Below are 57,671 nucleotides of genomic sequence, written 5' to 3'. Positions count from 1 at the left end.
TTCAATCCAGCATCTTGTGCTGCTTTGAGTGTTGTAATGTTGGTTGGGTTATCGCCCAAGATCAGGAACCAGTTGGTGTAGTCCACTTCACCACCCAAGATCCATGAAATCACTGGCATCACAATATCTTTTACCAATGAGTCAATGATTTTACCGAAAGCACCACCAATAATGACACCAATCGCTAAATCCATCATATTGCCTTTGATGGCAAACTCTTTAAATTCTTTAATAATACTCATATCACTCTCCAGAGTTGAACTTGATCGCAGCCTGTTTTTGCATTGTTTATTACACAGACGCAGTTATTCATCATAATGAAGATAATTTAATATTTTTATGGAAAAAAGAAAGTCATTTCACACTTTAACAACATATTTTATCCCAATAAAAAGATGAACTTATAGGACACATCTCAATGAATTTAAAGGCATAAAAAAACCGCTAAATAAATTTAGCGGTTTCTGCATTTTTCACGAAGAAAAATTATTTATCACGATTACGTTTACGTTCGTTTTCAGTTAAGTAACGCTTACGGATACGAATCGATTTTGGTGTTACTTCAACTAACTCATCATCCTGAATGAATTCAAGCGCTTGTTCAAGCGTGTATTCCATTGCAGGCGTTAAAGTTAAAGCTTCATCAGTACCTGATGCACGAACGTTAGTTAACTGCTTCGCTTTGGTTGGGTTTACAACCATATCGTCAGAACGCGAGTTAATACCAATGATCATACCTTCATACACTTCTAACTGTGGCTTAGCGAATAAACGACCACGGTCTTGAAGTGTGAATAATGCATAGCCCAAGCAAGTACCTTGAACCATAGAAATCAACACACCATTTTGACGTTTCGCAACAGTACCTGCTTTTGCTGGACCGTAGTGCGAGAAGCTTGATGTCATGATCCCTGTACCTGAAGTCATCGTTAAGAATTCAGAACGGAAACCAATCAAACCACGTGAAGGTACAGTTGCTTCAATACGGATACGGCCTTTACCGTCAACTTCCATATTGGTCATTTCGCCTTTACGGAAGCCCATTTGTTCCATTACAGAACCTTGATGCTGTTCTTCAACGTCAAAAGTTACGTTTTCGTATGGCTCTTGTTTTTCGCCATCGATTTCTTTCATGATCACTTGTGGACGTGATACGCCCATTTCGAAGCCTTCACGACGCATGTTTTCAATTAAAACTGAAAGGTGAAGTTCACCACGGCCTGAAACCTTGAAACGGTCTGGGCTGTCAGTATCTTCAACACGAAGTGCTACGTTATGAATCAATTCACGGTCAAGACGTTCACGGATGTTACGTGAAGTAACGAATTTACCTTCTTTACCAGCAAACGGTGAGTTGTTTACTTGGAAAGTCATCGATACGGTCGGTTCATCTACAGACAATGCTGGTAATGCTTCAACATTTTTAGGATCACAAATCGTGTCAGAAATGTTTAATGCATCAATACCCGTAATACAGATAATGTCGCCAGCTGAAGCTGATTCAACATCAACACGCTCTAAACCATGGTAACCCATGATTTTTAAGATACGGCCGTTACGTGTATTACCATCTTTATCGATAACAGTAACAGGTGTATTTAATTTTACAGAACCACGTTGAATACGACCAACACCGATAACACCTACGAAACTGTTATAGTCAAGTGATGAAATCTGCATTTGGAATGGACCATCAACATCAACTGCTGGTGGTTCAACGATATCTACGATTGTTTGGAACAACGGCGTCATATCTTCCGCTAATTCTTCTGGTGAAGGACCTGCAACACCACGAAGACCAGAAGCATAGACAACTGGGAAGTCTAACTGTTCGTCGCTACCACCAAGATTATCAAACAAATCAAAAACTTGATCAATAACCCAGTCTGGACGCGCGCTTGGCTTGTCAACTTTGTTGATAATTACGATTGGTTTCAAACCACGCGCGAACGCTTTTTGCGTTACGAAACGAGTTTGTGGCATTGGACCTTCTTGAGAGTCAACAAGAAGTAATACACAGTCAACCATCGACATTACACGTTCCACTTCACCACCGAAGTCGGCGTGTCCCGGGGTGTCCACGATGTTAATGCGATATTCGGTGTTTGTACGTGCATCTAACCATTTGATTGCAGTGTTTTTTGCAAGAATGGTAATACCACGTTCAGACTCAAGCGCGTTAGAATCCATAACACGTTCAATCTCGCCTGCGCGATCACCAAGAGCACCTGATTGTTGTAAAAGTTTGTCGACTAAAGTCGTCTTACCATGATCGACGTGCGCAATAATGGCAATGTTACGGAGAGTTTTAATATCTGACATGTAATTCGATACGCTTTAAATTTGAGGGCAAATTATACAGAAAAATACTACACTTTAGTAGTGACAGTTTATTGACAGTGCACTTTTTTTCTGACGAAGTGTCATTGAATCGTTGGTAAAGCGAGCTAACTCTATTAGAATATTGGGCTAATGCCTCTCGCTTTTTATACTCCCATGTCGAATTCACAACCTCAGCAGCAGCTTGATCTGGTCTACGGACTCAACGACCGACCGAAACCTTTTGTTGCATTTTTAGCCGCTTTACAGCATCTTTTGGCGATTTTAGTCCCGATTGTCACCCCTGGATTATTGATTTGTCTGGCACTTGGCGTCTCTCGCGAAGACACCAACATGATCCTTTCCATGTCATTGATCATCTCGGGTATCGCAACATTCTTACAATGTAAAAAAGTTGGCCCATTTGGTGCAGGACTTTTAATTGTTCAGGGTACAAGTTTTAATTTTATTGGCCCGATCATCGGTATTGGTAGCGCAATGGTTGCGGCAGGCACGCCAGTTGAACAAGTGATGGCTGCCATTTTTGGTGTCGTCATTGCGGGTTCATTCATTGAAATGGGCGTTTCTCGAATTTTACCATGGGTGAAAAAGCTGATTACACCATTGGTGACAGGCATTGTTGTACTTCTGATTGGCTTAACCTTAATTAAAGAAGGTCTGATCAGCATGGGCGGTGGTTATACTGCAATGCAGGATAATACTTTTGCCAATGCCGATAACCTGATCATGTCTTGTACTGTGCTGGCCATTATCATCCTTCTTAACCGTATTCGAATTATCTGGGTCAAAAGTTCAGCCATTCTCATTGCTTTAGTGATCGGTTATATCCTTGCTGGCTTCATGGGACATTTAAACTTTGCTGTTCTACAAGATGCTCCTTTAGTTCAAATTCCTACACCAATGCATTTTGGATTGAGTTTCTCTTGGAGCTTGTTCATTCCGATGGCATTTATTTATTTGGTAACATCCCTTGAAGCAATTGGTGATGTAACCGCAACCAGTAAAATTTCTAATCAGCCTGTTGACGGTCCAGTCTGGATGCAACGAATCAAAGGTGGTGTACTGGTCAATGGTGCAAACTCATTCTTGGCAGGGATCTTCAATACCTTCCCAAGTTCAGTGTTTGCACAAAATAATGGTGTGATTCAACTTACAGGTGTCGCAAGTCGCTATGTAGGGATCTGGATTGCGGTATTACTGATTATTCTGGGCTTATTCCCTGCTGTTGCTGCCGTGATTCAAGCAGTTCCTCAAGCGGTACTAGGTGGCGCCGTAATGGTCATGTTCGGCGCAGTTGCTGCTTCTGGCATCAACATTCTTTCAAGTATTCATCTTGACCGTCGTGCCTTGCTGATTATTGCCATTTCACTTGCTCTCGGTCTCGGTGTTGCTCAAGTTCCTCAAATCCTTGAGCACTTGCCAGAGTTATTTAAAAATATTTTTAGCTCAGGTGTGGCAACAGGCGGTATCGCAGCCTTGATTTTAAATATTGTTTTACCTGAAACACATAAGTAATCCACAAACAACTTCAAGTGCCCAGTTTCACGACTGGGCTTTGTTTTTGATGAGAGATCAAAATGGATCCACGTAGTGAAGTTGTCATCAGACAGCAAGATTATTTAAATGGGCACGTCTTACTGATTAATGCGCCTAATGATCAGCTCGCAAAAAATTTACCAGATCAGGTTCAGGCATCGGTTTGGACCTGGAATTATGCTGATCATCAAGGTTTTCAAAATGCTGGCATTCACTCACATTTTTCCGTTGAGTTTCCGCAAGCCAGCTTTGATCAGGTCGTAATTTTTGTCCCTAAATCAAAAGAGTTATTGAATTATATTCTGCATGTTGTGGTGAGCCATCTCAAACTTGGGCAAAATGTTTTTCTCGTCGGTGAAAAGAAAGGCGGTGTAGAACGGGCAGCAAAACAACTACAACCCTATGGTAAAACGCTAAAGCTGGATAGCGCACGTCACTGCCAATTCTGGCAAATGAAGATCGAAAAAACTGAACAGTTGAAACCACTTGAACATTGGTTAAAAAGCTATACAGTTCAAATAGATCAGGATCAGTTAAAGGTTTGTGCCCTGCCGGGTGTCTTTAGTCAAGATCATTTAGATGTCGGAACAGCGGTATTAGTCCCTTACCTTAGTCAAGTAAAATCAGGTAAGATTGCCGACTTTGGTTGTGGTGCTGGAATTATTAGCGCTTATTTAGCCAAGCTAAATCAGAACCAGCAAATTTTTGCACTTGATGTTGATGCATTTGCTTTACGTTCAACTGAACTGACATTTCAGAAAAATAATCTGGATCTCAATCAGTTAACTCTACAACCAGTTACAGGTTTTAGAGATGCACCCAAAGATCTGGATGCGATCGTAAGCAATCCACCCTTTCATCAGGGGATTCATACCAATTACGATGCAAGTGAAGAACTTTGCCAACTTGCGAGCGTACATCTGAAAAATTCAGGTGAATTATGGATCGTGGCAAACCGTTTTCTGAACTACCCCCCTCTCATTGAACAAAGTTTTGGTCAATGTATGGTGAAAGCTGATCAACAAGGATTCAAGGTGTTATATGCCTGTGCAAAATAAACATTTTAAGGAATTTTTATGAGCGATACATCTGCTCCTCAACACCTACAGCGTAAGCTCGGGGCACGTCACCTGAACATGATTGCCATTGGTGGATCGATCGGCACAGGCTTATTCCTCGCTTCAGGTTCAACCATTGCCAATGCAGGTCCTGGTGGTGCGTTATTGGCTTATGCCCTGATCGGTATCATGATTTATTTCTTGATGACCAGTTTAGGCGAATTAGCGACGCATAATCCAACGTCTGGTGCATTCTTTACCTATGGCAGCCGTTATGTCGAAGATGGCTTTGGTTTCGCCTTAGGTTGGAACTACTGGTACAACTGGGCTATTACTGTGGCTTTCGAACTGGTTGCAGTACAGTTCATTATGAAGTTCTGGTTTCCCGATATCCCAGGGTTCTACTGGAGCGCCATCTTCCTTGCCATTATTTTTGGAATTAACGCTCTAACAGTCAAAGGTTTTGGTGAAAGTGAATTCTTATTCTCGTTGATCAAGGTCGTTGCCATTATTGTGTTTATCGTCATTGGTATCTGGATGATTGCTAAAATCATGATGACACCTAATGTATCGGTATTTCAGCACTGGACATATAAAGAAGCCCCTTTTGTTGGTGGGTTCCAAGCATTGATTGGTGTGGCCATGATTGCCGGATTCTCCTTTCAGGGTACTGAAATGGTCGGGGTTGCAGCAGGTGAATCAAAAGATCCGAAAAAGACCATTCCATTGGCAATCAAGCAAATCTTCTGGCGTATTCTACTGTTCTATATCCTTTGTATTTTCATCATCGGTACATTAGTCAGCTATGATGATCCACTGTTGTTAAAAGCAGCTCAAAGCGAAGATATTGCCCTTTCACCATTCACTTTATTGTATGAAAAAGCAGGTTTCGCTTTTGCAGCTAGCTTAATGAATGCAGTGATTCTCAGCGCAATTCTGTCTGCGGGTAACTCAGGCATGTACTCTTCTACCCGTATGCTATTTGACATGGCAAAAGAAGGCCGTGCACCGAAGTGGTTCTCAAGACTGGATGGCCGCGGCGTGCCAATGAATGCGCTTTATGCGACGACTGCTGTTGCCGCCCTGTGCTTCCTAACCACCTTTATTGGAGAGAAACAAGTCTTTAACTGGCTACTTAACATGTCTGGTATGTGTGGCTTCATTGTTTGGTTAGGGATTGCAATTTCACACTACCGTTTCCGTAAAGGTTATATCGCTCAAGGCTATAAAGTTGAAGACCTTGCTTATCGTGCCAAGTTCTTCCCATTTGCCCCATGGTTTGCATTTATTCTTTGTTCAATCATTATATTAGGTCAAAACTATCAAGCTTTACTTGGTGGAAAAATTGACTGGTTAGGTTTAGTTTCAACCTATATCAGCATTCCATTATTCTTGGCAATCTGGCTAGGTTATAAGTGGAAACACAAGACCAAACTGATTGCGTATAAAGACATGAATGTGAAAGAAGGCGAATAAAAAAATACTTTTCACTTGACCCCAATGAAAATATGAGTAAAATTTCGCTCATATTTTCAACGACACCACATCATAGGAGGAGGACAGCATGCCATTACAATCAGGAACTACACGATAAGATTTGGCACTGTCGACTCACGGACAAGTGTACAAATCGATTGATCACTTGTCCGAATGCTTTATTTAACCTGGCATTCGCTAGGTTTTTTTATGCCTGTTCGGACGAAAAATTAAAATATCCCGAGACAAGAAAATGGGCATACAAAAAATACTCAATGCTGATGCTCAATATGGCGTTCCAGTGAAAATCTTCACGAACGATATTGATAGCGAAAGTATTGAACAACTGAAAAAAATGGCACAACTGCAATTTGTTTATTCACATATTGCCGTGATGCCTGATGTACATGTGGGCAAAGGTGCCACTGTCGGTAGTGTAATCCCCACTAAAAATGCAATCATCCCTGCCGCTGTCGGTGTGGATATTGGTTGTGGTATGAATGCGATACGGCTCAATTTAAAAGCCTCACAGCTTCCAGACAATCTCACACCACTACGTCATGCGATCGAACGTAAAGTCCCCGTAGGTTTTGAATTACACAAGCAGGTTAAAGCAAAAGCTTCGACGATTATTCCACTTGAAAAACGCTTACAACCCATCATTAATAAACATTCGGGCCTTGTTCGCATGCTCAGGAAGTTTGATGCGACTTGGCAAAAACAGCTCGGTACCTTAGGAGGTGGTAATCACTTTATTGAGCTCTGCCTTGATGAAAATCAGGATGTCTGGGTAATGCTGCATTCAGGCAGCCGTGGTTTAGGCAATGTGATTGGCACTTATTTCATCGAACTTGCCAAGAAAGAGGCTCAACATCGATTTGGACATGTACCAGATAAAGATTTGAGCTATTTTGCGGAAGGTTCAAATAGCTTTAATGATTATGTGGAAGCAGTTGAGTGGGCGCAGGAATACGCTTTTGAAAATAGACGTGAAATGATGCGTCTGATTTTAGAGGCGATTCGTCCGCTGCTACCGCCCTTTCAGATGACCAAAGAAGCAATTAACTGCCACCACAACTATGTCAGCCAAGAAAACCATTATGGGGAGGACTTGCTGATTACGCGGAAAGGTGCCATTCGTGCTGGCCTAGATGAATTAGGCATTATCCCAGGCTCCATGGGTGCACGTTCCTTTATCGTTAGAGGTAAGGCCAATCCTGAATCCTTCTGCTCATGTTCACATGGCGCAGGACGAAAGATGAGTCGCAGCAAAGCAAAACTACTTTTCAGCCAAGATGACTTGATTCAGCAAACGCAAGGTATCGAATGCCGAAAAGACAGTGGTGTTATTGATGAAATTCCAAGTGCATATAAAGACATTGATCAAGTTATGGCAAATCAATCAGATTTGATCGAAATTGTGCACACACTCAAGCAAATTTTATGTATTAAAGGTTAATTCTATGAAACTGAAAGAAATGCCCAAAATCAATGTACGCAATCCTGTTGCACTCTCCCCCCTACTGCATAAAGGTGGAGTTCATGAAACTGAAAAACCGAGAGCACAACACCGTCGTGATAGACAAAATACTAAGCAACAGCTAAAAAAACAAAGCTGGTAACTAATCCACTCAATGCATTAAACAAATGAACAGAAAAAAGGAGCTACCAATGTCTAATTACGTATATATCTCAAATAAAAAAGCGACTCTGACGAGTCGCTTTTTTATTCAGTTCAAAAACTCAAATTATTGAGCTTGTTGACCTGGTTGTACTAGAACAGTACGGCTACCAGTGATCGCAGCGAATACGCGACGGTTCATAGCACGACCTTCTTTAGTTTTGTTGTCAGCAACCGGTTGGTCCCAAGCGAAACCTTGAGTAGACAAACGAGATGCATCAACATTGTATTCATTTACAAGTGAAGATTTAACAGAGTTAGCACGCGCTAAAGATAAACGTTCGTTTAACTTACGTGGACCAGTGTTATCTGTGTGACCTTCAATACGAGCTGTCGCATTCGGGTATTCAGCTAACTTCTCTGCAACTTTAGCAATTTCAGTTTTGTATTGTGGCTTGATGTCAGACTTGTTCGTATCGAAGAATACGCGAAGTTCCATGTTAAGGTCTTCAGTCAACTCTTGTGGTTGTGGAGCAACTGGAGTTGGCTCAACTGGAGCAACTTCTACGACTGGCGCAGCAGGTTTCAAGTGACCACCAAGAACTACGTTTAAGCCAGCAAGCGCTGTATAGTTCCAGAATTTCTCATCAAAGTGATAAGTACCACGAGCTTCTGTACGAAGAGATAAAGCATCATTTAAGCGCCAGAATACACCACCACCAGCATTAGCTAATGTACCTTCTTGCTTACCGCCATAGATATCATCACCTTCGTATTTGTAGTGACCAGCACCAGCTAATACGTATGGCTTGATTTTGCTATCGTAGTTTTTAGTAATCAAATCAGAAGTAACATAAGCATTACCAGCAATGTTACGACCTTTGTAATCATTATTTGTGCTTGTGTCGCCTTTAATCTGGCTATATTCAACTTCAGCACCTAACCAAGGAGTAATTTCTACACCTAGCGCAGCACCAACAAATAAATCATCTTCAAGCTCTGGGCTTGGAGTTAATTGACCTTTATGACCACGGTTGTTATGTTCTGTATCGAACATTGTATAACCAAGCATTAAAGGAGTTACTGTTACGCCCGCATTCGCAGCAGCCAAAGGAGCAGCAACAAGCATAGCAAGTGCAATACGACTCAATTTCATGGATATCCTCCAAAAACAAAAAATTGTTTGTTCTCTAAACGCTAATAGCTTTTGAATGCTGAGAAATAGTTTTGTTGTATCTTTTTCAGTCATTCACCTTATGTTAAATCATACAAATACCTGATCAATTTTCCAAGTATTTAATAACATTTTAGTCAGCAGCCACTGAAAACGATTTATTTCTCTTCAAAAAGCTTAGAAAATTCTAATTTAACAACACCTAACAAAGCTGTGAGAGCTTATCACTTTTTAATCAAAATTTTAACAAGCTATCAAAATCTTTTCAATAAAGCTAAATAATTCCTACACAACATACGAAGTTAAATCCATCTTGTTGTACTTTTAAATATGATGAGCCATTTTCTTGAGCAATAAGACCTCATCATTTTATCCATAAAAAAAGCGACTCTAACGAGTCGCTTTTTTTATTCAGTCCAAAAACTCAAATTATTGAGCTTGTTGACCTGGTTGTACTAGAACAGTACGGCTACCAGAAATCGCAGCGAATACGCGACGGTTCATAGCACGACCTTCTTTAGTTTTGTTGTCAGCAATCGGTTGATCCCAAGCGAAACCTTGAGTAGACAAACGAGATGCATCAACGTTGTATTCGTTTACAAGTGAAGATTTAACAGAGTTAGCACGCGCTAAAGATAAACGTTCGTTTAACTTACGTGGACCAGTGTTATCTGTGTGACCTTCAATACGAGCTGTCGCATTCGGGTATTCAGCTAACTTCTCTGCAACTTTAGCAATTTCAGACTTGTATTGTGGCTTGATGTCAGACTTGTTCGTATCGAAGAATACGCGAAGTTCCATGTTAAGGTCTTCAGTCAACTCTTGTGGTTGTGGAGCAACTGGAGTTGGTTCAACTGGAGTAACTTCTACTACTGCAGCAGCAGGTTTCAAGTGACCACCAAGAACTACGTTTAAGCCAGCAAGTGCTGTATAGTTCCAGAAATCTTCATCGATGTTATAAGTACCACGAGCTTCTGTACGAAGAGATAAAGCATCGTTTAAGCGCCAGAAAGCACCAAAACCAGCATTACCTAAAGTACCTTCTTCTTTCAAACCGCGACCAGCACGACCGAATTCAGCAGCAGTAGCATCATCAAATTTATATTTGTAGTGACCAGCACCTAACAATACATATGGCTTGATTTTGCTATCGTAGTTTTTAGTGATCAAATCAGAAGTAACGTAGAAGTTACCGTTGATTTGTTGTTGTTTGTATTCAGCGTTAGCAACAGTACCGTCAACATCACCTTTAACTTGGTTATATTCAGCTTCAAAGCCTAACCAAGGTGTTAACTCGATACCTAATGCAGCACCAACAAACAAATCATCCTGAATTTCAGGACCATTTGTTAAATGCTTATCACCATTATTGTGTTTAGTGTCTTGGAATGTGTAACCAAGCATTAATGGAGTTACTGTTACGCCAGCATTAGCAGCAGCTAAAGGAGCAGCAACAAGCATAGCAAGTGCAATACGACTCAATTTCATGGATATCCTCCAGAGATAACAATTGTTTGTTGTGTAAGCTCAGCCTATGATTTTTCGTACTGAGAACATTAATGTTCTACAACATTATTTTTAAGCCATTCACTTCACTTTGAATCATACAAACACTTGATGAATTTTCCAAGTGCTTGATAACTTTAACCTCGTAAATTATTGACAAAATTGCTTACAATTTCCGTTGTAGTTCCGTAAATTTTCAATTTTCATACATCGGCGAATAGATTATTGTTTATCAATCTATGTTTAAGTAATATTTAACTTATTTGTTAGTGTTTTTTATTAAAACAAATAACGTTTATGCTTAACATATTGTTAATAAAAAAGTTAATAAAAATAGACAGGAAAAACATGTTTAGACCACATGGATTTACATTGGGTGAATTGCTTATCGTTATCAGTATTCTGGCGATTCTTAGCTATATCGCCCTACCATATTTTCGCGACTTAATGGTTTCAGGTGAAGCAAATCACTTAAAAAGAAACCTCACAATTCATATACAAAAAGCAAAAACCGATGCACAGCTTTACCATAAAAATGTGATGCTGTGCCCAAGTAATGACCTGATTGACTGTGGCAAAGACTGGAATAAGGGCTTTATCGGCTTCATTGACACCAATAAGAATAGAAAACGAGATCACAATGAACCTTTACTCTTTGCCGTATCACTGAATCTCAAATATGGTCATCTACATTATAGTGCTTTTGGTGCGACACCCTATGCGATCATTTTTCAGGGAGAAAATGGACTCCCCTTTGCAGCAAATGGCACTTTTACCTATTGTTCAACTTCACCTGACTATCACAGTAAAATGCGCTTAAGCCGCATGGGAAATATTCGCTTTGAGAAAATATCCAGCTGTTAAAAACTCCTCAGTCTAGCTTAAAAAAAGTAAAACGCTTTATTCCAGTTCTTTTTTTAATATACTGCTTAAGTTTGGAACATTTTTTATAAATTATAAGTGTGGAGACACATAATGACTGACATCGTAATTGTTAATGGCGCTCGTACTGCAATGGGCGGCTTCCAAGGTGCACTCTCTGGCGTAACAGCGCCTGAATTAGGTGCAGTAACAATTAAAGAAGCAATTGCCCGTTCTGGCCTACAACCCACTGATGTAGAAGAAGTCATCATGGGTTGCGTATTACCTGCTGGTCTCAAACAAGGTCCAGCTCGTCAAGCAATGCGTAAGGCAGGATTACCAGATTCTACAGGTGCAGTCACCATTAATAAGCTGTGTGGTTCTGGCATGAAAGCGGTGATGCAAGCAGCAGATATGATCAAGGCTGGTAGTGCAGACATCGTCGTTGCTGGTGGTATGGAATCAATGACCAATGCACCATACGTTCTTCCTAAGGCACGTGGTGGCTACCGTATGGGCCATGGTGAAATTAAAGATCATATGTTCCTAGATGGTCTGGAAGATGCTGAAACTGGTCGTTTGATGGGTTCTTTTGCTCAGGACATGGCAAATCAACGTAGTTATACTCGCGAACAAATGGATGACTTCGCGATCCGTTCTTTACACCGCGCGCAAAAAGCAATCACTGAAGGCTATTTTAAAGATGAGATCGTGCCTGTAACGGTTTCAACGCGTAAAGGCGATGTGGTTGTTGATCAAGATGAACAACCGCTTAGTGCAAAAATTGACAAGATCCCATCACTTAAACCTGCTTTTGCAAAAGACGGTACGATTACCGCAGCCAATGCCAGCTCAATTTCAGATGGTGCATCTGCACTGGTCTTAACCTCTAGTGATGTTGCCGCGCAACGTGGCTTACAGCCTTTGGCAAAAATTATTGCTACTGCCTCAAACTCACAACACCCTTCAGAGTTTACCATTGCACCTGTGGGCGCGATTGAAAAAGTATTGAAGAAAGCGGGCTGGGATGCACAAGAAGTTGACCTTTGGGAAATCAATGAAGCATTTGCAATGGTTACCATGTGCCCAATTGATGATTTCAAATTAGATGCAGAAAAAGTGAATATCAATGGCGGTGCTTGTGCACTGGGCCACCCTGTTGGCTCTACTGGTTCTCGTATCATTCTTACACTCATTCATGCACTTAAACGCACAGGCGGCAAAAAAGGTGTTGCAGCGTTGTGTATCGGTGGTGGTGAAGCAACAGCGGTTGCAATTGAATTGATCTAAGTATCAATTTGATAACTTAAAAATCCTGCCAAGCGCAGGATTTTTTGTTTTGAGAATTACAAAAAATAATGCACCTATAGCGCAATTCCCGATAAGTTATATTTTGTATAAAAAAACAACAGGACGTCCCCCATGCAACTCAATCATTATTTAAATTTTAAAGGACAAACCGAACAGGCATTTAATTTTTATAAATCTGTATTTGGCGGTGAGTTTGCCATGCTCAGCCGTTATGGTGATATGCCATCCACAGAAGGAATCACACTTTCTGATGCTGATAAAAACTTGATTCTACATGTTTCCCTACCTATCAATGAATTTACCGTATTGATGGCTTCAGATGTCAACGATCAATTCTGTGCCCCGCATAGTGTATTTACCCAAGGCAATAATCATTATATTTCGATTAATCTAGATCCTGATGAACTTGAGGATGCTCAAAGACTTTTCGATGCCTTGTCCGTAAATGGTCAAGTTGAAATGCCCTTGGAAAAAACCTTCTGGGGTGCACTCTACGGCGCTTTTACCGATCAGTTCGGAATCAAATGGATGATCAATTGTCAGCTCGATGAATAATCGACATCAAATAAAAAAGCTGAACCAGAGTTCAGCTTTTTTATTTCAGAAGGCTTAAGCCCCAGTCTGATAACTTGCTTGAGGTACGGCAGTTGACGCCTGATAAGGATTGGTAAAATCCTGAAGACCAGCAGCGGCTTCATGAATATCCTTTCCTTCTTTCACCACAAAAGTGTCAAAGCCAGAACGTTTTAAATAATTTAAAACATCCTTGAAGATATCACCGACCGCACGCAATTCACCTTGGTAGCCTTGACGACGCAACAATGCAGCAAATGAATAACCACGACCATCATTGAAACCCGCAAATTCAATGAAGATTGCATCAAATTCATTGAGTGGAAATTGATGAGTTTCAGGCGAATCGTTTACTGTAATGTACAATGCTTTTTTGCCTTGTACCTGTGCCAATTGATCAAGTTGTGCCGTTGTTAATACAACATCACCTTGTGGAAGCGCACCATCTTCTGCAATAACTTGATAAGTATTGTCTGCAATTGTGCCATCTTTAGAAAGCACTTGTAGCGATGTATTAAGCATAAGCACGCTCCTTGAATGGTTGAATGCCAACACGGCGATAGGTATCAATAAAACGCTCACCTTCATTACGCAAGTCAAGGTAAGTATTCAAGATTTCCTCAATCACATCAGGTACGGCATCTGCAGCAAAAGATGGGCCTAAGATATCGCCTAAAGATGCATCATGATCCGCATGACCACCTAAAGTGATTTGATAGAACTCAGCACCTTTTTTATCAACACCCAGAATACCGATATTACCGACATGGTGATGACCACAAGCGTTCATACAACCTGAGATATTCAGGTCAAGCTCACCAAGATTGTAGATGGTATCTAAATCTTCAAAACGACGGCTAATCGCTTCTGAAATTGGAATCGATTTCGCATTCGCCAATGAACAGAAATCACCACCCGGGCAGCAAATAATATCGGTAATAAAGCCGATATGCGCACGTGCCATGTTGTGATGTTCAAGCGTTTGCCACAATTCAAATAAATCTTTTTGTGGTACATCCACCAATGAAATGTTTTGTTCATGTGTGGTACGGAACTCACCAAAGGTGTACTTATCCGCCAAATCAGCAATTAAGTTCATTTCTTCAGAAGTGACATCACCCGGAGCAACCCCTGCACGTTTCAGGGAAATCGTAACAATACGATAGCCTTTCACTTTATGTGCGTTGGTATTGACGTTGAACCATTGCTTGAATTTAGGATATTCAGAAAATAAAGCCGTAAAGTCTTGATCTTCCAGATCTTGATAATCAAATGGTGTAAATTCTTCATCCATTTTTTTCAAGATTTCAGGTTGAATTTTCAAAGCTTCACGTGTGTGTTCAAATTCAGCTTCTACTTTTTGAGCAAATACTTCTGGTGTTAATGCTTTCACCAAAATCTTGATACGTGCTTTGTATTTGTTATCACGACGGCCATGCAAGTTATACACACGTAAGGTCGCTTCAAGATAAGCAATCAAATCTTCACGTGGTAAGAACTCACGAATGATGCTACCAATGATTGGAGTACGGCCTAAGCCACCGCCAGCCATGATCTTATAGCCCATTTCACCCGCGTCATTACGAACCAGATATACACCGATATCGTGGAATGCTGTTGCAGCACGGTCTTTCTCTTGCAATGCTGAAACTGCAATCTTGAACTTACGTGGTAAGAACGCAAATTCAGGATGGAAAGTACTCCACTGACGAATCAATTCACACGTTGGACGTGGATCAGCAATCTCACCTGCTACAACACCCGCAAACTGGTCGGTGGTGGTATTACGGATACAGTTACCTGAAGTTTGTACCGCATGCATTTGCACTGTTGCCAGTTCAGCTAGGATATCAGGTACATTTTCTAATGCAGGCCAGTTCAACTGAATATTTTGACGGGTAGAAACGTGGGCATAACCACGGTCATATTCCGTCGCAATTTCAGCAATTTTTCTGAGTTGTTTGGTATTCATCAAGCCATACGGCACAGCAATACGGAGCATTGGCGCATAACGCTGCACGTATAAACCATTTTGCAAACGTAGTGGACGATATTCGTCTTCTGTTAATTTTCCTGCTAAATAGCGTTCTGTTTGATCACGAAACTGAGCAACACGTTGGTTAATCAGTTGTTGATCGAAATCCGTATATAAATACATGGCGTATGGCTAGTCATTCATTATAAAGGCGACTAGCATAGCGAGCTTTCATTCATCAACAAAATGCTTTTTTTGCATATTTAATAACGGTTTTATTGATAAGCCTATCTAATTGCCATAAAAAGAAAAAGCCCAGACGAATCTGAGCTTTTCTCTATCATTTTTAAATGAAATTAGTTCTTATCTGGCAAAGCATAAGCCACGAGATAATCACCCATTTTCGTACCGAATGAACCATGTCCACCCGCCATAATCACGACATACTGTTTACCATTGGCTTCATAAGTCATTGGCGTTGCTTGTCCACCTGCTGGTAAACGTGCTTCCCACAACTTATCGCCATTTGAAACATTGAAGGCACGGATGTAGTTATCTTGGGTTGCACCAACGAACATTACGTTACCCGCAGTCGAGATTGAACCACCTAAACCTGGTACACCAATTTTCACTGGCGGTAACTGGAATAGATTCGGCAAGCTGTCACGGATGGTACCGATACGTTTTTTCCAAACTACATCATGGGTTTTCAAGTCCACACCAGCAACATAGCCCCAGCCAGGTTGTTTACATGGCAAACCGAATGGCGACAGGAACGGACTGATATCAACGCCGTATGGTGTGCCATACATCGGTTGCATACCTTGTTCTGTACCCGCACCACGCGCAACTGGCTCGCGGTTTGGATCTGCTGGAATTAAACGGCTCACGAATGGCAAACCAATCGGGTTCATGACTGCAACCTGACGATCAGCATTCACAGACATACCGCCCCACTCGAATACACCGAGGTTACCAGGGAAAACTAAAGTTCCGTTTTCTGAAGGTGGCGTATAAATACCATCATAGTTCAAACGTTTAAATTTCACACGACACATTAACTGGTCAAACATTGTGGCACCCCACATGTCTTTATCCGTTAACTTATCTTTCGGTGCTAAGTTAAAGTCAGAGAATGGTTGAGTTTTAGCGTAGAACTCACCTTTGGTTTGTGGTCCCCACTTCACTGTTTGCGGTACTGGTTTTTCAGTAATCGGTACAATTGGCTGACCATTACGACGATCTAAAACGAAGGCATTACCTGTTTTAGTCAACACATAAATTGCAGGCACTGTTTGACCAGATTTATCCTGAATATCCGCCAATGAAGGTTGTGATGGTACGTCCATATCCCACAAGTCATGGTGTGTGGTCTGGAAATGCCATACCAGTTTACCTGTGGTTGCATTGATCGCCAGCATTGAGTTTGCATAACGCTCTTTCAATTCTGTACGGTCACCACCCCAAATATCTGGCGTACCTACACCTGTTGGTACATACACGATGTCCAGTTTTGCATCATAGGCAAGTGGCGCCCATGCGTTTGGTGAGTTATGCACAAATGTAGTGTCTTGACCTGGCATTGCATTTGGATCAGCAGCGCCTGTATCAAACACCCATAATAATTTACCTGTGTTCACGTCATAACCACGAATAACACCTGATGGCTCTTTATTCGAATGGTTATCTGTTACAGATCCAGCGATAACAACGGTCGTACCAGACACAACACCCGGAGATGTCGGGTTATAACCACCCGGATACGCATATGGCATGAACTCTTGTAAGTTCACTTCACCGTTTTGACCAAAGTCAGAACATGCCTTACCTGTATCTGCATTCACTGCAACCAAACGACCATCATTCACAGGAACAAAGACTTTACGTGGACACTCGGTTGAGGTCGACTTCTTCGCTTGTAAACTGGTTGCAAATTCAGTGGTATTGGCAGCATCGTAGTACATCACACCACGACAAGTTAAGTGCTGGAAAGTTTTATCCGTTTTGAGCTTAGGATCAAAACGCCATTTTTCCTTACCTGTCGCAGGATCAATCGAGATTAAATGTTGATGTGGCGTACACATAAACATGTTATTGCCAATCTTGATTGGTGTTACTTGGTTAGTGGTTTCACCAGAATCATTTTCAGTTCTGAAATCACCGGTACGTAATGTCCAAGCCACTTTAAGATCTTTGACGTTTTTATCATTGATCTGTGTCAATGGAGAATAACGTTCACCACCCTGACTACGACCATAAGCTGGCCAATCTTCAGGTGCAATGCCTTCAACCGCTTTCGCTTGTGCAGGTTGCGGCGTCTGAATCACACCATTGATTTCTTGTGGATCATTAAAGATCGAGTACACCATCACCACGATAGCAATCGCTAAAGTTGAAGATAAAGCCACTTTACTTGATGCCAGATTATCAATACCGCGTGTTACCGCAGGAACGAGTAACCAAAGACCCAAGATACCCAGAATATCTAGACGTGGTGCAAGTGCCCAGAAGTCTGTACCAACTTCCCAAACACCCCAGATCACACTGCCTAACATGAGCGCGGCATACACCCATAAAGGGCCTGATGCACGTTTATAGAGTTGTACTGCCACAATGAGCAACAGCACACCTGCAATCACATAATAAAAAGACCCGCCAATGGCAGCGAGCCAGATACCGCCAATGAGCAAGAACAACGCAATGAGGGCGATAATAATCACCGTCAATGTTCTTAGCCCAGATTTTGAAGCAGATTGATTCATAAGATCACCTTGCATCTTTTGTATTTTTAGATCCATTAAGAAGATGAATGATCCACTTAATGGTCGAAGTTCAAATCACAACAAGTATGGTGCAGATACGGCCCACTTTATGAGTTTCATCTGCACAATTGCTCGAGTATCGAAATTAGAAAACGGTTTGGAACTTAATTCCGCCAACCCATGTCTTATCGCCATTTTTCAATGCGCCAACATGGTGGACATATTGAATATTTGGACGAATCGTCAGCCAGTTGGTTGCGTGAATGCCGTAATACAACTCAGTGTTATATTCCTCATCCAACAAACCATTTGCATCATCATTGGCATGAATACGTGCTACGCCTAGGGCAAGTTCATCTTGCGGACGTTGGTCAAGTAAGCCTTTATAGATCAAACCAACATTTTGCATGTCTTTGACAGAATTAGTTTTTGAATCATGTACTGTGACATTCACAAAACCAGTTAAACCACGATCAGACTGACCGTCATGACGGGTTAACTGCTGCTTCACAGTGAACCAGCCACCTTGTTTGTGTCCAGTTTTGGCAGGATTCTCAATTTCCGCTGCATCAGCCGTACTGTAGTAGTAGCCGAAACGATATTCACCCGGTAAAGACAATGCACCGAGTTTTGGTGTCCAGACCACTTCGGCTGGAATAATCGCACCATGTGAACCATCAGTACTTAAATTAAAGCCTTTACCACGTTGCAAGTTTTCAGGGTTATATTCATAAGCCCCGATTTGAGCGTATAGATCTGGCTGTAAGTTGTACTTCACACGCAATGCCCACTGACTCACAGGCCAGTTATACCATTGGTCGCCTACCCAGTTACCCACTTGCGAACCACATAAAGCCAAGTTCTGGAAATCACAGTCAAAGCTGTTGAAATCTTCACCTTCGCCAAAACGACCGACTTTAATATCCAAAGCTTGATCTAAAAATTTCTTTTTGATCCACAAGTCTGTTAGACGCCAAGTTTGACCACGCCCCCACACTTCTTGTGTAGAACTCAAATGGCCCTGTAATGCATCAGCCGTTTGCGATAAAGATTGACCATCACGATAAGTGACCGTGATCTGTGCTTCAGTATCTTGCCAACCTAAAATCTTATTTAGATCGAAATGTGTACCTAAAGCCAATTGTCCAGTAAATTCACTGCCATGGCTTGAATGCTGTTTAGAATCTAAAACCCCTGCGAATTCACCAGTGTAATCAGCAGAAAATTTGTAACCCTGTTCTTGCAACGCCGTGCGTTGACCGTTCCAATCACCAAATAGCCATTGACCATTCGGATCAAAGGCTGATGAAGCGGCTTGAGTATGTTGTGCAAAAAGACTCAATGATAGAACGGATAAACAAGAAACAATCAATGACTTCGAGATTGTCATGTTTACGTAACCTTTTATGTTATTGTGTATAAAAGGTTACTCTTATTTTTAAATTACAACTTATTCAAAATGTTAACAATCTGTACAATATTTTAACAATCAGTGATTAGTCGCACATATTTTCTACCATTTGCCTTCACCTAGCCCCTGACCGATGAATGCATACTTCATTTGAGAACGAGAAAACTTGATTGGACAGGCCAATTGCGCTTCGGTTTGATCCGAGTTTTCAGATACAGGGACATCTACAACCCAGTCGCGTTGCTGAGCGATTGGTGAAGCCAAAGCTTCATCTAGACTGAGAACTGGTTCTACGCAAATATCCAGACTCTGGAACAAATGTTGCCATTCTGAAAAATTCTGGGTCTTAAACTTATCTTGTAGCGCTTGTTTTACCGCCTGACGATCTTCTGGATCAAAAGAGGCACCTTTTGCCAGTAGTAAAGGCAATTCTAAAGCAGCTGCCAAACCAGCCATAAATTGTGGCTCTAAGCTTCCTACAGAGAAATAGCGGCCATCTTTGGTTTCATAATAATCATAGAAACTCGCGCCATTGAGCATGCCGGCCTCAGGCGCTTGCGGTGTCTGCCCTGCCAGACTTGCAGAAGCCGCCATACTATTGAGGCTTGCCACACAATCTGTCATGGAAATATCAATATATTGTCCTAGACCGCTGCGTTGACGTTCAACGACAGCCGCAAGTATACCAATCACGGCATGCAATGATCCGCCAGCTACATCGGCAATCTGAATCCCTAAAGGTGGTGGCCCACTGTCTTGACGACCGCTGTGTCCAGAAATGCCCGCAAGTGCCAAGTAATTAATATCGTGCCCTGCCCGATCTTTATAAGCGCCTGTCTGGCCATATCCAGTAATTGAACAATAGATGAGACGTGGATTAATCTCGGCTAAAGTTTCATAGTCCAGCCCTAGACGACGCATTACATCTGGACGGAACTGTTCCAGCACAATATCAAACTCGGAAATTTTTGTTTTGATCAGTTCAATATTGGCTGCATCTTTTAGATCAAGTGCAATCGACTGCTTGTTTCGATTGAGATAACTATGTGCAGTGGCCTGTCCGTTCGCATAGGGTGGCATTATCCGTACCAAGTCAGGACGTGTTGGAGATTCAACATGGATAACTTCTGCACCCATGTCCGCAAGGTACATACTGGCAAATGGCCCAGGTAATAAAGTAGAAAAATCTAGGACTTTCAATCCCTTTAGAGCAGATGGCATGATATTTTTTACTCAATTTGTTCAAATTTTCTTTTATACTAGGTGTGAAGAAACACAAAAACAATGTCATGTTCAGCCATTTACCTTGATAGTTTCGGCAATTTAACATGTATACAATGAGCAGATAATTTTCTTGTCAATTGCTCAATTTGATATTTTAGACGGTTATTTAGGTCAATTATCGTGAATAGTAAAGAAACTGAAGGATTCAATATGAGCCGTGATACGATCAGCATCCACTTCGTGAATGCGGCTTTAACAGGTGTTAAACGCCTAGGCATGGACGTTGAAACATTACTTTCACATGTCGGTATAGAAGCAGAATTACTTCGTCAACCGAAAGCGCGAATCTCTCCTGAGCAGTACACCCGTTTTGTAAAAATGTTATGGATGGTTACTCAAGACGAACACGTTGGTTTCGATGTACAGCCTCGTCGCTTGGGTACATTCGCAATCATGTGTCAATTGATCATCCATTCCAAGACACTTGGACAAGCACTTGAACTCTCCTCTCAATTCTACAAACTGTTTGGAGATGAATGGTCAGTAAGCTTGGAACGTGACAAGCATGAAGCACGTTTGGTTCCCCATATACCTAAAGCTTTAGATCCAGACCATTTCATTACTGAAAGTATGCTAATGATTTGGCATGGTCTTGCTTCATGGTTAATCGAACGTCGTTTACCTTTAGAACGTGTTCATTTTGGTTATGAACGCCCAAGCCATGCCGATGAATACGATGCTTTATTCTTTGCACCCGTGATGCAATTTGATGCGCCACGTACAGAGATTACCTTTGCTGCTGATTATCTTGACCTGCCAATCCGTCAAGATGAAAAGACTTTAGAGGAATTCCTGAAAGCAGCACCTGCCCAGCTTTTAGTGAAATTTAAAAATACTAACTCACTTACCTCACGTATTCGTGATGTATTAAAGAGTCAGATTGGCGAAGAAATGCCAACACTTAATGATGTTGCCGCAATGTTGTATTTATCACCACAAACGTTGCGTCGTCGTTTAGCTGCCGAAGGTAAAAGCTATCAAGGTGTTAAAGATGCCTTGCGTCGTGATGCTGCGATTCACTTATTGCTTACTCCAAATCTCACTCTTGAAGATGTAGCACAACAAGTCGGCTTTAGTGAAACCAGTACCTTCCACCGTGCCTTTAAGAAATGGACAGGTGTTACCCCTGGTTTATATCGTCAGTTGCACGGGCATCATAGCTAATTGTTTCCAAACGGGTGTTCAGCCTGATAGGGTTGAACACTTATTTAAAATTATGGTAATAATCAAGCCTAATTTTACAATAAGCTTGAACAACAATGATCATAAAAAAAGGCGACTTCACGCATCCCCAAGTTCAAAATTTGATCCACATCCATTTGCATGGCCTGCATCAGAACACACCTATTGAACATAGTTTTGCATTAGATCTCTCTCATCTACAAAACGATTCTATAAGCTTTTATACCCTTTGGAATAACGATTTGCTTCTTGGCTGTGGCGCGATTCAAGAACTGACACCTCAACATGCTGAACTCAAATCTATGCGGACTCATCCTGATCATTTACGTCAAGGTGTTGCAAAGCAATTGCTGGAGTATTTATTGAAAGTTGCTCAACAACGTCAATATCAACGCGTCAGTTTAGAAACAGGCAAAGATCCTCACTTTAATGCTGCAATTAGCCTTTATAAAAAGTTTGGTTTTGTTCAAGGCGCGGCGTTTGCAGAATATACTGAATCGCCCTATAACCAGTTCTTTCACTTATCTTTATCAAATCAATCGACACCGAACTAGCCAGACTATGATTTAAATAGCCACTGCTCTATGCCTTTGGGATAAATAGGGTATTGTTTCTGTTCAATCTGTTCCCGACTCAACCATTGAGCGATATAAGTAGAACCATCCGTTTCGCAACCCGATATTTCAATCGAGTCATAGACTGCTGGAGCTACAAATTCAGCTTCATACACAAAAACAATTTCATGTCCTTGCTGTCCATCGAAAGTGAATAAATTCTCCAACACAACTAATAATTTGGGTTTGTAAATCTGCTGCTGAATTTCTTCCAAAACCTCTCGCGCAATTGCCTGCGTAGATGTTTCCCCGAACTCAATTCCCCCACCAATTGGCCTTAAATAAGTTTCATCTTTAGCAGGGTCATAACCATAAGACAATAACACTTTACCCTGATGCCTGAACAAGCACAGGGCTTTTGTTTTGATATGCATCACTCTGCCTTCATCTGCTTTAAAAATGCTTCCGTCTGTTTTGGTGAAGTTAGACGAATAAATTGAATATGTTGATACGCTGGATTTTGCATTAAGTCAGAATATTTCTTACGATTTTTGGCATGATGGGTGATCATCCATAAAATAATAGAGTCCTTAGACAAAAAACTGGTCTTAAAATTTTCTCTATTATTGGAATTTGCCCATAATCTTTTTTGTGTCACTGCTCGACTAATTGCTCGTTTAACTGAACGATACAGGTTTAATGAAAATGAATAATCCAGCCAGATAACCGTATCAATATATTTAAGCTTTAAATCCAGTGTTCGAGAATAATTACCATCAAGTACCCATCCTCTAGGTGCCTGATCAATTTGACTTTGTAATTTAGCAAAAAACTCCTGATCAGGTGTTTCTTGCCAATCATCCAGCCAAAATAAATCATCCATTTCAATGTAAGACAATCCTAACTTTTGAGCGAGCTGACGGGCAAAGGTTGTTTTTCCAGAAGCAGACGTCCCTACAATATTAATAAATTTCATGGCTTCCCGACATTATTCATAAGCATTCAATATTTCTTATCTCCCTATTTAAATAATGACACATCTGTCACTTATCTCTCGCTGCTTGGATAAGTTTCACTGCATTGGCCCCTGTTACCTGCCAAGTAAGACAACGTACACTCCCCCCCATTGGACAAACGGATTCGGCATTTACAGGAATCACTTTCTTGCTGGTGTTTTGCTTGATGATCGTGAGTGCTTTTTGATCATGCGGCATATTAAAAGTCGGGACATAAATATTGTTAAGCGTGACCGTGGCATTCAGATTAACACCACATGCCGATTCAAAGCCTTCCCACTCACCTTTGGGGTTGGTTTTATATTCAACAGGAACTTCGACAATTTTCGCAGTTGGAAATGAAGCTTTCAACTCATCCATTACAGTTGTTCTAAATGTAGGTGTTTTGGAATAGTCATTGACCAACAATGTATTTTGATCTACCCAACTGACCATACCATCCGAATGTGCCAGCACTTCTTCATCAGGCTCTAGAATAGCAACCTCCTTCGCACCCAAAGTGGCTCTTAACTCTTGTTTAGCCTCATTGTAGCTAAGTTCATTATCTTCCATAAACCGGGTAGTAGTAATCACGCGTCCTGCATAATCATCAACCAGATTACCGCCATCCAGCATTAAATCAGTCTTAGTTCTTTGAATCTGATAATGATCTGCAAAACGGTTAAAACTTTTTTGTACGTCTTTACTCTGCTTCTGCGTCATTGAAGCCCAAGTATAAGTAAATTGTATGGGTTTGATTGGATTGATTGTAGTGAAATCGCGCATCCAGATATCACGCACATCATCCACCAGCAAAATATCTTCTGGAACTTTGCCTGCGAAATAAGGCTTAGTGTCTTTATCCACTAAAATCACCACATTATCATTGCCCAAAATAGACTTAGCATAATCAATCTGAAAATTGATAATCCGTTGAAATGCAGATTTGTAATATGGATCATGTACAGAAGGTGCAGATAACACCAACAGCATTTTGTCGTCAGCAACTTGATTTGAATACGTTTGACTCACCTTATTTTTATCCTCAGCTACATTTTTATTTTCTACATCCAGCCCAGATGAATCACATCCAAAAAGTGACAGGATCAATGCCATAACGGCATAGTGACGCTTTAATTTTATCATGTCGTTTTGCCCATCTTTTCTGTCAATCATTTCCAAGCACTAGTCTAATCGAAGACTGAGCAAGCCACACAGAAAAACACTCAAATTAGGTATGTGCTTGATCAGCATCTTAATCAATCAAATTGGCGAAAAACATCAAACTTACCAATGTTTATCATCATTGCGCTGACACTTAAATTGAGTACACTCGATAAACAACAATTTTAAGGTGATACAAGGAAAACCTATGAGCGAGGCCTACATTATTGATGCCATTCGCACGCCACGCGGAAAAGGAAAAAAAGATGGCTCACTGCATGAAGTCAAACCGATTACTTTACTCACATCATTACTGAATGAATTACAACAACGCCACCAACTCGACACGTCAAAAGTGGATGATATCGTTTTAGGTTGCGTCACCCCGATTGCAGACCAAGGCGGTGATATTGCCAAAACTGCAGCGATTGCAGCTGGCTGGAATGATGATGTTGCTGGTGTGCAAATCAACCGTTTCTGTGCATCTGGTTTAGAAGCTGTCAACTTGGCAGCACAAAAAGTCCGTTCAGGTTGGGAAGATATCGTCGTTGCAGGTGGCGTTGAATCGATGTCACGTATTCCAATGGGTTCTGATGGTGGTCCGTGGGCACTTGATCCTGAAACCAACTTAAAATCGTCTTTTGTTCCTCAAGGGGTCGGCGCAGACCTCATCGCAACTTTAGATGGCTATAGCCGTGAAGATGTCGATGCTTTTGCAGTCGGTTCACAACAAAAAGCAGCGGCAGCTCAAGCCAACGGTTATTTCGACAAATCAGTGGTGCCTGTTAAAGATCATTCTGGGGTGCTGATTTTAGAAAAAGATGAATTTATTCGAGGTACGACCACAGTTGAAGGCTTGGCAAAACTGAATGCCAGCTTCGAAATGATGGGACAAATGGGCTTCGATGCCGTCGCATTACAAAAATATCCAGAAGCGCAGAAAATTAACCATGTGCATCATGCAGGTAACTCATCAGGTATCGTTGATGGCGCAGCTGTGGTGTTATTGGCTTCTGAAAAAGCAGTCAAAGAACAAGGCTTAAAACCACGCGCCAAAGTATTGGCAACTGCATTGGTCGGTACAGATCCAACGATCATGTTGACAGGCCCTGCTCCTGCTGCGCGTAAAGCTTTAGCTAAAGCAGGTTTAACGATTGATGATATTGACCTATTTGAAGTTAATGAAGCTTTTGCTGCGGTCGTCATGCGCTTTATTAATGAGCTCAAAGTTCCTGCTGAGAAAGTCAATGTCAACGGTGGTGCAATTGCGATGGGCCATCCACTCGGTGCAACGGGTGCCATGATTTTAGGAACTTTACTTGATGAATTAGAGCGTCAAGGTAAAAAACGTGGCCTAGCCACTTTGTGTGTGGGTGGTGGAATGGGGATCGCCACCATTATTGAGTTGGTGTAAGGAGCACAACATGAGCGCTATTAAATACGAAAAAAACGCTGACAATATTGTAATTCTTACCCTCGATTCATCTGGTCAATCTGCCAATACCATGAATGCAGAATTCCGAGAATCTCTCCAAGAAGTCAGCCAAAAGCTCAAAGCTGAAACTGATCTGAAAGGCATTATTTTCCGTTCTGCCAAGAAAACTTTCTTTGCAGGCGGTGATCTAGATGAGCTGATTCAAGTACAACCTGAACATGCGACTGAATTTTTCAAAATGATCGAAGAGCTCAAGGGCGATTTACGTGCCATTGAAACATTAGGAGTTCCCGTTGTTGCTGCATTGAATGGTACAGCGCTCGGTGGCGGTTGGGAAATTGCTTTAGGCTGTCATTATCGTATTGCGATCAATGATCCAAAAACCAAGTTTGGTCTACCAGAAGTGACTTTAGGCTTGCTGCCTGGTGGTGGCGGTATTGTCCGTATGGTCCGCTTGCTTGGCCTACAAAATGCGTTTCCATTCTTGATGGAAGGAAAGCAATTTGGTGTCGATAAAGCAAAATCACTGGGTCTGGTACATGATACTGCCGAGAATGAACAAGAACTTTTAGACAAAGCGATTGCTTGGATCAAAGCCAATCCCAAGTCGCAACAACCTTTCGATGTTAAAGGCTATAAAATCCCGGGTGGTGATCCGAAAACGCCTGCTGTAGCTCAAGTGCTTGCGATTGCTCCTGCGATGCTACGCGACAAGACCAAAGGTTGCTACCCTGCGCCTGAAGCAATCATGGCCGCTGCGGTTGAAGGTGCACAAGTCGATGTCGATACCGCTTTGCGTATCGAATCGCGTTACTTTACCCAGCTTACTGTAGGTCAAGTTTCCAAGAATATGATCGGTACCTTCTGGCATGGTCTGAATGCCATCAAATCAGGTGCAAGTCGTCCTGCGGATGTTGCGAAATGGCAAGCCACTAAAGTCGGTGTATTGGGTGCTGGGATGATGGGTGCAGGTATCGCCTACTCGACGGCAATCAAAGGCATTCCTGTGGTACTCAAAGATGTATCAGTTGAAAATGCAGAGAAAGGTAAAGCCTATTCTCAAAAACTACTCGATAAACGCGTTTCTCAAGGTCGTATGACAGCAGAAAAACGTGATCAGGTTTTAGCGCTAATTACTGCAACCGCTGATGCAGCAGATCTGCAAGGCTGTGATTTGATTATTGAAGCGGTATTTGAGAATCAGGAATTAAAAGCCAAAGTGACACAAGAAGCTGAACAATATTTAGCTGAAGGTGGGATCTTTGCATCAAATACCTCAACCTTACCAATTACGGGTTTAGCAACGGCAAGTAAAGATGCCAAGAAATTCATTGGCCTACACTTCTTTAGTCCAGTGGATAAAATGCAACTGGTTGAAATTATCAAAGGCAAAGAAACTTCTGCGGACACATTGGCGAAAGCCTATGACTTTGTCCAGCAAATTGCCAAGACACCTATCGTGGTCAATGACAGTCGAGGCTTCTTTACCAGCCGTGTGTTCGGAACCTTTATTCAGGAAGGTATGCGTTTGCTTGCAGAAGGCGTTCATCCTGCAAAAATTGAAATGGCTGCACTGAAAGCAGGTATGCCAGTTGGCCCACTCGCAATTCAGGATGAAGTCTCTTTAACTTTGACTGAACATGTGGCTGGTGAAACCCGTAAAGCATTACAAGCTGAAGGTAAAGATTTGCCAAAAACCCCTGTGGATGAAGTCGTTCATACCATGATTCACGAGCTGAACCGTAAAGGTAAAGCGGCGGGTGCGGGTTTCTACGACTATCCAGAAAATGGCAAAAAGCATTTATGGGATGGACTCAGCCGCTGGCAGAAAGACAACAGTATTACTGAACAGGATATGATTGACCGCTTCTTATTTGTACAAGCACTGGATACTTTACGTTGCTATGAAGAAGGTGTTTTAGAATCAGTGATTGATGCCAATGTCGGTTCAATTTTCGGAATTGGTTTTGCACCTTGGACAGGTGGTGCGATTCAATTCCTGAATCAAAATGGAATTGAGCAATCATTGCAACGCGCTGAACAACTGGCAGGCCAATATGGTGAACGTTTTGTGCCACCGCAACTGTTAAAAGACCTTGCTCAGAGAAAAGAAATTATTCAATAATTTTGTTCTCTCCGCATTGCATATCAGCCCGTATGGAACTCGTTGTCTATACGGGCTTTTTTCTGGTTTCGACAATACCGTAGCAAAACTTTCGAGCATTACATCACGATTTATGCTATAACCACCAACAGTTTTGCTTTAATTTTTTTGTCCTTTGGAACTATCTTATGTCTGAGAAACTCTGTCCAGAAACCTCACCGTGGGGTTGGAAAGCATTAATTATCACCTGTATTTTAAGCTTCATTTTTATGGTGGTTTTCTATTTAGCCATGAATAATGAGCCAGACTATATGCCAATGAACAAAAATAAAGTGGCGCCTCAGTCTGAAATGTCACAATCGTCAATGATGTCTGAAACCAGCACGGAAACACATCAGCACAATCACTAAAATGCTTGTCGAACATGATAAATCCTGTTAAACAGGGATTTATCATGTTATTCGAGATATTCAATGCTTCAACAAAATCGTCAGGCACTGGTCGTTGAAGGCGGTGGAATGCGAGGTGCATTCACCAGCGGTGTCTTAGATGCATTTTTACAGCAACAGTTTAATCCCTTCGATCTCTGTGTTGGTGTTTCTTCTGGTTCAACCAATGTCGCCAACTATCTGGCCGCACAACAAGGCCGCACGCTTCAGATCTATTTAGATCATTCGCTTCGCACCGAATTTATTCATTATGGCCGTTTCTTCAAAGGCGGTGATCTGCTCGATTTAAAATGGATGTGGGATATCGTGGAAAGCGAACATCCTTTGAATCAGGCACATTTATTTGCGAATCATCCTGAATTTTATATGGTACTTACTCACGCCATTACGGGTGAAGCCACTTATATCAAAGCTTCCAAAGACAATATTCTGGATGGTCTAAGAGCCTCTAGCTCAATTCCAGTATTGACGCGCCAAGCAGTTGAGGTATTTGGGGAACCTTATTTCGATGGTGGCGTAGCAGATGCCTTGCCTGTACTTTGGGCAGCACAACAACATGATGTATCGAAATTGATGGTGTTAAGAACCCGCCCTCAAAACTACTATAAAGCCAGTAGTAAAGGCGATCAGTTCCTTGCGAAATATCTATTCAAGCAAAATCATGGCTTTGCGCAGAGCCTATTGTCCAGAACACAGCGCTACAATGATTCGGTTCAGTTTGTGCGCACACCATCAGGACAAAAAATTCTGGAAGTTTGCCCACCTGATCTTAAAAATATGGCAGGTCGACTCACCAAGAATAAGGCCAAAATCCGTTATAGCTATGATGTCGGCTTGGACATTGGCTTACAAGCCATCGAAGACTGGAATAAACTTTAAATCCTTCTTGTCGAATCATCAATAATATATTGAGACAGGATAAGCCTGATCATGCTCATCCTGTCTCACATCTCCGTCGAATTTTCTATTTTGAAAGTTTTCTCTAACCCAACATTATTCACATTCCCATTTTTATACTTGGCAACAGCGGCTAAAAAGGCGCAAAATCTGCTTTTATTTTTTTATTTATTTGGGAATTTATTATGAATAAGCAACCATCCCCACAAAAAGATTCAAATGAAACCGTATTGGGATGGAAATTTGTCATCATTGTTGGGGTGCTCAGTACCATTTTTTTAAGCTTTTTCTATTTAGCAATGACCCAAGAACCAGATTATATGCCTGGGGCACAGCGGAAGGCACAACAACAAAAAGAGCTTTCTCAGGAAGCCTCTCCTGCAAGTTCAGAAGTGCCTGCACAAACTAAGCAGTAGTCAGAACAATCGATAGGTGCCAATCTTACAGGTCAAAGCATTCCTGTGATTGGCATAATCATCTCAATATGTGGAATACCACACTCATCATATTCCTCTCCTTGCACTACAAAACCAAGCTGCTCATAGAATGAAATCGCATGCACTTGCGATGACAAATGAAGAAATGCTCGATGCTGCTGCCGTGCATAAGCCAGAATCTCTTGCATGATCATTTGACCAATCCCTTGTCCTCGATAGGCTTTGAGTACCGCAACCCGCCCCACACTATTATTTTGTAATAATCGTGCTGTCGCAATCGGCTGCTGCTGATCATAAATTACAAAGTGTTGTGAGATCGCATCTTGTTCATCCCACTCATCCTGTTCTGGAATGGCTTGCTCTACGATAAAAACTTGCGCTCGAATCAATTTGGCATCATGCTGTAATTGATCCCAACTTCCCTGTTGAACGCGCAGCATATTTCCCTCGAATGTCATTAACACTTACAACCTATATTCTCGACTGGCATTTGATCTTGTAATAACAGTTCCAAACTGTGTTTCTCAATGCCATACATTGCTTTTAACGTTTGAATCTGCTGCATAATTTTGGCATCAGGCTGTTGAATATCTTTGCGCTTGGTCGCCAGAATCATTTTGTTTTTACTGGTATGTTCCAAAGATACAAATTCAAAGACTTTGGTTTCATAGCCATACGCTTTTAGTAATAAAGCACGCAAGGTATCGGTCAACATTTCTGCCTGCTGCCCTGCATGAATACCAAATTGAAGCATCGGCTGTAACACCTCTGGACTTTGTAATTGCGGACGTAGCTCTTTATGACAGCACGGCGCGCACATGATCATCGACGCATTGAGGCGAATCCCTGTATGAATGGCAAAATCTGTCGCAATATCACAAGCATGTAAAGCAATCATCACATCCAGTTTTTCTGGGTGATAGGTACGAACATCGCCTTCAAAAAAGTCCAAGTGATTAAAACCAACCTGATCAGCAATATTCTGGCAAAACTCCACCAGATTCGAACGCAGCTCAACGCCCGTGATTAAAGGCGTTTTCTGTTGTGCTTGCAAATAGTCATATAACGCAAAAGTTAAATAGCCTTTACCTGAACCAAAGTCGACAATATTTAATTCTTGCTGTGTAGCATCGATCTGCTCATAGGCATTGGAAAAGATTTCAATAAATTTATTAATCTGTTTCCATTTTCGCGCCATGCTTGGCACGATTTGCCCTTTTTCATCGGTAATACCAAGATGTTTTAAGAACGGGCTTTGCTGTTGCACATAACGCTGCTTTTCACGATTATGTTGCTGTTGTTCAACCTTATCCGTTGCTGCCTGTTTTTTCTGACTATTCAACATCGCTTTCTTTTTATTTTTCTTAAGCTGCATGTCTTGATTCAAGGTAAATAAATTTGCCTGTTTAGATTGTGCCAACAATTCAGCAATCTTTTCCAACCCTTCGGTAATCGAATAGTTTTTAGTGATGTCTTGCGTGGTGTGATGGTATAAACAAGACAATGTTGCCTGTCCCTGCAACTCGATCATACGAAAAGTCATTTTTTCTAATTGTGCCAAATCGCCTTTGTACTGACTCAATATCAGGCGATCAAAGCTTTTATTTTCAATAGATTGCTGGATATCCAAGAAAAACTGCTGTTCTTGTTCAAAAGAAAAATTCGGCGCAAACATAATGAAAACCTGACAAATAGAAACTAAATTTTAAAGCGTCTTACTTTAAAAGGGAAATTGCATTACGATACAGTTGTATTTTTATGCAACCTGATCGCTTGATGAACTCAAAAACACTACTGGACTATGACCCAAAAGAAGAACTGATTAATGCCTATAGTCATGGGCTGGGTGCTGTCCTTGCCTTAATTGCTTCAATTTTTCTTATCATTAAGGGACATTCTCTCCCCTTAGGCCAATGGATGAGTCTATGGGTCTATGGCTTTAGCCTAGTCCTCTTGCTTGCGAGTTCTATGCTGTATCACTTTGCTGTGGATGAACGTAAGCGCTATTGGTATAAAAAACTGGATCATACTGCTATTTACTATTTGATTGCAGGCACCTATACGCCATTTCTAAGTATTGCGATTCCAACCGCCAAGGCCCATTATTTACTGATTGCGCTATGGGTGATTGCCCTCATTGGCACTCTTTTTAAACTGGTCTTTATCCACCGCTTCCAGAAGATTTCCTTGGCAGCTTACCTATTGATGGGCTGGTTAGCGATTTTGGTGATGGATGATATGCAACGTTATCTGAGTAAGGATGCGATACAACTCTTAGTTGCAGGCGGGTTGGCTTATACCATCGGCACATTGTTTTATGCTTTAAAAAAGGTAAGATATACCCACGCAATTTGGCATGTTTTTGTGCTACTAGGGGCAGGATTACACTTTTTAGCAATCTACTGTTATGTATTATAAGTCCATATATAGCATTCAGTTTTTCTAAGTAAAACTGCATATTCAAAAGGAATTTTTCAAGACAGACTTCTGTTTCTTGAACGAATAACATGAAGGTCTCTTGTATGTCGTCAAGCACTACGACTGCCACCCCAGAAGTGGCCAGCAATTCAAAAGTACGGGTATTATTTGCCAGCCTTGTTGGTACTACGATTGAGTTTTTTGACTTTTATATCTATGCCACAGCAGCTGTACTCATTTTTCCACATTTATTTTTCCCAGAAAGTAGCGATGGTGCTGCAGTTCTAAAATCACTGGCAACATTTGCCATCGCCTTTATTGCACGCCCAATCGGCGCAGCTATTTTTGGCCATCTCGGTGATCGGATCGGACGTAAAGCAACCTTGGTTGCAGCCTTGCTAACGATGGGTATTTCTACGGTTTGTATTGGTCTGTTGCCAACTTATGCACAGATTGGTCTTGCAGCTCCCCTGCTTCTCGCGCTATGCCGCTTAGGTCAAGGTTTAGGTCTCGGTGGGGAATGGAGTGGCGCAGTCTTACTAGCTACGGAGAACGCACCAGAGGGCAAACGCGCCTGGTATGGCATGTTCCCACAACTCGGTGCGCCAATCGGCTTTATTCTCGCAACAGGTTCTTTTTTACTACTCAATGCTTTTATGTCTGAACAGGCATTTATGACTTGGGGCTGGCGTATTCCATTTATTGCCAGTGCAGTATTGGTCTTGGTTGGCTTGTATATCCGTTTAAAGCTGCATGAAACACCTGCGTTCCAGAAGGTATTGAATAAGCAAAAAGAAGTGAATGTACCTTTCAAGGAAGTCATGACCAAACATTTGCCAATGTTAATCCTTGGTACCATCGCAGCAATCTGTACCTTTGTGGTGTTTTATCTCACTACGGTTTTTGCCCTGAACTGGGGAACTACAAAACTTGGTTATGCACGCGGTGAGTTTCTGGTGTTGCAACTGGTTGCGACCTTATGCTTTGCAGCCTTTATTCCGCTCTCTGCCATTCTTGCAGAGAAGTTTGGTCGTAAGAATACATCGATTGCCGTCTGTGTCCTTTCAGCATTGTTCGGACTTTGCTTTGCACCGCTATTAGGCTCAGGTAGTCCATTCTTGGTATTCTTGTTCCTGTGTATCGGTCTTGCGATTATGGGTTTAACCTATGGGCCAATTGGGACTGTATTGTCAGAGATCTTTCCGACTTCAGTACGCTATACCGGCTCTGCATTAACTTTTAATCTGGCAGGTATTTTCGGTGCTTCTTTTGCGCCTTATATTGCGACGAAGCTGGCTGAAAGTTATGGTCTAGGTGCCGTCGGTTTATATCTCAGTTGCGCATCGATCCTTTCTTTAATTGCCTTTTTACTGATTCGTGAAACCAAGCATGATGATGTAAATAATCAAATTTAAGCGCTTAATTTCAGATGATCTGTGGATAACCGATCCCGATCATCTGAAATACCATTCAATTTGTGCCTTTTTATCTTATAAAGTTGCTTTTCCGACTGCATTCTTCCAAATATTTTTTGTGCTAAAATAACCGCCTTTATTTTTTCTTAGACGATTGTGTTATGTACGCAGTGATTATCGTTGCCGTATTTTTAATCAGCTTCTTATATACCTATTTACGCGGTAAAGAGCGCTTAAAAGCATCTCGACAATTATTTGACCATTCGACATTTTTAGCGCCGATCAACATGTTTATGACGGGCTTTTCCAAATTGCCGAACCAACCTTTCTTTGATGTGGCTCAGTTCCCTGAACTCAAACCGCTACAAGATAACTGGGAAGTCATTCGCGAGGAAGCCATTCAACTACAGAATCAGATTAAAGCCTCTGAAAAAAATAATGATGCAGGCTTTAACACTTTCTTTAAACGTGGCTGGAAACGCTTTTATCTGAAATGGTATCAAGATAGTCACCCGTCAGCACAACAACTCTGCCCAAAAACCGTTGCCTTACTGGAAAGCATTCCATCAGTAAAAGCAGCAATGTTTACCGAACTTCCTTCTGGAAGTTATCTAGGTAAGCACCGTGATCCTTATGCAGGTTCTGTACGCTATCATCTTGGCTTAGTCACGCCAAATAGCGATGACTGCTTCATTGAAGTCGATCAGGAGCGTTATAGCTGGAGAGATGGTGAAGCGACTGTATTTGACGAAACCTTCGTACACTGGGCTGAGAATAAGACCGATGAAACGCGTATTATCCTGTTCTGTGATATTGAACGTCCAATGAAATGGGGATGGGCACAAAAGTTCAACCACTGGTTCGGTCGTAATGTCATGTCAGCGGCAAGCTCACCAAATGATGATCAGGACAAAACTGGCTTTATCAATCGCATCTTCAAATATGGCTATGCGGTACATCATTATGGCCGTGGTTTAAAAGAACGTAATCGCCCACTCTACTACGCATCAAAGTGGTTATTATTTGCGATTATTATTGGCCTGATCTTGCTGCCAAGTTTTCTTTAAGGCTATTTTAGTCACAAAAAAAGAGATGCAATTGCATCTCTTTTTTATTTTAAAACGATGATTTATTGAATCGCTTGAGCTGTTTGCGCGCCAGCAGTTTGTGCAGCAGCCGCATTCGCAGCTTGAACAGCAGTCTCACCAATCAAAGCAATCTTCGCTTTCTCTTGGCTTTTTGCAGACAATGCCGGGTTTGATGCCACAATACGATTGATGTTTGCAGAGTTTGCTGGTGCAATTGCCGCAGTTTGCAATACGATTGGACGGTTACCTGTTTCACCCAACGTATAGCGAATACCAGTACGCGGACTCACGACAGTCGTCACTTCACGTTTGACTTGTGCTTCTGCTGTGTTACTACCTTTTGCTGCCAATACTTTATCGACAGTTGTAGTTTGTGGTGCTTCAGCTGCAAATACAAAACCTGACACTGCAGCACTTGCTAAAATTAAAAGTTGTAATGGTTTTTTCATTGTCTTCCCGCTTTTAATGCGAATTCAATCAAGATCTGTAAGTTCAATAATGAAACTACAAAGCTGTCATTGACTCAAGTTATTTATCGTAAAAAAGCAGAGTCCAATGCTCTGCTTTTTTATTTTAGTGCAATCTAAAATAGCTTTAGATTTTACCGTGACATTGCTTGTATTTTAAGCCTGAACCACATGGGCAAGGCGCATTACGGCTTTCTGGTACTGGGAATGGTGCATTGTCTGTAAAGCCTTCTGTTTCCTCAGAAGCCGTTACTTCACCTGTTAAGCCATCCACATCATCATGTTCAAATGAAAGACGCATTGATTCAGCCTGACGTTGTTGCTGAGCTTCGAGTTCCGCCAATTCTTCCGCAGTCGGTACATGAACACGAGATAAGTCAGTTACTACATCAGATTTGATAATACCCAACATATTTACGAATAAGTTGAATGCTTCTTTCTTGTATTCTTGCTCAGGGTTCTTTTGTGCATAACCACGTAAATGAATCCCTTGACGCAAGTAATCCATTGCCGCCAAATGATCTTTCCAATGACGATCCAGCGAATTCAACATGAAGTGACGTTCAAGCATTGCTGCCGATTCATCACCCATTTGTTCACGGCGCTGGCGATAACGAGAAACCACTTCATCTGAAATACGCTCAATCAAGCCTTCTTCATCTAAACGACGATCTTGGTCCAGCCATTGCTGTACTGGCAATTCGATACCGAGGTCAGACTGTAACGCACCTTCCAGACCTTCGATATCCCACTGATCATGAATCGATTCAGGTGGAATAAAGTTAGCAATTAAGCCTTTCACGACTTCGTGATGCATTTCTTCGATATAGTCTTGTAGCGTACTTTCTGCCAAGACTTCATCACGTTGTGAGTAAATGATCTTACGTTGTTCGTTATTGACATCATCGTATTTCAATAGGTTCTTACGAATATCAAAGTTACGTGCTTCAACTTTACGTTGCGCATTTTCAATCGAACGGCTCACCATTTTGTGTTCAATCGCTTCGCTTTCTTGTAAGCCCATCGCACGCATCATGCCTACGACACGGTCACCCGCGAAGATACGCATCAAGTCATCTTCAAGCGATAAATAGAAACGAGAGACACCAGGGTCACCCTGACGACCTGCACGACCACGCAACTGGTTATCAATACGACGTGATTCATGACGTTCAGAACCAATGATATGCAAACCACCCGAACTTAAAACGTCTTCGTGATCTTTTTCCCATTGTGCCTGTAAACGTGCTTCATCTTCAGGTGTCGCATTTTCAATTTTGGCAAGTTTTGCTTTCCAGTTACCACCCAGTAAAATATCGGTACCACGACCCGCCATGTTAGTTGCGATCGTAACCGCATTCGGACTACCCGCTTGCGCAATAATGTCCGCTTCACGCTCATGCTGTTTCGCGTTAAGGACTTCGTGATGGATACCCGCCTGTAATAACTTGGCAGATAAGATTTCACTGGCTTCAATGGTTGCTGTACCAATCAGGATCGGCGCAACACCTTGCTGACGAATCTTAGTAATTTCTTCAATAATCGCAGTGTATTTACCATTACGGTTTAAATAGATTAAATCGTTATGATCGACACGTACCATTGGACGGTGAGTTGGAATAATCACCACATCCAGACCATAAATTTCTTTCATTTCCGCAGCTTCAGTATCGGCAGTACCGGTCATACCTGACAGCTTTTTATAAAGACGGAAATAGTTCTGGAAAGTTGTAGTTGCAAGTGTCTGGTTTTCTGGCTGAATTTCCATGTTTTCTTTGGCTTCAACCGCTTGATGCAGACCTTCAGACCAACGGCGACCTGGCATGGTACGACCCGTGCTCTCATCGACAATAATCACTTCTTCTTTTTGCGTTTGAGGATTAATACCAATGATGTAATGCACGTTCTTTTGATACAAATAGTGTGCACGGATTGCAGCAGTCACATGATGAACCAGATTCAGATTCGTTGCTGAATACAGACTTTCGCCTTCAGCCAACAGACCCATTTCAATGAGTTTCTGTTCTACTGTTTCATAACCTACTTCAGTCATTTCAACTGAGCGCTGTTTTTCATCTACCCAGAAATGTCCGCCATCAGCCACTTTTTCTTCTTTCTGTGGACGTAATGTTGGAGGAATACTGTTGATGAGCTCATACAAATGAGATGAGTCTTCGCTTTGACCAGAAATAATCAATGGTGTACGCGCTTCATCAATCAAGATCGAATCGACTTCATCGATAATGGCATAGCTTAGGCCACGCTGTTTTTTCTCTTGTAGAGAAAACACCATGTTGTCACGAAGATAATCGAAACCAAATTCGTTGTTGGTACCGTAAGTAATATCAGAAGTATAGGCTTGTGCTTTTTCATCAGGCATTTGCATTGAGTAAATTACACCAATGCTCAACCCTAAAAATTCGAATAATGGACGGTTTAACTCGGCATCACGTTGTGCCAAGTAATCATTCACGGTAATCACGTGAACGCCCTGACCACTCAATGCATTGAGATAACAAGCCAAAGTACCCATCAGGGTTTTACCTTCACCTGTACGCATCTCGGCAATTTTACCTTCGTGCAAGGTAATACCACCAATCAACTGCACATCGTAGTGACGCATACCCATGACACGCTTTGCCGCTTCACGACAAACCGCAAAAGCTTCTGGTAATAATTTATCTAAACTTTCGCCATTACTAAAACGTTGTTTGAATTCTGGAGTTTTTGCAGAGAGGTCTGCATCGTTAAGAGCAGATATCGTCGGTTCAAGCGCATTAATTTGTTCAACAATTTTACGCATGCGTTTGAGCTCGCGCTCATTTTTTGTACCGAAGATACCTCCGATCAGACTTGCCAACATGAATAAACTCTCTAATCCTGTTTGTTATAAGGTTCGTCAATAACAACAAACCCTAGGTCGGTTAATTTTTTCTTAGCTGTTATTATGGAGTCAGAAATAAGAACTACAAGTGCTTTGCATCCAAACAGGTAAAAAAATCTGCGAGGCGATTCTGACATCAAGCAACTAAAGAGCGTTAATGTAGCAAATTTGCATTTAACTTACATCGACTTCAATGTGAATTTCTGCTCATTTTTTAACAAGATCCATAAGCAATATCTCAAAAGTTCATAACAAAATACAAAAACAATAATTTTATTTATAAAGTGAATGCTGCATATTGAATGGAGAAACGACATAGAAAAAAGTATAGAGGACTGATCATGACATTACGTTTAGGCGACACTGCCCCCAATTTCCAGCAAGAATCAAGTGAAGGCACCATTGATTTCTATGACTTTTTAGGCGATAGCTGGGGTATTCTATTTTCCCATCCCGCAGATTATACTCCGGTCTGTACCACTGAGCTGGGTTACACAGCCAAGCTGAAAGATGAATTTAACAAGCGTGGTGTAAAAGCCATCGCCCTTTCGGTTGATGATGTGGAATCGCACAAAGGCTGGATTCAAGACATTAATGAAACCCAGAATACCACGGTTAATTTTCCAATCATTGCGGATAAAGACCGCAAAGTATCTGAACTTTATGGATTTATTCATCCCAATGCCAGTGAAACCTTAACTGTTCGTTCATTGGTCATTATTGATCCGAATAAAAAAGTGCGTTTGATCATTACCTATCCAGCATCAACAGGGCGTAATTTTAATGAAGTGTTACGTGTCGTTGATTCACTGCAACTCACCGACAATCACAAAGTTGCGACACCAGCAAACTGGCAACAGGGTGAAGATGTGGTGATTGTGCCCTCATTGAAAGATGAAGAAGAAATCAAACAACGCTTCCCGAAAGGCTATAAGGCAGTTAAACCATATTTAAGACTCACGCCCCAGCCTGAGTGAGGATCAAACGAGCAACGCTCGTTCCGAAACGCAAGGTGAACAGCTATGCTGTGAGTTAAGAGATTAAAGCGAAAGCTTTAATCGCAGTGCAAGACAAACGTAGTGCGTAGTAATAAAGACGAGCAACGCTCGTTACGAAACGCAAGGGGAACAGCTATGCTGTGAGCTAAGAGATTGAAGCCGATTAAAGGCTTCAAGCAAAGCGCAAGAAAAACAAAGTGTGTAGTAATTAAAAACGAGCAACGCTCGTTACGAAACACAAGGGGAACAGCTATGCTGTGAGCTAAGACATTAAAACAAAAGCTTTAATCGCAGTACAAGACAAAATATCAAGCCTATCTCACCGATAGGCTTTTTTATGCCAGACTCAAATTTGTTTTGGTATTTTTTTAATCAATACGTTATAAGAATAACTCGATCCGAAACACAATAAAAATCATCATGATCTATAACATTCATCATCTGCATTGTGGCAGCTTCTGCCCTGTCTGTGCGCCCTTATTCGGACAAAAAGGCTGGAAAGCTCATCTGGTTTGTCATTGCCTATTGATTGAGACTGATCGTGGTCTGGTTCTGATTGATACAGGCTTGGGCTTACAAGACTATTTACATACTGAACAACGTCTGGGCAACCTGCTGACTCAATTTGGTTCTATTGTGCCGAACCTGAAACTCAGTGCCATTCAACAGATTCAGCAACTCGGCTTTAGTCCCAACGATGTAAAACATATTTTTGTGACGCATCTGGATTTCGACCATGCAGGTGGTATCTCTGATTTTCCCCATGCAACCGTACATGTGCTGGCCTCAGAATTTAATGCGACCCAGACATTATCTGTCAAAGGGAAACTACGTTATAAAACCGAGCAGTTTAAACAGCATCGACATTGGAGCTTTGCAGAACATAACGATGGTGAAGACTGGTTCAATCTCCAGCGTGTGAAAGGCCTTCCGTTGTTTCAGGATGAAATTCTAATGGTGCCGTTGCTCGGACATACACTTGGGCACGCAGGCATTGCAATTAAAAAAACAGGACGGCTGGATTCTCTTTTGTGGCGATGCTTACTTTTCTCACCTAGAGCTCAACCCTAAAAAGAAACTCAGAGCACTCGACCTTACCGAACGCTTATTGGCTGAAGATAACCAGCAGCGTGTGCATAACCTAAAACGCTTACAATATCTGGCTCAACATGAACCCCTGATTGAGTTAATTTGTGCGCACGATCCCGTTGAATTCAGTCGCTATCAATCCATCTTATGAAAAAAACACTCATTGCCCTGACACTTATTTCCACCCTCAGCATGGGTGGTTGCATGAAACATCCAAGTCTGGATGATGAACAACGCCCTAAAAACTGGGGAACATTGATTTCCAATACACATAACTTTTATCAAATCAGCAATGATGTGTTTCGTAGCGATCAGCCGAGTAATGAATTAATTCCAAGCTTAAAACAGTACAACATTGATACTGTCATCAATCTTCGCGCTCGAAATGAAGATGCAAAAGTTCTCAAAGATCAACCCTTTAATCTGGTACACATCCCGATTTATACCTGGGCGATCAATCGGGAAGACTTATTACAGGCGATGCGTGCCATTCAAACCGCGAAACAGCACAATCAAAAAGTATTGATCCATTGCTATCATGGTTCAGACCGTACAGGTGCGACCATTGCCATGTACCGCATTATTTTTGAACACTGGTCGATTGAAGATGCAGTAAAAGAAATGAAACAAGGCGGCTATGGCTTTCATGTGATCTGGAAGAATATCGATCATTTGCTTAGCCCTGAAAATGTAAAATGGATTCAACAGCAGCTGTCGAATCCATCTCGTTAAGACATTTATTTTTTATAGACAAAATGCTACTGGTTAGATGAAAAGGTTTATTTAATCAGTCGCATTTTGTCGATCTGATTAACTTAAATTCAGTGAGAATAATTACCCAACAAAGCATACTTGGCTTAATTTTGTGGTTTTTCAAAAGCAGAACTGCTCAGCAATACTTTCAAAATTTCAGAATTGCCACCGTCACTGTCGGTGACCAATAAAAATACTTCGCCATCAGGTCGCGACTCAAGCCACGTAATCCCTTCAACTTTAATAGGTAGCGTTTTGCTTTCTACATCCTGAATTAAATGACTCGATAAAGCTTGACCATCTGGAGAGAACAACAAAATAAAACTCCCCAAGACATCACCATCATCATAGGTATTTAATGTTTGCTCAACCGCAGCCGTGGCAATAATTAGTTTTTTATCCACAAAAAAATAGGCATCAGAAATCCCGCTTGCAGCGCCCTCAATCTCAGGCAAGTTGAGATTGAACGAATTTATAAGCGCATTTTCTAACGATTTCTCTTGTTGTATTTTGGCTAAATCAAAGACTAAAACACCATGATGGCGATTAATATTGCCCCGTTGAAAGATATAAAGATGATGACTATCTGAGCATACCGCCTCTATATTGAGGTCAGCTCCATTCGTTAATTCAGCACTATTTTCTAAAAAGTGATAATCCACCGCATCTAAAAAATTTTCGACCTGATCATTGGCAGGATTATAGAGTAATGCTTGTTTACGATTTTCCGTAGAACCCGAACCCATAATCAATAACTGTGGCTGTCCGTTAAAGATGAGGCAAGTTAATGCTTCAAAATCAGGCTTTTTTTCTTTGCTCAGTGGGATAAGTGATATTGGTTCGGATTGTTCAAATAATGGAATTTTTTCAAAGGCCGTTGCACTAACCATGCTATTGTTTCGGTTGGTTTTGAGTAAGTAACGAACATCGTCACCTACAAAATAAAGATCCTCCCCCACACAAGCAACACCAGATAGTGCACTAATCGCAGAAACAGATTCAAAAATAAACCGCTCTAATATCTGAATATCAGTATTTATGTTCACATTGTTTCCCCAATTCAAGAGAATACTCGCAGGGTAGCTAATACCTGCGAGATTTTTCAAATTTGTCTAGGGGAAGATCAGCATTTATCGCTGGTCAAGCGGAACCCAATCAATCACCCAAGCTGATTTCATATTCAGACTATCATCTGAGGTAATTTTCTTACGGGTAGTATCTGCCGTATCACGATCTTTGGCTGGGCCAACCATGATACGAATCCCTTTAGATGTCGGGCTAGTTGTCACCTTATAGCCTTTAGCGCGTAATTTTGAAACGACAGCATCTGCATTGGCCTGATTTGCAGCCAGTGCCACTTGTACCATCCATTTCTTATCGCCATTTTCCATAAGATCGCGAGCTTTTTCAGCTTCTGCTTTCTTGTCTGCTTCAGCCTTACGCTTATCTTCAGCAGCTTTCTTGTCTGCATCTGCTTTGCGTTTATCTTCAGCGGCTTTCTTATCTGCCTCGGCCTTACGTTTATCTTCCGCAGCTTTCTTGTCTGCTTCTGCTTTACGTTTATCTTCGGCAGCTTTTTTATCCGCTTCTGCTTTACGCTTGTCTTCCGCAGCTTTTTTGTCTGCCTCGGCCTTACGTTTGTCTTCCGCAGCTTTGCGATCAGCTTCCGCTTTTTTTGCCGCTTCTGCTTTACGTTTATCTTCCGCTAGCTTTTTATCAGCATCAGTCGTCTTTTGCTGGTCTGCTTTTAACTGTTCCGCTCGCTTCTTTTCATCCGCTTTGCGTTTGTCTTCAGCAATTCGTTTTGCTTTTGCTTTTTCATCTTCAACCAGCTCAGGTGGAATATTGTCTGAACTTTCTTGTACAGCAGTACGGCGTGCATTGATTGCCGCGTATTCTTCAGCCGCTTTACGAGCCGCCGCTGCTTCTGCTTGCTGCTGCATTTTTAAAAATTCAGCAGCACGCGCCTCTTGTTCAGCAACCGCTTTTTCACGAGAGCGACGTTGTTCTTCAAGCAAACGTTTTTCTGTTTCAACATCAACCGCTAAAGGTTGTAATGAAACCATTTCACTCTCTTGGGCAGGCTGAGCAGTTTTTGGCTTAGACTCTGTTTTGGGAATAGGATGAGTAACGTTAGCTTGCGTATGATCTTGCTCTATTTCTTCATTACCTTTAAGAAGTAATGCGGCCAATAAAACACCACCTCCTAATAGAACAACGCCACCCATCCAACGTTGTTTGTTATTCATCGACATTCTTCTAAATACTCCCAGACCGCTTCTAAAGTATGAAACGAACCACAGACTAAAATCAGCTGATTGTTATTACCTTGTTTCAGCACAGTTTCAAACGCTTGCTGGATACTGCCGAACTCATGGACCTGTTGCCCTTGCAATGCGTCTTGAATCTGTTGCACTGGTGCGGCTCTAGGCACATCTAAATTAGCAATAAACCAATCTTTTACTGTTGTTTTTAGTAAATCAGTGACAGATGGAATGTCTTTATCTGCCAACATTGAAAATACTGCAACAACTTCTGTGTACTGTTTATTGTATTTTAAGAATTTTCGCAACTGCTTCAATAAAAATTCGACACCATGCGCATTGTGCCCAGCATCAAAAATAACCGTTTTATCCTGAATTTGTCTGATTTCAAAACGGCCTTGTAGACGTGCCTGCTGAATACCCGTTGCAATGGCGTGTTGTGATACCTCAATCCCACTCACCAGTACAGCGGCAACCGCAGTTGAAATATTATCCAGGGCAAGCTGCCCAACTGGAAGCTTTAAAGTGCTACCAGAGGATGCAAATGACCATGTTTGACCATCTTCATCTAGCTGATAGAAATAATCTTGATTGAGTGTATATAACTGTGCTTGGGTTTCCGCCACTTTATCCTGAATGGCTTGCGGGAGTTGCTGTTGCCCTGCAAAAACCACCGGAATATTCGGACGAATGATTCCCGCTTTTTCAAATGCGATTTTTTCGACCGTATTGCCGAGCCAATCGACATGATCTAAACCGATATTGGTAATGACAGCAACATCTGGATCAATCACATTGACCACATCAAGACGACCACCAAGACCGACTTCAAGCACCCAGACATCACATTGCTGCTGTTTAAAAATCAAAAAAGCAGCCAAAGTGGTTGCTTCAAAAAAAGAAAGACTTAATCCACATTCACGGCGAGCCTGATCGACTTGTACAAAAGCATCTACCAGAGTCTGATCATCAGCCTCGACACCCGCCAGCTTCACTCGCTCATTAAAACGGTAAATATGCGGTGACTGGTAAAGTCCAACCTTATAACCTTGTGCATTTAAAATTGCAGCTAAAGTTGTCGTGGTCGAGCCTTTGCCATTGGTTCCTGCGACTGTAAATACTTTTGCCTCAGGTTGCATTACGCCCAGCTTTTCAGCCACAGGTATAACGCGCTCTAAACCTAAATCAATGCCTGTAACATGAACATGGCCCCAATAATCGAGCCATGTTGTTAATGTATCCGTTGAATGTGGAGCGTGCGGTTTCAAGGTAAGTTCATCAGTTTTGCAACAAGTCTGTATACAGTATCACGTAATGCGTGACGATGAACAATTTGATCGACCACACCATGATCAAGCAAATATTCTGCACGTTGGAACGGTTCTTCCAATTTCTCACGTACTGTTTGCTCAATCACACGTTTACCCGCAAAGCCAATCATTGCCTTCGGTTCAGCGATATGTACATCACCCAGCATTGCCAATGAAGCAGTCACACCACCATATACAGGATGGGTCAATACCACTACATAAGGAACACGAGCTTCTTTCATTTTCTGGATAGCAGCCGCAGTACGCGCCATTTGCATCAAGGACAACATACCTTCCTGCATACGTGCACCGCCAGAAGCAGCAAAACAGATCATCGGTTGATGCAATGCAATTGCACGTTCAGCCGCTTGTACAAAACGGTCGCCCACAACCGTACCCATTGAACCGCCCATGAAATCAAAGTCAAAAGCACAGGCAACAAGGTCTAAACCTTTAAGCGAACCTTGCATCACCACAAGTGCTTCTGTCTCACCAGTTTTGTCTTGGGCTTCACGCATACGATCTGGATAAGGTTTGCTGTCCACAAACTTCAATGGATCTTTGGCATTAAATTCCTGACCTAATTCGCCATTCACCTGATCAAAGAACCAGTTCAGACGATCACGTGCACGCATACGTAAGTGTTCATCACATTGAGGACACACATAGGCATTAAATGACATGGCAGTACGTGTCACTAGTGCATGGCACTCAGGACATTCAATCGTAGGCTCAGTAAAGGTCGCTTTAAATGTTTGCTGTTGATCTGCAACCTGAATACCAGGGACATGACGCTCAGTCCAAGGTGTTGAAGGGTTAAGAACCTTCCCTGATGTTAACTCTTGACTCATACTAACTCATCGAGCGCAGCTCGAAGCTCCTTCACTTTATTCACCGTCTGTTGCGCAGCTTCATCGGCTGGCAATGTCGCAAAAGATTTAACGAAAGCACTTCCTACAATAACGGCATCGGCAACCTGACCCATCGCTTTTGCAGACGCTGCATCACTAATTCCAAAACCGACACCGACTGGCACATTGGTTTTCGATTTAATTTTTGCAATACGCGCTGCTGCTTCAGAAGTATCTAAAGTTGCTGCACCTGTCACACCTTTTAATGACACATAGTAAACAAAGCCGCTTGCCTGATTTACCACATGTTGAATACGCTGGTCTGTTGAGGTCGGCGCGAGCAAGAAGATCTGATCCATTCCATTTTGTTTAAGAACTTCACCTAATTGCTGAGATTCTTCAGGTGGTAAGTCCACCAAAAGTACACCATCAACGCCACAGTCTTTCGCATAAGCAACAAACTTTTCATAACCAATGACTTCAACAGGATTTAAATATCCCATTAATACCACTGGTGTCGTTTGATCTTTTTCACGAAAGGCTTTCACCATATTCAATGCATCTAAAGTATTGGTTCCACCTGCCAAAGCACGCTCAGCCGCTAAAGCAATCACGGGACCATCTGCCATCGGGTCAGAGAATGGAAGACCCAGTTCAATGACATCAACACCCGCTTCTACCATTTGATGAAGCAATGGAACAGTTACCTGTGGATGCGGATCACCTGCCATTACATAAGAAACAAGCGCTTTACGTTGCTGAGATTTAAGCTGTTCAAAACGAGTGGCAAGACGTGACATAGGATTATGCTTTCCTGATTTATATAAATTAAGGAGTTGTTTGTGGTCATTTAAAAACACTGCATTGTAACGCTATTTTTTGTTCATTGAACAGAGTTTGACGTGAATGCAACAGCGAATCCTGAGACTTACAACTCCCCTGGTACATTTATCTATATTTTGAGTTTTTTCTCAATGATCAAAGATTCCTAATTTTAGGCTTATCGCGTAGCATTTTAGAAATCCGCCAAGCTCCTTTATACTACCCGCAATTTTTAAGTTTCCTTTTTATTTTTATGTCTGCCCACTCTCCGGAAAAAGTACAAAGCAATGCCCTTGCTTTGCTGCCGCTATTGGTATTTTTGATCATCTTTCTCGGGAGTGGTCTGTATCATTCAATGATCGGAACAGAATTTGCCTTCTATCAGGTCAAAGCACCTGTGGCTGCAATTCCAGCGGTGATTCTCGCCCTTCTGCTCTATAAACAGAAACTCAATAAAGCCATTGATGAATTCCTGCAAGGGGCCAGTCATCCCAATCTAATCTTAATGTTTATGGTGTTTATGCTGGCAGGGGCTTTTGCCAGTGTATCCAGTGCAATTGGCAGTGTCGATGCAACCGTACAACTCGGACTCTCACTGATTTCAGCTGAATATGTGTTGCCTATGCTCTTTATCATTGCAGCGTTTATTGCAACTGCAATGGGAACCTCAATGGGCACCATTGCTGCTTGTGCACCGATTGCCTTTGGTTTCGCCCAAGCCACTGATATTGCACCGATCTATGCGATTGGTGCGGTGGTCGGCGGTGCCATGTTTGGCGATAATTTATCGATGATCTCGGACACAACCATTGCTGCAACCCGTAGCCAAAATGTTGAGTTAAGAGATAAATTTCGGGTCAATGTCTGGATCGCCCTTCCTGCTGCCATTATCACACTATGTGTTTATATTGCATTGAGCCACGATGCAGAAGCCATTCAATCACAGCCTTATGATTTATGGCTAATTCTGCCTTATCTTGCAGTATTCTTCCTCGCTTTTACCCGTTTACACGTATTAGCCGTGCTGATGATTGGTGTGATTTTATCGGGTGTAATTGGTCTGGTTGAAAAGCCTGAGTTTGATATTTTGAAGCTCAATAGCTCAATCTATGATGGCTTTGTCAGCATGTTTGAGGTGGCATTACTTTCCATGTTGCTGGGCGGGCTATCTGCTTTAATGCAAAAAGAAGGCGGATTGCAGTGGTTAATTCAACGTATTTACGCCATTACTCGCCTGTTTAAATTTGGCCGACAACGTGCAGGTGAATTCGGCATAAGCTTTCTGGTGGTATTCTCGAATTTGTTTGTGGCCAATAATACCGTTGCGATCATTCTTTCTGGCGATATGGCACGTGAAGTGGCAAAAGAATATGGCGTAGATCCTAAACGTAGTGCAGCTTTACTGGATATTTTTTCTTGTATCATTCAAGGGATTATTCCCTACGGCGCGCAGTTACTACTCGCCTGTTCGATCGCCAAACTCTCACCTATTGAATTGATTGGCAATATCTACTATTGCTGGATTCTTGCGATTTGCGCAGTACTTGCCATTGTCTTTAATTATCCACGTTTAAAAACACGTTAAAATCCTGTACGAATATGAGACTCGAAAATGTCGTTCACAACCTGCGTGGTCTCAGCAAAATACTGTTTCTGCGAAATAATGAAAGAAATATAAGAAGTGAACAGGTTTTGTGAATGACAATGGTTTTGCCTACTTTTGCCAAAACAAAAGTAGGTCGAACCGAAGGTTTATCCAATAATTAGATGAGAATACAACATGACTCCGTTGAGCCTCCCCCATTTAAATAAGAATTATGCCTAGTGAAAAGATTCATTTTAAATCTACAAAGATTTTAAAAACTGCTTGGGCGTAACGCCTGTCCAACGCTTAAACGCCCTCCCAAACGCACTCTGATCCGCATAATTCAGCCGCTCCGCAATCTCAGACAATGACCGACCTTGTTGCAAATACAACTTACTTTGCTCCAAACGATACTGATCCAGCACATCCTGAAAATTCAGTTCATAAGCTTTAAGCTGACGTTGTAAAGTACGTTCCGAACAATGCAATCGCTTGGCAACATAACTCTGCAATACCTCTTCCTGCTGCAATAAACCCTGTTCAATCAGGCTATGTATTTTTTGTCTAAATTGCTGCTGTTGAATTTCAAAAGAACTGACACTGTTCAAGGATTGCTGTGCCTGAGTAGATAACACCTGATTCAACTGTTGATCTGCGGCAATACTTTTTGCTTTTAAAATCTGGTTAGAAAAACGGATCGCATACTGCCCTTGCTGAATCTGAATCGGACAGCCATAAAATTTTTCAAAATGATACAGCGCAGTATGGGGCGCGTAACCAAACTGGATGGTCTGCGGCGGAATCAGGGCATCTTGGACAATGGATTGGGCAATCTTGAAGATCAGGGCCAGATTCAATTCATACATTTCCCGATAATCACTATAAGAGGCACTCCACACAATTTGAATATAGTCTGGAAACTGCTGGACATCGAGCTGTTCTAAATTGGTTTGCTTAAAGACCAGAGAATAATAACGCTGTAATAGCTGCAAGGCTTGTTGTAGATCAATACTGGTTGACGCCAGATAACCCATCAAACCTAAGTCCTGCAAATTGGCATGCTCTGCCAAAACCAAGGTAATGGGACGAGTGAAATGTGGTTGAGCAGCCTGTAATAACAAGGCATAACGCTCGACATCAAAGTCTTTTTCATCTGGATTGTCTAAACAGGCTTGAAAGTCTTTCCACAGTTCAGGTGCAACAACTTTAGATAAATCAACTTGTTCCTGTTGCAGCACGCGACTAAACAAACGCAAGTATCCGATTATTATTTTAACTGACATGGGCCAATCTCATCCTGAGCTGTCGTTATTTGTATAAAAATTGGCTGTAACTGTCAAAACATTTCATCGGAGTTTTTCCATACTGGCGACATGAAGAAAAATAAGGAATCGTCAAAATGAATGCACATGTTTCCTATCAAGTTGATCCTGTGGTCAGAACCAAACTGGACTTCCACTTAGAACAAGCACCCCGCTTCTGGTTCGGTGGCGATCCATTCCGTACCCGTATGTTTGATGCCCTCAGCCTGACCTTCCCCGATGGCGAACGTTATTTTATTGAATGTGTCCGTTTATTCCGTGACAAAATTGATGATCCAGACTTGCAAGAACGTGTGGCTGATTTTATTCGTCAGGAAGCACAACATGGCATTGCACATGACAAAATGAACCAGATCATGAAAGATCAAGGGATGCCTGTGGAGCAGTTCACCACTCGCTTAAAGAAAATCTTTCGCTTTGAACTAAAGAATCGCTCTCCTCAATACAACATTGCCATGACCGCCGCAGCTGAGCATTTAACGGCACTCATGGCAGATACGTTTTATAGTAAAAAAGATACGTTGGCCGAAGCAGATCCTTTTGTCCGTGCACTGTTTGCATGGCATGCGATTGAAGAAATGGAACATCGTGATGTCGCATTTGATGTGATGCGAGAAGTTGGTGAAGTGCCTGAAGCAACCCGTCGCTTTGCCTTGGTCTTTACTACCGTGATGATGTTTGGTTTTACTTTATACCGTACCGATGTGATGCTCAAAACCGATGGTTTTAGCTTGAGACAACGTTTTGATATGGCACGTAAAGGTTTGCCTTGGTTCTTTGGTCGTAACGGTATTTTGACGGCGAAAAGAGCACAATATAGCGACTGGTTTAAAAAGGATTTCCATCCAAATCAACATCCTGTTATTCGCCAATACGATGTCTGGATCGATACTTTAGCCAAGACCAATGATCCAATTGCTGCGGGTGAAGCTTTTTGGCAAGCAGGGCTTTAGTTCATTATTAGACATAAAAAATCCCCTTCCAATTGAGGGGATTTTTTATTTCCATCATCACCACTTCGCATAATGCTGTTCTAACAAACCATATTCATTATCTAGTGACACCAATTCAACCTGCTCATGCGCAATCGTCCCACTGACTTTGGCCTGCCATTGATTGAACTGACTGCCAATCAGACGCAAGTTAATATTCTCAAAACGACACCAGCCTGTTTCCACCACCAAGTTTAAACATCCACCCAAAGAACGAATTGACCAAGTTTTTTCATCTTTTTGCTCAAATAAAACATCCGTCAGCGGATACAAACGTCCATTCACCCACAAAGCATTTTCATTACCAAAACTTTCATTCACACCTGATGCCAGATTGATACCAATACGGCGATCTTGCGCATCACGGAACTGGCAAGACAACCAGAACCAAGCCGTTTCAGGTCGCAGAAAACCGCAGGTATCATCTAAAGCAGCTAAACTCTGTGCATTAAATTCAATCTGTTGCTGAGCTGGACTAATAAAAAAACCCTCAACTGCCAGCGTGGTCTGCTTTTGCGTATAGGTCCAACCATTGATTCCTGTTGGGCTACATAAACTTAAGGCATCCGTACCTGCACAAAAAATCCGTGCTTTTAACTGAATCTCACCATGTTTGGTGACCTGAATATAACGCACACCATTAGCATGTTGCATATCGAATTGATAGGCTGATTTTTTAAAATGGCTTTGACTAAATAACGGTTGTTCATCGAGATGGGTTTTCAATGCCAGTGGCTGGATTGCATTCCATTCAATCACTTTTTGAGTTTGATGATCATAGACATAAAAGAAACCATGCCCTGCCCAAGATAGATCGACAATCGCCACCCCAATGCTGTAGTGCTCATGTTGCAATCCACAGAATTTAAATTTTTTATATTTAAGTTGCTTGCGCCAGCCCGTTAAGACCTGTCCATACGGCGTTTTATAAATATAGTCATCCAGATTGATTCTCGATGGTATCTGATCAAAACGTCCATAACGTGGCTGACCATTGGTTTGTATCAAATCCATTATTTCATTCCATGATTACGGGTTTGCATCTGCCTCAATAATAAAGCTTAAGCGGACAAATTTACTCATCGTTTTGTCTGTAAAAATGATGAATCCTTTGCATTTTTACCGCTAAATCCAAGTTTCTTCCGAATGATTCTAGCTCATAATTTCATCAAACATTCATACAGAAGTTTTATTTTTGAAAACAATCTTATACCACCCGATCAAAAACAATGATGACGCAACAATTATTAAAAGCTCAAGTATGCTGCCTTATGCTGCTTGCCTTGACGGCTTGTAACGACAATGATGATCATGAATCTTCTCAGGTAGAACGAAAAAATCAGACCATCAACATTCTCGCCTTCAATGATTTTCACGGTAATCTTGAACCACCCAAACGCTTTATTGAAGCAGATGATCCGAATGATAGTAGCAAAACGGTTCGTATTCCTGTCGGTGGCGTAAGTTATTTTGCTGATGCCATTAAAAAATTACGCGCCCAGTATCCAAACAATGCTGTGGTTTCAGCAGGTGACCTGATTAGTGCCTCCCCTTTAACCTCATCGCTGTTTCTGGATGAACCGACCATTGAAACCATGAATGATATTCAAATTGATTTCAATGCTGTGGGTAATCATGAATTTGACCGCGGTACAGATGAATTACGTCGTTTGCAAAATGGTGGCTGTCAACAATATACCAGCGCCAAACCATGTCAGATCAATCCAAATTTTGAGGGTGCCAAATTTAATTTTCTGGCAGCCAATGTCTCAATGAAAGCAGACCCCAACAAGACCCTATTTCCTGCGTATAAAGTCAAAACTTACGGCGGCATTCCTGTTGCCTTTATTGGGATGACCCTAAAAGCAACACCAAGCATTGTGTCGGCTGCGGGCATTAAAGATGTTAACTTTAATGATGAAGCTGATACGGTGAATGCTTTGATTCCTGAATTAAAGAAACAAGGAATTGAAGCAATTGTGGTGGTGGTACATGAGGGTGTTGCGCCAAGTACCAAATTTAATAAAAAAACCTGTGAGGGTTTAAGCGGCCCATTGCTAGGTATTTTAGACCGTTTGGACCCTGCGGTTGATGTGGTGGTTTCTGGTCATACCCATCAGTCTTATATTTGTGATTACTCGACCAAAAATCCACAAAAACCATTTTTACTCACTTCTGCTGGACAATACGGCACGATTATTACCAATATCCAGCTCGAACTAGATGGTAAAACGGGCGATGTCATCAAAAAAGATGCAGCTCAAGTCCCTGTTCAGAGTGAAGCCTATACCTCTGGCACAACCACAGTAAACTTGACGGATCTATACCAAAAATTTAATAAAACCCCAAGTATTGAAGCCATTCTGGATAAATATCGTCAGGCCGTGACCACTATTTCAGCCCGTGTCGTTGGTACAGCAGATGGCATTAACTGCGAGCAATCAAGGTTCTGATTTCACCCTGATGAATCCAGGTGGTGTACGTGCCGATTTACAGGTCAATACCAATAATCAGATTACCTTTGGTGATGTATTTACCGTTCAGCCATTTGGCAATTCGATTGTGACGCTGAGTCTCACTGGCAAACAGATTCGTGATGTGTTAGAGCAACAATGGTCGGGTGCCAATGCAGCTACGGTACGTATTTTACAGCCATCTAAAGAGTTCAGTTATTCATATAAGAAAGACAATTCGGCTTCACCACGTGCCAGCAATATTTTGGTGGCAGGACAAGCGCTGGATGATAGCAAAGTTTACCGCGTGACCGTAAACAGCTTCCTTGCCGATGGCGGTGATAACTTTACTGTCTTAAAAGAAGGTAAAAATCCTGTCGGTGGTGGACAAGATATTGATGCACTAGAAAAATATGTATCTCTACATTCTCCACTGACAGCACCAAAAACCGATCGAATCAAAGTCACACCTTAACCACATCATAAATAAAAAGAGGGAAGCAAATGCTTCCCTCTTTCTTTTCTAAAACGATTATTAAGCTAAGGTGAGATAAGTGTTTTCCCAAATCATAGGGTCAAACTCACCTTGAACTAAATGGATATAACGTCCTGCGATATGATCTATCGGAATGCAATCATCGACATCCACCACACGATCTGTATGTGGCTTATGCCAGTGTTGCTCGATGAACTGTTTACCCAACTGTTTTGCCGCCACTGCATCAGGTGCAACGACAAGATGATAGCTATGCAACTCACCAAAAGTATCGGGCGTGTAAGCACCCAAATTAATCAGATACAGCTTTGCATCAGTCACTGACGGTGCAGCATCGGCGAAGTGAATCTGATAATTCACACCTTGCGACTGCACACCTGAAATCTGCGCCCAAGCATCAATATGTAAACCTTTTAATTCACCAAACCAAGCCTGTTTCAGTTGCGGCGCAAGCTCAGACAAGCTGTGACCAATTGCCATGACCACATCATGCACTTCCGTATTGGCTTTCGCATGTCGGCCACCCAACATCACCATAAACAAACTTGGCATAGTGGGAGCTTACATCTCGACCATTTCAACGCCATCAATACGTGCAACGGTCATCAAGTCTTTATCGCCACGGCCTGAAACTGTCGCAATAATGATTTGATCTTTCGACATAGTCGGTGCAAGTTTAGTGACGTAAGCCATCGCATGTGAACTTTCAAGTGCAGGGATAATGCCTTCAATCTTGGTGAGATCACGGAAACCTTGTAGTGCTTCATCATCATTGATTGGCACATATTCCACACGGTTCATATCTTTCAGGAAACTGTGCTCTGGGCCGACACCAGGGTAGTCCAAACCAGCTGAAATACTGTGAGTTTCGATGATCTGACCTTGCTCATCCGACATCAAATATGTACGGTTACCATGTAACACCCCCACATGACCTGCATTTAATGGCGCTGAGTGTTTGCCCGTTTCAATGCCATAACCTGCGGCTTCAACACCGTACATTTTCACATCTTGATCATTCAGGAATGGATAGAACAAGCCCATCGCATTTGAACCACCGCCCACACAAGCAACTAAAGCATCTGGTAAACGCCCTGCTTGTTCCTGGATTTGACGACGTGCTTCACGACCAATAATCGACTGGAAATCACGAACAAGTTGCGGATATGGATGTGGGCCAGCCACAGTACCAATCACATAATAAGTACTGTCGACATTGGTAACCCAGTCACGCATTGCCTCGTTCATGGCATCTTTCAAAGTTTTTGAACCGCTTTGTACGGGCACAACCGTTGCGCCCAACAAACGCATACGGTAGACATTCATCGCTTGACGTTTCACGTCTTCAGCACCCATGTACACCACACATTCCATACCCAGACGTGCTGCAATAGTTGCCGTCGCCACACCGTGTTGACCAGCACCTGTTTCCGCGATAATGCGCTTTTTACCTGATAGCTTTGCCAATAAAGCCTGACCAATCGTGTTATTGACCTTGTGTGAACCAGTATGGTTCAAGTCTTCACGTTTCAGATAAATTTGCGCACCGCCGAGGTGCTGAGACCATCGCTCAGCATGATAAAGCGGACTAGGACGACCAACATAGAACGCAAGATCACGATCAAACTCTGCTAAAAACTGTGCATCATTCTTCATACCACCATAAAGACTTTCGAGGTCTTCAAGTGCAGCCATCAGCGTTTCTGATACAAAACGTCCACCATGAATACCGAAATGCCCTTGCGCATCTGGAAACTGGGTGTAATCAATAACCTGATTTTCTTGATTAGAGTTTTGCTGATCCACGTTGGACTCCTTGCATAAATTTTTCAATGAGTTGTTGGTCTTTTATACCTTTTGCGGACTCGACGCCTCCGCTGACATCCACAGCAAATGCTGCTGTGGTATCAATAGCTTCACTGACATTTTCAGGGGTTAATCCCCCAGCCAAGATGAGTGGAATTTCAAGTTGGGGAAATTGCGTCCAGTCAAAACTGTGCCCTGTCCCACCTTTTAGCTCAGGATGCCATGCATCTAATAAGACTGCACTGGCGCCTGCTGCTTGATAGCGCTGGATTTCAGCGACAATATCCAGATCAGGTTTGACCTGAATGGCTTTATACCAGCGACGTTTGCATTGCGTTGCAATTGATTGACATTGTTCTGGCGTTTCATCGCCATGTAGTTGTAATACATCCAAAGGAACTGAATCAAGCACCGTTTGAATGTCTTCAACAGTCGCATTCACAAATAAGCCGACCAGTTGTACATACGGCGGCACTTGCTTTGCCAATACTTGTGCTTGTTCAGTGCTGACATTTCGTGGACTTGGCGGAAAAAATACAAAGCCGATCGCATCTGCACCAGATTGTACAACGGCGTGAATATCTTGTACTCGGGTGATTCCACAAATCTTGGCGCGAGTTCGCATTTGGCTTTGGCGCATGAGCTGTCCAATTTAATCTGAATATTTTTGAAGCTCTCGCATTGTAATGCAATTTGACTGACTTTGTGCAAAGTTCATTCTGAAATGCAATTGTTTAAAAAACGTTAACACTTTATACTTTGCGTAATCTTGCAACAAGTCTAAAGCAAATTCTTTTGCTTATAGGGAAGTTGGTGAAATTCCAGCACTGCCCTCGCAACGGTAACACCGAATCACTCATCTCAGCTCAACGCCAAATCACTGCATCGGTATGATGTGGGAAGATGATGAGTAATATCATTTGTTTGATGATTATAGTGAAGTCCGGAGACCTGCTTGTTGTTTATTTCCACATTATCATTCACGACGGGTGAATGTCTGGAGTGCGCATGTCTACTGCTTTTCAACCAACTCGTTTAGTTGGGGCTATCGCTATTGCGATGGGGTTTACTTCACCAGCTTTTGCTCAAGATCAATCAACAGATAAAACTACAACGCTCGATACAATCGTTGTGACGGCATCTCGTAGTGAACAGAAAATTAGTGAAGTTCCTGCACGTATCAATATTATTGAACCTACAATTCTTGAGCAGTCTCCGATTGCCTCTTTACCGCAGCTACTCCAGACCGATGCTTCAATCAATATGGTACAAAGCGGTGGCTATGGACAAACCGCGTCTATTTTCTTACGTGGTGGTAATTCAAACCAGACATTGGTTTTAAGAGATGGTGTACGTCTGAATTCAGCGACTTCTGGCACAGCGTCTTTATCATTTATTGATACAACAGATATTAAACAGATTGAGGTATTAAAAGGCCCAGCCTCTGTTTTATATGGTACGGATGCAATCTCTGGTGTGGTTCAACTGATTTCAAAAACACCTGAAAAAACTTCAGCTTTTGTAACCGGTGAAATCGGTGAAAACAAAACCTATAAAGCGGTAGTTGGTGCAGACTTGGCTGAAAATGGTTTCTATGCACAAATTCGTGGGCAACGTCTAGAAACTGACGGCACTCCAGTAAAAGAAGTAAAAAATGCAATAGATGCCTCATATGACCAGAAAGGTTATAGTGCAAAAATTGGAGTAGATAAAGAACAGTACGCTGCTTCGGTTGATTATAGCGAGAATCAGGGTTATAGCGATTATGACAATTATGGAAGCCTTGTTTCTCAAGACTTCAAAAATGAGATCATAAATATCAAAGGTCGTTTGAATATTCTTGAGAATTTAGCCTTACATGCCCGTTTCTCTCAATTCAAAGATGAAATAGAACAAAATAATTCAACAGATTTTGTTCATAGTAAAACGCAAGAGTCTGAAATCTATGGTCAATGGGGCTTTACACCGAGTCAACAGCTATTAGTTGGTGTTACACACCGAAATATTGATGGGGATGTGCTTTCATACGGTACGCCATACCAAGAAGATATTGATTCAACAGGATATTATATTCAGCACAAATATGACCAAGCTGGGTTAAATACCCAAGTCGGAGTCCGTGTTGAAGACAATGAAAAATTTGGTACCCATACCGTTGCTCAAGGCTCTGTTCGTTACCAAGTACTACCTCTAACCAGTATTTATGCAAATATTGGTTCAGCCTTTAAGGCACCAACACTCAACGATATGTACGCTTATGGCGGTAACCCTGACCTTAAACCAGAAGAAAGCTTTTCATATGAGATCGGTCTAGATCAAAAATTGGCTTACAACATTTCAACGGGTTTATCTCTTTATACAACAGAAGTAGATAATCTTATTGATTTTGATGGCGTTCTGAATCAAATGAGAAACCTTGAAAAAGCTAAAATGGAAGGTGGTGAACTGTATGTAAAATGGCAAGGTGAAAACCTGTTTACCAATTTAAGCTATAACTATGTTCGCGCTAAAGACAAGAAAAATGATGAAGATCTAAGTCGTCGCCCTCGTCAA

General features: G+C 41.8%; 49 protein-coding genes, 2 pseudogenes and 1 riboswitch (2 of these 52 running past the window's edge). Of the genes and pseudogenes, 25 read left to right on the top strand and 26 right to left on the bottom strand.

Annotated elements, in window-relative coordinates; genetic code table 11:
* Together mscL and typA are read right to left on the bottom strand one after the other, a co-directional pair.
* On the bottom strand, positions 1-242 hold the 5' portion of the coding sequence (gene mscL / locus PJ15_RS07575) for a large conductance mechanosensitive channel protein MscL (protein WP_004775383.1). Its footprint begins 190 nt before the window's first position; 242 of the gene's 432 nt are visible here — the first part of the coding sequence; the start codon lies at positions 240-242; the stop codon falls past the left edge of the window.
* A 244-nt stretch (positions 243-486) separates the two neighbouring features.
* Positions 487-2,322 (bottom strand): translational GTPase TypA, encoded by a 1,836-nt coding sequence (gene typA, locus PJ15_RS07570; protein ID WP_004775386.1) that lies wholly within the window; start codon positions 2,320-2,322, stop codon positions 487-489.
* A 174-nt stretch (positions 2,323-2,496) separates the two neighbouring features.
* Between typA and PJ15_RS07565 the strand changes: the two genes are divergently transcribed.
* From PJ15_RS07565 to PJ15_RS18610, 5 genes are all read left to right on the top strand, one after another.
* Entirely contained in the window at positions 2,497-3,855 is a 1,359-nt protein-coding gene (locus PJ15_RS07565) for a uracil-xanthine permease family protein (RefSeq protein ID WP_032863969.1), read from the top strand.
* Between the two features lie 62 nt (positions 3,856-3,917).
* Positions 3,918-4,934 (top strand): methyltransferase, encoded by a 1,017-nt coding sequence (locus tag PJ15_RS07560; RefSeq protein WP_047429452.1) that lies wholly within the window; start codon positions 3,918-3,920, stop codon positions 4,932-4,934.
* Between the two features lie 18 nt (positions 4,935-4,952).
* Positions 4,953-6,410, top strand: a complete 1,458-nt coding sequence (locus tag PJ15_RS07555) for an amino acid permease (protein WP_005259390.1) — start codon at positions 4,953-4,955, stop codon at positions 6,408-6,410.
* A 253-nt stretch (positions 6,411-6,663) separates the two neighbouring features.
* On the top strand, positions 6,664-7,869 hold the full coding sequence (locus PJ15_RS07550; protein WP_047429448.1) for an RtcB family protein: 1,206 nt from the start codon (positions 6,664-6,666) through the stop codon (positions 7,867-7,869).
* Positions 7,870-7,873: 4 nt separating this feature from the next.
* A complete protein-coding gene (locus PJ15_RS18610) occupies positions 7,874-8,032 on the top strand; it encodes a hypothetical protein (protein ID WP_171248575.1) in 159 nt (52 codons plus the stop codon).
* Positions 8,033-8,158: 126 nt separating this feature from the next.
* Here the strand turns inward: PJ15_RS18610 and omp38 (PJ15_RS07545) are convergent, their stop codons facing one another.
* Together omp38 (PJ15_RS07545) and omp38 (PJ15_RS07540) are read right to left on the bottom strand one after the other, a co-directional pair.
* The gene (omp38, locus tag PJ15_RS07545; RefSeq protein WP_047429445.1) at positions 8,159-9,187 is read right to left on the bottom strand and encodes an outer membrane protein Omp38; all 1,029 of its coding nucleotides are present in this window, start codon (positions 9,185-9,187) and stop codon (positions 8,159-8,161) included.
* A gap of 447 nt (positions 9,188-9,634) precedes the next feature.
* Complete coding sequence (gene omp38 / locus PJ15_RS07540; RefSeq protein WP_005259405.1) at positions 9,635-10,693, bottom strand: outer membrane protein Omp38; 1,059 nt, start codon at positions 10,691-10,693, stop codon at positions 9,635-9,637.
* Between the two features lie 366 nt (positions 10,694-11,059).
* Here omp38 (PJ15_RS07540) and PJ15_RS07535 point away from each other — a divergent pair, with 366 nt between their 5' ends.
* The 3 genes from PJ15_RS07535 to PJ15_RS07525 all read left to right on the top strand — a co-directional run bounded on the left by PJ15_RS07535 (position 11,060) and on the right by PJ15_RS07525 (position 13,438).
* Positions 11,060-11,575: a GspH/FimT family pseudopilin gene (locus PJ15_RS07535; RefSeq protein ID WP_047429442.1), complete on the top strand. Its 516-nt coding sequence runs from the start codon at positions 11,060-11,062 to the stop codon at positions 11,573-11,575.
* 111 nt (positions 11,576-11,686) lie between these two features.
* A complete protein-coding gene (locus PJ15_RS07530; protein WP_004775399.1) occupies positions 11,687-12,862 on the top strand; it encodes a thiolase family protein in 1,176 nt (391 codons plus the stop codon).
* Positions 12,863-12,994: 132 nt separating this feature from the next.
* The gene (locus PJ15_RS07525; RefSeq protein ID WP_047429439.1) at positions 12,995-13,438 is read left to right on the top strand and encodes a VOC family protein; all 444 of its coding nucleotides are present in this window, start codon (positions 12,995-12,997) and stop codon (positions 13,436-13,438) included.
* Positions 13,439-13,492: 54 nt separating this feature from the next.
* Here PJ15_RS07525 and PJ15_RS07520 read toward each other — a convergent pair whose 3' ends face one another.
* The 5 genes from PJ15_RS07520 to PJ15_RS07500 all read right to left on the bottom strand — a co-directional run bounded on the left by PJ15_RS07520 (position 13,493) and on the right by PJ15_RS07500 (position 20,825).
* The gene (locus tag PJ15_RS07520) at positions 13,493-13,978 is read right to left on the bottom strand and encodes a DUF934 domain-containing protein (RefSeq protein ID WP_005259410.1); all 486 of its coding nucleotides are present in this window, start codon (positions 13,976-13,978) and stop codon (positions 13,493-13,495) included.
* The gene (locus tag PJ15_RS07515) at positions 13,971-15,614 is read right to left on the bottom strand and encodes a nitrite/sulfite reductase (protein WP_047429436.1); all 1,644 of its coding nucleotides are present in this window, start codon (positions 15,612-15,614) and stop codon (positions 13,971-13,973) included. The genes PJ15_RS07520 and PJ15_RS07515 overlap by 8 nt, the downstream gene beginning before the upstream one ends.
* Positions 15,615-15,787: 173 nt before the next feature.
* On the bottom strand, positions 15,788-18,193 hold the full coding sequence (locus tag PJ15_RS07510) for a glucose/quinate/shikimate family membrane-bound PQQ-dependent dehydrogenase (RefSeq protein ID WP_005259412.1): 2,406 nt from the start codon (positions 18,191-18,193) through the stop codon (positions 15,788-15,790).
* A 145-nt stretch (positions 18,194-18,338) separates the two neighbouring features.
* Positions 18,339-19,562 carry a carbohydrate porin gene (locus tag PJ15_RS07505; RefSeq protein ID WP_171067077.1) on the bottom strand — a complete coding sequence of 408 codons (1,224 nt, stop codon included), beginning with the start codon at positions 19,560-19,562 and terminating at the stop codon, positions 18,339-18,341.
* Positions 19,563-19,706: 144 nt separating this feature from the next.
* Complete coding sequence (locus PJ15_RS07500; RefSeq protein WP_047429433.1) at positions 19,707-20,825, bottom strand: CaiB/BaiF CoA transferase family protein; 1,119 nt, start codon at positions 20,823-20,825, stop codon at positions 19,707-19,709.
* A gap of 213 nt (positions 20,826-21,038) precedes the next feature.
* Here PJ15_RS07500 and PJ15_RS07495 point away from each other — a divergent pair, with 213 nt between their 5' ends.
* Positions 21,039-22,052, top strand: coding sequence for an AraC family transcriptional regulator (locus tag PJ15_RS07495; RefSeq protein ID WP_005259415.1), 1,014 nt, complete (start codon positions 21,039-21,041; stop codon positions 22,050-22,052).
* A gap of 95 nt (positions 22,053-22,147) precedes the next feature.
* The gene (locus PJ15_RS07490; protein WP_047429430.1) at positions 22,148-22,624 is read left to right on the top strand and encodes a GNAT family N-acetyltransferase; all 477 of its coding nucleotides are present in this window, start codon (positions 22,148-22,150) and stop codon (positions 22,622-22,624) included.
* A gap of 5 nt (positions 22,625-22,629) precedes the next feature.
* Here the strand turns inward: PJ15_RS07490 and PJ15_RS07485 are convergent, their stop codons facing one another.
* The 3 genes from PJ15_RS07485 to PJ15_RS07475 form a co-directional block, all read right to left on the bottom strand.
* A complete protein-coding gene (locus PJ15_RS07485; RefSeq protein WP_155766454.1) occupies positions 22,630-23,061 on the bottom strand; it encodes an NUDIX hydrolase in 432 nt (143 codons plus the stop codon).
* The gene (locus PJ15_RS07480) at positions 23,058-23,600 is read right to left on the bottom strand and encodes a shikimate kinase (protein WP_047429424.1); all 543 of its coding nucleotides are present in this window, start codon (positions 23,598-23,600) and stop codon (positions 23,058-23,060) included. Before PJ15_RS07480 ends, PJ15_RS07485 begins: the two co-directional genes overlap by 4 nt.
* A 67-nt stretch (positions 23,601-23,667) precedes the next feature.
* The gene (locus PJ15_RS07475; protein WP_047429421.1) at positions 23,668-24,765 is read right to left on the bottom strand and encodes an agmatine deiminase family protein; all 1,098 of its coding nucleotides are present in this window, start codon (positions 24,763-24,765) and stop codon (positions 23,668-23,670) included.
* Between the two features lie 226 nt (positions 24,766-24,991).
* Between PJ15_RS07475 and PJ15_RS07470 the strand changes: the two genes are divergently transcribed.
* The 5 genes from PJ15_RS07470 to PJ15_RS07450 all read left to right on the top strand — a co-directional run bounded on the left by PJ15_RS07470 (position 24,992) and on the right by PJ15_RS07450 (position 30,084).
* On the top strand, positions 24,992-26,197 hold the full coding sequence (locus PJ15_RS07470; RefSeq protein WP_047429418.1) for an acetyl-CoA C-acetyltransferase: 1,206 nt from the start codon (positions 24,992-24,994) through the stop codon (positions 26,195-26,197).
* 10 nt (positions 26,198-26,207) lie between these two features.
* Positions 26,208-28,343 (top strand): 3-hydroxyacyl-CoA dehydrogenase NAD-binding domain-containing protein, encoded by a 2,136-nt coding sequence (locus tag PJ15_RS07465; protein WP_047429415.1) that lies wholly within the window; start codon positions 26,208-26,210, stop codon positions 28,341-28,343.
* A gap of 167 nt (positions 28,344-28,510) precedes the next feature.
* Positions 28,511-28,732 carry a hypothetical protein gene (locus PJ15_RS07460; RefSeq protein ID WP_047429412.1) on the top strand — a complete coding sequence of 74 codons (222 nt, stop codon included), beginning with the start codon at positions 28,511-28,513 and terminating at the stop codon, positions 28,730-28,732.
* Between the two features lie 63 nt (positions 28,733-28,795).
* Positions 28,796-29,650 (top strand): patatin family protein, encoded by an 855-nt coding sequence (locus PJ15_RS07455; protein ID WP_047429410.1) that lies wholly within the window; start codon positions 28,796-28,798, stop codon positions 29,648-29,650.
* A 203-nt stretch (positions 29,651-29,853) separates the two neighbouring features.
* Positions 29,854-30,084: a hypothetical protein gene (locus PJ15_RS07450; protein ID WP_047429407.1), complete on the top strand. Its 231-nt coding sequence runs from the start codon at positions 29,854-29,856 to the stop codon at positions 30,082-30,084.
* A 32-nt stretch (positions 30,085-30,116) separates the two neighbouring features.
* Here the strand turns inward: PJ15_RS07450 and PJ15_RS07445 are convergent, their stop codons facing one another.
* Both PJ15_RS07445 and PJ15_RS07440 read right to left on the bottom strand, forming a co-directional pair.
* The gene (locus PJ15_RS07445; protein ID WP_047429507.1) at positions 30,117-30,545 is read right to left on the bottom strand and encodes a GNAT family N-acetyltransferase; all 429 of its coding nucleotides are present in this window, start codon (positions 30,543-30,545) and stop codon (positions 30,117-30,119) included.
* 17 nt (positions 30,546-30,562) lie between these two features.
* Positions 30,563-31,780: a class I SAM-dependent methyltransferase gene (locus tag PJ15_RS07440; RefSeq protein WP_047429405.1), complete on the bottom strand. Its 1,218-nt coding sequence runs from the start codon at positions 31,778-31,780 to the stop codon at positions 30,563-30,565.
* Between the two features lie 101 nt (positions 31,781-31,881).
* On the opposite strand from PJ15_RS07440, the gene trhA reads away from it, so the two are divergent.
* The 3 genes from trhA to lpxO all read left to right on the top strand — a co-directional run bounded on the left by trhA (position 31,882) and on the right by lpxO (position 35,005).
* Complete coding sequence (gene trhA / locus PJ15_RS07435) at positions 31,882-32,523, top strand: PAQR family membrane homeostasis protein TrhA (RefSeq protein ID WP_032811078.1); 642 nt, start codon at positions 31,882-31,884, stop codon at positions 32,521-32,523.
* A 104-nt stretch (positions 32,524-32,627) separates the two neighbouring features.
* Positions 32,628-33,938 carry an MFS transporter gene (locus PJ15_RS07430; RefSeq protein ID WP_004775433.1) on the top strand — a complete coding sequence of 437 codons (1,311 nt, stop codon included), beginning with the start codon at positions 32,628-32,630 and terminating at the stop codon, positions 33,936-33,938.
* A gap of 161 nt (positions 33,939-34,099) precedes the next feature.
* Positions 34,100-35,005, top strand: coding sequence for a lipid A hydroxylase LpxO (gene lpxO / locus PJ15_RS07425; protein WP_004775434.1), 906 nt, complete (start codon positions 34,100-34,102; stop codon positions 35,003-35,005).
* A 62-nt stretch (positions 35,006-35,067) separates the two neighbouring features.
* Here the strand turns inward: lpxO and PJ15_RS07420 are convergent, their stop codons facing one another.
* Both PJ15_RS07420 and secA read right to left on the bottom strand, forming a co-directional pair.
* Positions 35,068-35,475, bottom strand: coding sequence for a hypothetical protein (locus tag PJ15_RS07420; protein WP_047429402.1), 408 nt, complete (start codon positions 35,473-35,475; stop codon positions 35,068-35,070).
* Positions 35,476-35,620: 145 nt separating this feature from the next.
* Complete coding sequence (gene secA / locus PJ15_RS07415; protein ID WP_047429399.1) at positions 35,621-38,356, bottom strand: preprotein translocase subunit SecA; 2,736 nt, start codon at positions 38,354-38,356, stop codon at positions 35,621-35,623.
* Between the two features lie 362 nt (positions 38,357-38,718).
* On the opposite strand from secA, the gene PJ15_RS07410 reads away from it, so the two are divergent.
* The 3 genes and pseudogenes from PJ15_RS07410 to PJ15_RS07400 all read left to right on the top strand — a co-directional run bounded on the left by PJ15_RS07410 (position 38,719) and on the right by PJ15_RS07400 (position 41,196).
* Positions 38,719-39,354 carry a peroxiredoxin gene (locus tag PJ15_RS07410; protein WP_047429396.1) on the top strand — a complete coding sequence of 212 codons (636 nt, stop codon included), beginning with the start codon at positions 38,719-38,721 and terminating at the stop codon, positions 39,352-39,354.
* A gap of 441 nt (positions 39,355-39,795) precedes the next feature.
* Positions 39,796-40,615, top strand: a pseudogene (locus tag PJ15_RS07405) (MBL fold metallo-hydrolase).
* Complete coding sequence (locus PJ15_RS07400; protein WP_047429391.1) at positions 40,612-41,196, top strand: dual specificity protein phosphatase family protein; 585 nt, start codon at positions 40,612-40,614, stop codon at positions 41,194-41,196. The pseudogene PJ15_RS07405 and the gene PJ15_RS07400 overlap by 4 nt, the downstream one beginning before the upstream one ends.
* Before the next feature lie 125 nt (positions 41,197-41,321).
* On the opposite strand, the gene PJ15_RS07395 is transcribed toward PJ15_RS07400, so the two are convergent.
* The 5 genes from PJ15_RS07395 to trpA form a co-directional block, all read right to left on the bottom strand.
* The gene (locus PJ15_RS07395; protein ID WP_047429506.1) at positions 41,322-42,257 is read right to left on the bottom strand and encodes a DUF6929 family protein; all 936 of its coding nucleotides are present in this window, start codon (positions 42,255-42,257) and stop codon (positions 41,322-41,324) included.
* 90 nt (positions 42,258-42,347) lie between these two features.
* Positions 42,348-43,472: an SPOR domain-containing protein gene (locus PJ15_RS07390; RefSeq protein ID WP_047429389.1), complete on the bottom strand. Its 1,125-nt coding sequence runs from the start codon at positions 43,470-43,472 to the stop codon at positions 42,348-42,350.
* Positions 43,463-44,749 carry a bifunctional tetrahydrofolate synthase/dihydrofolate synthase gene (gene folC, locus PJ15_RS07385; RefSeq protein WP_047429386.1) on the bottom strand — a complete coding sequence of 429 codons (1,287 nt, stop codon included), beginning with the start codon at positions 44,747-44,749 and terminating at the stop codon, positions 43,463-43,465. The genes PJ15_RS07390 and folC overlap by 10 nt, the downstream gene beginning before the upstream one ends.
* Positions 44,746-45,642 carry an acetyl-CoA carboxylase, carboxyltransferase subunit beta gene (gene accD, locus PJ15_RS07380; RefSeq protein ID WP_004775442.1) on the bottom strand — a complete coding sequence of 299 codons (897 nt, stop codon included), beginning with the start codon at positions 45,640-45,642 and terminating at the stop codon, positions 44,746-44,748. The genes folC and accD overlap by 4 nt, the downstream gene beginning before the upstream one ends.
* On the bottom strand, positions 45,639-46,442 hold the full coding sequence (trpA, locus tag PJ15_RS07375; protein WP_005259451.1) for a tryptophan synthase subunit alpha: 804 nt from the start codon (positions 46,440-46,442) through the stop codon (positions 45,639-45,641). Before trpA ends, accD begins: the two co-directional genes overlap by 4 nt.
* Before the next feature lie 275 nt (positions 46,443-46,717).
* Here trpA and PJ15_RS07370 point away from each other — a divergent pair, with 275 nt between their 5' ends.
* Positions 46,718-48,049 (top strand): Na+/H+ antiporter NhaC family protein, encoded by a 1,332-nt coding sequence (locus PJ15_RS07370; RefSeq protein WP_047429383.1) that lies wholly within the window; start codon positions 46,718-46,720, stop codon positions 48,047-48,049.
* A 260-nt stretch (positions 48,050-48,309) separates the two neighbouring features.
* Here the strand turns inward: PJ15_RS07370 and PJ15_RS07365 are convergent, their stop codons facing one another.
* Positions 48,310-49,332: an AraC family transcriptional regulator gene (locus PJ15_RS07365; protein ID WP_047429380.1), complete on the bottom strand. Its 1,023-nt coding sequence runs from the start codon at positions 49,330-49,332 to the stop codon at positions 48,310-48,312.
* Between the two features lie 116 nt (positions 49,333-49,448).
* On the opposite strand from PJ15_RS07365, the gene PJ15_RS07360 reads away from it, so the two are divergent.
* Positions 49,449-50,324, top strand: coding sequence for a metal-dependent hydrolase (locus tag PJ15_RS07360; RefSeq protein WP_047429377.1), 876 nt, complete (start codon positions 49,449-49,451; stop codon positions 50,322-50,324).
* A 57-nt stretch (positions 50,325-50,381) separates the two neighbouring features.
* Here the strand turns inward: PJ15_RS07360 and PJ15_RS07355 are convergent, their stop codons facing one another.
* The gene (locus PJ15_RS07355) at positions 50,382-51,377 is read right to left on the bottom strand and encodes a DUF2804 domain-containing protein (protein WP_047429374.1); all 996 of its coding nucleotides are present in this window, start codon (positions 51,375-51,377) and stop codon (positions 50,382-50,384) included.
* 215 nt (positions 51,378-51,592) lie between these two features.
* Here PJ15_RS07355 and PJ15_RS07350 point away from each other — a divergent pair.
* A pseudogene (locus tag PJ15_RS07350) lies at positions 51,593-53,291 on the top strand (bifunctional metallophosphatase/5'-nucleotidase).
* A gap of 60 nt (positions 53,292-53,351) precedes the next feature.
* On the opposite strand, the gene PJ15_RS07345 reads toward PJ15_RS07350, so the two are convergent.
* The 3 genes from PJ15_RS07345 to PJ15_RS07335 are packed head-to-tail and all read right to left on the bottom strand — an operon-like array spanning position 53,352 to position 55,758.
* A complete protein-coding gene (locus PJ15_RS07345; RefSeq protein ID WP_047429372.1) occupies positions 53,352-53,864 on the bottom strand; it encodes a DUF1543 domain-containing protein in 513 nt (170 codons plus the stop codon).
* 9 nt (positions 53,865-53,873) lie between these two features.
* Entirely contained in the window at positions 53,874-55,118 is a 1,245-nt protein-coding gene (trpB, locus tag PJ15_RS07340) for a tryptophan synthase subunit beta (RefSeq protein ID WP_047429369.1), read from the bottom strand.
* Positions 55,099-55,758, bottom strand: a complete 660-nt coding sequence (locus tag PJ15_RS07335) for a phosphoribosylanthranilate isomerase (RefSeq protein WP_047429366.1) — start codon at positions 55,756-55,758, stop codon at positions 55,099-55,101. The genes trpB and PJ15_RS07335 overlap by 20 nt, the downstream gene beginning before the upstream one ends.
* 119 nt (positions 55,759-55,877) lie before the next feature.
* Positions 55,878-56,092: riboswitch (cobalamin riboswitch) on the top strand.
* Positions 56,093-56,126: 34 nt separating this feature from the next.
* On the opposite strand from PJ15_RS07335, the gene PJ15_RS07330 reads away from it, so the two are divergent.
* Positions 56,127-57,671 carry the 5' portion of a TonB-dependent receptor plug domain-containing protein gene (locus PJ15_RS07330; protein ID WP_047429363.1) on the top strand. It continues 279 nt past the right edge of the window, so 1,545 of the gene's 1,824 nt are visible here — the first part of the coding sequence; its start codon is at positions 56,127-56,129; its stop codon lies off the right edge, out of view.

It is taken from the genome of Acinetobacter sp. neg1, assembly GCF_000788125.1.
GTDB lineage: Bacteria > Pseudomonadota > Gammaproteobacteria > Pseudomonadales > Moraxellaceae > Acinetobacter > Acinetobacter vivianii.
Note: the sequence above shows the minus strand (reverse complement) of the source record. Positions and strands in the feature narration are given on the sequence as shown.

Excerpts from the sequence above, each read along its gene's own strand:
- PJ15_RS07565 (WP_032863969.1), top strand. The coding sequence starts at position 2,497 with ATGTCGAATTCACAACCTCAGCAGCAGCTTGATCTGGTCTACGGACTC.
- PJ15_RS07390 (WP_047429389.1), bottom strand. The coding sequence starts at position 43,472 with ATGTCGATGAATAACAAACAACGTTGGATGGGTGGCGTTGTTCTATTA.
- PJ15_RS07560 (WP_047429452.1), top strand. The coding sequence starts at position 3,918 with ATGGATCCACGTAGTGAAGTTGTCATCAGACAGCAAGATTATTTAAAT.
- PJ15_RS07370 (WP_047429383.1), top strand. The coding sequence starts at position 46,718 with ATGTCTGCCCACTCTCCGGAAAAAGTACAAAGCAATGCCCTTGCTTTG.
- PJ15_RS07500 (WP_047429433.1), bottom strand. The coding sequence starts at position 20,825 with ATGCCATCTGCTCTAAAGGGATTGAAAGTCCTAGATTTTTCTACTTTA.
- PJ15_RS07430 (WP_004775433.1), top strand. The coding sequence starts at position 32,628 with ATGTCGTCAAGCACTACGACTGCCACCCCAGAAGTGGCCAGCAATTCA.
- PJ15_RS07480 (WP_047429424.1), bottom strand. The coding sequence starts at position 23,600 with ATGAAATTTATTAATATTGTAGGGACGTCTGCTTCTGGAAAAACAACC.
- typA (WP_004775386.1), bottom strand. The coding sequence starts at position 2,322 with ATGTCAGATATTAAAACTCTCCGTAACATTGCCATTATTGCGCACGTC.
- PJ15_RS07515 (WP_047429436.1), bottom strand. The coding sequence starts at position 15,614 with ATGTATTTATATACGGATTTCGATCAACAACTGATTAACCAACGTGTT.
- PJ15_RS07555 (WP_005259390.1), top strand. The coding sequence starts at position 4,953 with ATGAGCGATACATCTGCTCCTCAACACCTACAGCGTAAGCTCGGGGCA.
- PJ15_RS07530 (WP_004775399.1), top strand. The coding sequence starts at position 11,687 with ATGACTGACATCGTAATTGTTAATGGCGCTCGTACTGCAATGGGCGGC.
- accD (WP_004775442.1), bottom strand. The coding sequence starts at position 45,642 with ATGAGTCAAGAGTTAACATCAGGGAAGGTTCTTAACCCTTCAACACCT.
- omp38 (WP_005259405.1), bottom strand. The coding sequence starts at position 10,693 with ATGAAATTGAGTCGTATTGCACTTGCTATGCTTGTTGCTGCTCCTTTA.
- PJ15_RS07535 (WP_047429442.1), top strand. The coding sequence starts at position 11,060 with ATGTTTAGACCACATGGATTTACATTGGGTGAATTGCTTATCGTTATC.
- PJ15_RS07355 (WP_047429374.1), bottom strand. The coding sequence starts at position 51,377 with ATGGATTTGATACAAACCAATGGTCAGCCACGTTATGGACGTTTTGAT.
- PJ15_RS07510 (WP_005259412.1), bottom strand. The coding sequence starts at position 18,193 with ATGAATCAATCTGCTTCAAAATCTGGGCTAAGAACATTGACGGTGATT.
- PJ15_RS07470 (WP_047429418.1), top strand. The coding sequence starts at position 24,992 with ATGAGCGAGGCCTACATTATTGATGCCATTCGCACGCCACGCGGAAAA.
- PJ15_RS07465 (WP_047429415.1), top strand. The coding sequence starts at position 26,208 with ATGAGCGCTATTAAATACGAAAAAAACGCTGACAATATTGTAATTCTT.
- lpxO (WP_004775434.1), top strand. The coding sequence starts at position 34,100 with ATGTACGCAGTGATTATCGTTGCCGTATTTTTAATCAGCTTCTTATAT.
- PJ15_RS07525 (WP_047429439.1), top strand. The coding sequence starts at position 12,995 with ATGCAACTCAATCATTATTTAAATTTTAAAGGACAAACCGAACAGGCA.
- PJ15_RS07455 (WP_047429410.1), top strand. The coding sequence starts at position 28,796 with ATGCTTCAACAAAATCGTCAGGCACTGGTCGTTGAAGGCGGTGGAATG.
- trhA (WP_032811078.1), top strand. The coding sequence starts at position 31,882 with ATGAACTCAAAAACACTACTGGACTATGACCCAAAAGAAGAACTGATT.
- PJ15_RS07440 (WP_047429405.1), bottom strand. The coding sequence starts at position 31,780 with ATGTTTGCGCCGAATTTTTCTTTTGAACAAGAACAGCAGTTTTTCTTG.
- PJ15_RS07420 (WP_047429402.1), bottom strand. The coding sequence starts at position 35,475 with ATGAAAAAACCATTACAACTTTTAATTTTAGCAAGTGCTGCAGTGTCA.
- PJ15_RS07360 (WP_047429377.1), top strand. The coding sequence starts at position 49,449 with ATGAATGCACATGTTTCCTATCAAGTTGATCCTGTGGTCAGAACCAAA.
- PJ15_RS07475 (WP_047429421.1), bottom strand. The coding sequence starts at position 24,765 with ATGATAAAATTAAAGCGTCACTATGCCGTTATGGCATTGATCCTGTCA.
- PJ15_RS07365 (WP_047429380.1), bottom strand. The coding sequence starts at position 49,332 with ATGTCAGTTAAAATAATAATCGGATACTTGCGTTTGTTTAGTCGCGTG.
- PJ15_RS07410 (WP_047429396.1), top strand. The coding sequence starts at position 38,719 with ATGACATTACGTTTAGGCGACACTGCCCCCAATTTCCAGCAAGAATCA.
- PJ15_RS07450 (WP_047429407.1), top strand. The coding sequence starts at position 29,854 with ATGAATAAGCAACCATCCCCACAAAAAGATTCAAATGAAACCGTATTG.
- PJ15_RS07520 (WP_005259410.1), bottom strand. The coding sequence starts at position 13,978 with ATGCTTAATACATCGCTACAAGTGCTTTCTAAAGATGGCACAATTGCA.
- PJ15_RS18610 (WP_171248575.1), top strand. The coding sequence starts at position 7,874 with ATGAAACTGAAAGAAATGCCCAAAATCAATGTACGCAATCCTGTTGCA.
- omp38 (WP_047429445.1), bottom strand. The coding sequence starts at position 9,187 with ATGAAATTGAGTCGTATTGCACTTGCTATGCTTGTTGCTGCTCCTTTG.
- trpA (WP_005259451.1), bottom strand. The coding sequence starts at position 46,442 with ATGTCACGTCTTGCCACTCGTTTTGAACAGCTTAAATCTCAGCAACGT.
- PJ15_RS07490 (WP_047429430.1), top strand. The coding sequence starts at position 22,148 with ATGATCATAAAAAAAGGCGACTTCACGCATCCCCAAGTTCAAAATTTG.
- PJ15_RS07445 (WP_047429507.1), bottom strand. The coding sequence starts at position 30,545 with ATGCTGCGCGTTCAACAGGGAAGTTGGGATCAATTACAGCATGATGCC.
- PJ15_RS07460 (WP_047429412.1), top strand. The coding sequence starts at position 28,511 with ATGTCTGAGAAACTCTGTCCAGAAACCTCACCGTGGGGTTGGAAAGCA.
- PJ15_RS07345 (WP_047429372.1), bottom strand. The coding sequence starts at position 53,864 with ATGCCAAGTTTGTTTATGGTGATGTTGGGTGGCCGACATGCGAAAGCC.
- PJ15_RS07335 (WP_047429366.1), bottom strand. The coding sequence starts at position 55,758 with ATGCGCCAAAGCCAAATGCGAACTCGCGCCAAGATTTGTGGAATCACC.
- PJ15_RS07495 (WP_005259415.1), top strand. The coding sequence starts at position 21,039 with ATGAGCCGTGATACGATCAGCATCCACTTCGTGAATGCGGCTTTAACA.
- PJ15_RS07550 (WP_047429448.1), top strand. The coding sequence starts at position 6,664 with ATGGGCATACAAAAAATACTCAATGCTGATGCTCAATATGGCGTTCCA.
- secA (WP_047429399.1), bottom strand. The coding sequence starts at position 38,356 with ATGTTGGCAAGTCTGATCGGAGGTATCTTCGGTACAAAAAATGAGCGC.
- PJ15_RS07400 (WP_047429391.1), top strand. The coding sequence starts at position 40,612 with ATGAAAAAAACACTCATTGCCCTGACACTTATTTCCACCCTCAGCATG.